The following is a 57,092-nucleotide window of genomic DNA, read 5'->3' on the forward strand; positions in this document are numbered from 1 at the left end:
ATGGGCCGGTTCGGCCTCGGCGCCACGCTCACCCTGTGGGTGCTGGCCGCCCTCGCCATCGTACTGTGGTTCGTGTCCCCGGCGGTGCTGTACACGATCGCGTCGAACAGCATCGCACTGTGGGTCATCGCCATCGGCCTCGTCTTCTACGCCGGACTGTGGCTCGTGCTCACGCTCGACACCCTGCGGCTCGTGCGACTCGTCAAGACCGCGCCGTCGGCCCGCGCCGCGATCGCCGCGCTCGGCGTCGTCGCGATGGTGCTCGTGTCGGGCACGGCCGCGTACGGCGCGTACGTCGCGACGACGGCGAGCGGCTTCCTCTCGTCGGTGTTCGTGGCCGGCCCGAGCGAACCGCCGATCGACGGGCGCTACAACTTCCTGCTGCTCGGCGGCGACGCCGGCCCCGATCGCGAGGGCCTCCGCCCCGACAGCATCCGCGTCGTCAGCGTCGACGCCGAGACGGGGCAGGCGGTCACGATCGGCATGCCCCGTGATCTCGCGAACGCGCCGTTCGACGAGACGTCGCCGCTGCGCCAGACCTACCCGGACGGCTACGGCACCGACGGCGTCTGCGACGTCGACGTCTGCCAGCTCAACTCCATCTACACCGAGGTCGAGCTGAAGAGCCCCGACCTCTACCCCGACGCCGTCGCCGAGGGCAGCGAGCCCGGCATCGAGGCCATGCGCGACGCGGCCGAGGGCATCACGGGCCTGCAGATCCAGTACTACGTGCTGATCGACATGGCCGGGTTCCAGCAGCTCATCGACGCGCTCGGCGGCGTCACGATCGACGTCCCGCAGGACATCCCGATCCACGCCGACGAGACGTTCACCACCGTGGCCGAGTGGATCCCCGCCGGCGAGCAGCACATGGACGGCTACCACGCGCTGTGGTACGCGCGCTCGCGCCACGGCACGAGCGACTACGACCGGATGGCGCGCCAGCTGCAGCTGCAGGAGGCCATGCTCGCCCAGTTCAACCCCGCGAACGTGCTCTCGAAGTTCCAGGATGTCGCGGCCGCCGGATCGCAGGTGGTCAAGACCGACGTGCCGCAGTCGATGCTCGGCTACTTCGTCGACCTGGCCGGAAAATCGAAGAAGCTCCCGATCATCGACGTCGAGCTCGTGCCCGACAACGGCGTGGACCCGACCGCTCCCGACTACGAGGCCATCCACGCGATGGTGCAGGCGGCCCTGGTGCCGCCGACGCCGGAGCCGACGGGCTGAGGCCGCGGCGGCCGACCGGGCGCGGTCCGGCGGCCGCCCCGGGCGCCGGACCGCCCGACCGACGCGCCGCGCCCGGGCGCGGTCAGAGGTCGGCGTGCAGGTGCCAGACGCGCTCGGCGGAGTCGCGCCAGCTGTACGCGCGGGCGCGGTCGCTGCCGGCGATCGCGAGCCGCTCGGCGAGCGCGCGGTCCTCGACCACGCGCGTGATCGCCGCCGCGAGGCGGTCGACGAAGCCATCCCCCACGCCGACGGGCACCGCGAGGCCCGATCCGGCCGAGATCTCGACGAACGCGGGCGTCTCGGAGTGGATCACGGGGGTGCCCAGGCTGAACGCCTCGATGAGCTCGGTGCCGGACTCGTCGTCGTGGGCCGGCGCGACGTAGGCCGTGGCCGCGGCCAGGACGACCGCCAGGTCGCGCGGGTCGAGGTCGTCGACCACGCGGAGCCGCCGCGGGTCGACGCCGTACTCCTCCGCCACGGCCGGGAGGTGCTGGTCGCCCCAGCTCTCGGGCCCGATGACGACGAGCCCGACGTCGGGAACGCCGGGGCGGCCGAGCGCAGCCAGCACGTCGACGAGCCCCTTCCGCGGCTCGAGTGTGCCCGCCACCGCGACGTAGGTCGAGGGGAGGCGCAGACGCGCCGCACGCTCGGCGGCGTCGGCCCCGATCACGAGGCCGGCCCGCGGCGCGGTGCCGATCACGCGCACCCGATCGCCGAAGTCGGCGATCGACTGCAACCGCTCGGCGAGCGCGTGGGTCGTGACGACCACCGCATCGGCGTGCCGGCGCGCGCGCTTGAGCATGCCCTTCTGCCAGGCGACCGACGCAGCCGTGAGCGCCTCGGGGTGGGTCCAGGCGAGCACGTCGTGCACGGTCACCACGACCTGGTCGCCCGCCTCCCGGTCGTGCTTGCGCAGCGGCGCGAAGAGGCTCGTGCCGTGGATCATCCCGCCGCCGGGCGAGGTCGTGAGGTTGAACTGCCACGCCGCCGCGAGCTCGCGCCGCGCGAGCGACGACTTGTAGAGCCCGGCCAACCCCGGCACCTCGGCCAGCACGCGGTCGTAGTCGCCGGGCAGCGACGAGGAGACGATGCCCTCGACCTCGCAGCCGCGCGGCGCGGTCGCCACGAGGGCGCGTGCCAGCTCGCGCGTGTACCGGCCGATCGGCCCGGGTGCGGGCGCGACGATCTGGTCGACGATCAGCCGAAGGGTGGTGGTCACGTCGCTCCTTTCGCAGCGGGCCCCCATCCGATCCGCCCACCTTAGTCGGATCGCAGCGGACACGCGCGCCGCTGTCCACAGCCCGCGGATCGAGCCGCGGTCAGGTCGTCCGGAGGGCGCCGGACCGCACCGCGGAGGAGAGCGCCTCACGCCACGGGCGCATCTCGTGGAGGCCGGCCGTGGCCCACGCGGCGTGGCCCAGCACCGAGTAGGACGGCCGGGGGGCCGGCCGCACGAACGACGAGCTGTCCGTCGGGGTGATCCGCTCGGGATCCAGCCCGGACTCTTCGAGCACCGCGCGCGCGAACTCGTACCAGGTCGCCTGCCCCGCGTTCGTGCCGTGGTAGATGCCGGCGGGGGCGTCGGAGCCGAGCAGCGCGACGATCTGGTCGGCGAGGTCGGCCGTCCAGGTCGGCTGGCCGAGCTGGTCGTCGACCACCGACCAGGTGTCCTTGGTCTTCGCGAGGTTCAGCATCGTCTGCGCGAAGTTGGGCCCGTGCGCGCCGTACAGCCAGGCGGTGCGGACCACGTAGGTTCCCGACGGGTGCGCCGCGAGCGCCAGTTCCTCGCCGGCCGCCTTCGTGCGGCCGTACGCGTTGATCGGGTCGCGGGGCCGGTCCTCGGCGTAGGGCTCGGTCGCGTTCCCGTCGAACACGTAGTCCGTCGAGATCGTGACGAGCCGCGCCCCCGTCGCGGCGCACGCCGCGGCCAGATTCGCCGGGCCGGTCGCGTTCACGGCGTACGCCTCCTGCTCGTGCGCCTCGGCGTCGTCGACCTTCGTGTAGGCGGCGCAGTTCACCACGACGTCGTGGCCGCGAACCGCGTCGGCGACGCCCGCGGCATCCGTCACGTCGAGGTCGGCACGCCCGAGCGCGGTGACCTGCCGGCCGGACAGCGCCACCTGGAGGTCGCGTCCGAGCATGCCGTTCGCGCCCGTGATCAGCACGCGCACGTCTACTGCCCCTGCGCCTGGTACTTCGCCTCGGTCTCGTCCTTCTGCGGCGCCCACCAGGCCTCGTGGTCGCGGTACCACGCGATCGTGTCGGCGAGCCCGGCCTCGAAGTCGGAGAAGCGCGGCTCCCAGCCGAGCTCGGTCCGCAGGCGCGTCGAGTCGATCGCGTACCGGAGGTCGTGGCCCGGGCGGTCGACGACGTGGTCGTACGCGTCCGCGGGCTGCCCGAGGATCGTGAGGATGAGCTCGACGACCTCCTTGTTGTTGCGCTCGCCGTCGGCGCCGATGAGGTAGGTCTCGCCGATGACGCCCTTCTCGAGGATCGTGAGGACGGCGGACGAGTGGTCGTTCGCGTGGATCCAGTCGCGCACGTTCTCGCCCTTGCCGTAGAGCTTGGGGCGTTCCCCGCGCAGCACGTTGGTGATCTGTCGCGGGATGAACTTCTCGACGTGCTGGTACGGGCCGTAGTTGTTCGAGCAGTTCGAGATCGTCGCCTTCACCCCGAACGAGCGCACCCAGGCACGCACGAGCAGGTCGCTGCCCGCCTTGGTCGAGGAGTACGGGCTCGACGGGTTGTACGGGGTCTGCTCCGTGAACTTCGCCGGGTCGTCGAGCTCGAGGTCGCCGTAGACCTCGTCGGTCGAGATGTGGTGGAAGCGGATGTCGTGCTTCCGCGCCGCCTCGAGCAGCGTGTACGTGCCGATGATGTTCGTGTCGAGGAACGGGCGCGGGTTCGCGAGGGAGTTGTCGTTGTGGCTCTCGGCCGCGTAGTGGACGACCGCGTCGTGCTCGGCGAACAGCCCGTCGACGAGCTCGGCGTCGCAGATGTCGCCCTTGACGAAGCGGAACCGGTCGTCTGGCAGCCCGTCGAGCGAGGCGAGGTTGCCGGCGTAGGTCAGCTTGTCGAGCACGGTCACCGAGTGGTCGGTGTTCGCGAGGACGTAGTGCACGAAGTTGGAGCCGATGAAGCCGGCGCCGCCGGTCACGAGGAGTCTTGACACCCCGACATCCTACCGAGGCGGCCCGTCGGAGCCGGCCGTGAGCCCTGCCGAGGAGAGCCCGATTGCTAGACTCGGCCGGTGCAGATCCGCGAACTGACGATCCCCGACGCCTACGAGGTGACGCCGAAGCAGTTCGGCGACGACCGCGGCGTGTTCCTCGAGTGGTACCGCTTCGATCGCCTGGCCGAGGTGGTCGGGCATCCGCTCGACCTCGCGCAGGCGAACACCTCGGTGTCGAGACGTGGCGTCGTGCGCGGGATCCACTTCGCCGACATCCCGCCGAGCCAGGCGAAGTACGTCACCGCGACGCACGGCGCCGTCCTGGATTTCGTCGTCGACATCCGGGTCGGCTCCCCTACCTTCGGGACGTGGGATTCTGTGCTCCTCGACGACGTCGATCGTCGCGCGGTCTACCTGGCGGAGGGCCTCGGGCACTGCTTCATCGCCCTCACGGACGACGCCACGGTGAGTTACCTCGTCTCATCGACATACCACGCGGAGCGCGAGCACGGCATCCATCCGCTCGACCCCGAGGTCGGCCTCGTCTTCCCCGAGGCGGCGGGCGAGCCGCTGCTGTCGCCGAAGGACGCCGAGGCGCCGAGCCTCGCCGAGGCCGCGGCATCCGGGCTGCTGCCGACCTGGGACGCTGCCCGGGCCTACTATGCGTCGTTGAACGAGAAGGGGAACTGACCCGATGCGGGGCATCATCCTGGCCGGCGGGTCCGGCACGCGGCTCTGGCCGATCACGAAGGGCATCTCGAAGCAGCTCATGCCCATCTACGACAAGCCCATGATCTACTACCCGCTGTCGACGCTCATGATGGCGGGCATCCGCGAGATCCTGATCATCACGACGCCCGAGTACAACGAGCAGTTCCGCGCGCTGCTGGGCGACGGCTCCCAGCTCGGCATCCGCCTCGAGTACGCCGTGCAGCCCTCGCCCGACGGACTCGCCCAGGCGTTCATCATCGGCGAGGAGTTCATCGGCGGCGAGAGCGTCGCGCTCGTGCTGGGCGACAACATCTTCCACGGCACGGGGCTCGGCTCGGCGCTGCGCGAGCACACCGACATCGACGGCGCCCTCATCTTCGCGTACCAGGTGAGCGACCCCACGGCCTACGGCGTCGTCGAGTTCGACGACGACTTCCGCGCGGTCTCGATCGAGGAGAAGCCGGCGCAGCCCAAGAGCGACTACGCCGTGCCCGGGCTCTACTTCTACGACAACTCGGTCGTCGAGATCGCGAAGACGATCGAGCCGAGCGCGCGCGGCGAGCTCGAGATCTCGACGGTGAACGAGCGCTACCTGCAGCAGGGAAAGCTCCACGTGCAGGTGCTCGACCGGGGCACCGCCTGGCTCGACACCGGCACGTTCGAGTCCATGATGCAGGCGTCCGAGTACGTCCGCGTCATCGAGGACCGCCAGGGCTTCAAGATCGGCTGCATCGAGGAGATCGCCTGGCGTGCCGGGTGGATCGACTCCGAGGCGCTGCTCGCGCTCGCGGCGCCGCTCGTCAAGAGCGGGTACGGCGCGTACCTCCGCCGTCTCGCCGGCACCGTCTGAATTCCGGCACACCGAGCCTGCCGACCCACGCCGTCGGGAGGAGCCAGTCGGGAGCCGTCAGCCTGCGCGTCGGACGACGACCCACGCGCGCAGTCGCAGGCCCGCCACGAGCGCCCAGCGCAGGGGCGCGAGCAGCGGCGACGCGTACTTGCGGCGGAGGAACCGCTCGGCGCTGCGATGGTGCGCGAGCACCATCCGCCTCGACTCCTTCTTGGTGCTGAGGCCGCCGATGTGCGTGACGACCGCATCGGGTTCGTACGCGTTCAGCCACCCGGCCCGTCCCAGCCGGAGCCCGAGGTCGACGTCCTCGAAATACATGAAGTAGCCCGGATCGAAGCCGCCCACCTCGTCGAACGCGCGTCGCCGGACCAACACGCACGCGCCCGACAGCCATCCGACCGAGCGGCGCCGATCGGGCGACTGCGTCTCCGCGCGATACGCGCGGGTCCACGGGTTCGTGGGCCACGGCGTGCCGAGGAGGGCGTGGCCCACGCCGGTGCGAAGCGACGGGAGGTTGCGGGCCGAGGGATAGGTCGTGCCGTCGGGATTCAGGATGCGCGGCCCGACGGCCCCGGCGGCCGGCTGCCGGTCGAGCGCGTCGACGAGGACCGCGAGCGCGTCGGCCGACATGGCGACATCCGGGTTGGAGACGAGCACGTACTCGACGCCGGGCGGAAGGGCGCGCACGGCGGCGTTCACGGCCGCGCCGTATCCCGCGTTCTCGCCGAGCTCGACCAACCGCACCCCTCGCGCGGCCGTCAGCGAGCGCGTCTCGGCGACGTCGGCCGAGGCGTTGTCGGCGACGACCACCGAGCCGGGGCGGGTCGAGAGCGCCGCGACCGAATCCAGGAAGGCCGGCAACTGGCCGCCTGAATTGTAGGAGACGGTCACCACGGCGACGCGGTCGAGGGTGGCGGAGGGCATCGCATCCGATCATAGGCGGGACGCAGGCCCGTCCGAGCACCCTCAGGTACCGCGGGCTAGACTTGCGTGTCGGCGTTGGGGTCGGAGCGCTGCGACGGGCGGCGCGCCACCGCGGGCCCCGCCCTACGAAAGGAACTCAACCTCTTGGCCTCGCGAGCAGTCCAGAAGCTCCTGCGTCCGTTCCGCATCCTCCGTGACGAGGGTCCGAGGGAGTTCAGCGCGCGCGTGCTGGCGAAGGCGCACTCCAAGCTGATGCGGCACAAGCCGGCGATGCTTGTCGACCTCGGCGACGCATCGCGCGTGGACTGGACGGTCCGGCCCCCGGCGCTCGAGCTCCCCGTGACGGTCGCCGATGGTCCGGTCGAGATCGCGTGGATCATGTCCCCTCCCGGTGACGCGAGCGGCGGTCACCAGAACCTGTTCCGTTTCATCCGCTTCGCCGAACTCGCCGGCCACCGCTGCACCGTCTACCTGTACCGCAGCCACGATGCGCCCGTCAGCATCCCCGACATCCGGGCGATGCTGAAGTCGCGGTCGGCGTACACCGACGTCGATGCCGACATCGTGATGTACGGCCCCGAGGGCGTGCGTCCAGGCACTCAGGCGATCTTCGCCACCGGTTGGGAGACGGCGTATCCCGCGTACCTCGACCCCTCGCCCGCCCGGCGGTTCTACTTCGTGCAGGACTTCGAGCCCAGCTTCTACCCGCTCGGCACCGAATCCCTGCTCGCCGAGAACACCTACCGCTTCGGCTTCCACGGCATCACCGCGGGCGGATGGCTCTCGCGCAAGCTGCACGACGAGTACGGCATGGCGACCGACCACTTCGACTTCGCCGTCGACAAGACCCACTACAGCGTCAGCAACACCGGGCCGCGCAACGAGGTCTTCTTCTACGCCCGTCCCGTGACGGCCCGTCGCGCGTTCGAGTTCGGCGTCCTCGCACTGCGTGAGTTCAACCGGCTGAAGCCCGACGTGCCGATCAACCTCGCGGGTTGGGACGTCTCGTCGTGGGAGATCCCCTTCGAGTACCGCAACCTGGCCACACTCGACATCACCGAGTTGAACGAGGTGTACAACCGGTGCGGCGCGGGCCTCGTGATGTCGCTGTCGAACATGTCCCTGTTGCCGCTCGAGCTGATGTCGGCCGGCGTGGCTCCCGTCGTCAACGACGGGCCGAACAACCGCCTCGTCTCCGACAACCCCTACATCGAGTACGTCCCGGCGTCACCGGGGGCGATGGCGCGCCGCATGGCCGAGGTCCTCGACCGGCCCGACGCGGCCGAGCGCGCGCTCGCGATGTCCGCCTCGGTCGCAGACGTGAACTGGGAGGACTCGGGAGCGCAGTTCGTCGCCGCATTCGAGAGGGCCATGCGTGGCTAGGGCGCTCGTCGTCGGGGCCAACGGCTTCATCGGCTCGCACCTCGTCGATGCGCTCGTCGGCGCGGGTCACGCCGTGCGCGCGTTCGACCGATTCAGCTCGTCCAAGCCGACGTTCCGCTCCCAGGGGGTGGAGGTCGTCCAGGGCGAGTTCCTCAGCCGCGCCGACCTCGAGTCGGCGGTGACCGGCCAGGACGTGGTGTTCCACTTCCTCTCGACGACGACCCCGGCCACGGCCGAGGCCGACCCGACGCTCGACATCCGCACGAACGTGGCGCAGACGGTGGAGCTGCTCGAGGCGTGCGTGGCCGCGGGAGTCGGCCACGTGTACTTCGCGTCCACCGGTGGCGCCATCTACGGGCCCCAGGACAAGGCCGAGTACGCGGAGACCGACCGGGCCCTGCCCATCTCGCCGTATGCGATCGGCAAGCTGACGATCGAGCACTACCTCAGCTACTTCCGTGCCAAGCACGGCCTCCAGTCCACCGTCCTGCGGGTCTCGAACCCGTACGGCACGCGGCAGCGCCCGAACCGCAAGCAGGGACTCATCCCCATCGCGCTGCGTCAGATCGCGCTCGGCCAGCCCGTCATCCGGTTCGGTGACGGCACGATGGTGCGCGACTACGTCTACGTCGAGGACCTCGTGCACATGATCGTGCCGTTCGTGGGGCGCGAGACCGAATACCGGCTCTACAACCTCGGCAGCGGGATCGGGCACTCGGTCAACGAGGTGTTCGCCTCGCTCCGCACGGTGGTCGGGCGCGAGTTCGCGATCGACGAGCGGCCGAAGCCGCCGACCTTCGTCGATCGCGTGGTCCTCGACACCTCGCGATTCCGCGCCGAGTTCGGCGAGACCCGATTGACCTCGCTGGACGAGGGCGTCCGATTGACGTACGAGGAGATCCGGAGCCATCCCGATGACTGACCGACCGATAGCGACCGTCGCCATCCTCACCTACAACGGCGAGGACTACCTTGAGCGCATCCTGCGACAGCTGCGGATCCAGCAGATCGACGGACCGTTCGAGGTGCTCGTGATCGACTCGGGCTCGACCGACGGCACGCTCGAGATCGTCCGCCGCTTCCCCGAGGTCCGGCTGCACGAGATCCCGAACGAAGAGTTCGGCCACGGTCGCACCCGGAACCTCGCGGCGGAACTCGCCCGGGGCGAGTTCGTCGCCTACCTCACGCACGATGCCGTGCCGATCGGGGAGCGGTGGCTCGCCGAGCTCATCGCACCCTTCGCGATCGACGAGCGCATCGTCGGGGTGATGGGCAAGCAGGTGCCTCGTCCCGGATGCTTCCCGCTGCTGAAGTACGAGATCCAGGGCATGTTCGCCGGGTTCGGCCCCGACTTCGGCACGTCGGTGTTCTACAAGGACCCGTCGATGACCGACGAGGGCGTGCTCAGCGCGATCGGGTTCTACTCCGACGTGAACTCGGCGGCCCGACGCGAGTTCCTCACCGAGGTGATCCCGTACCGCGACGTGCGGTACGCCGAGGACCAGCTGTTCGGCCGCGACCTCGTCGAGGCCGGCTACCGCAAGGCCTACGCGCCGCGCGCGGCGGTCGAGCACTCCAACGACCTGACGCTCGGCGAGTACGGCAAGCGGATCTTCGACGAGACCGTCGGGCTGCGGCAGATCGGGTTCCCCATCCCGCCGATGACGCGCGGCGCGCAGGTGCGGCTCACCGTGCGTGGCATCCTCGGCGACACGCTGCGGATCCTCCGGGACCGCGACTACTCGTGGAAGCGGAAGGCCTACTGGCTCGTGGTCAACCCGGCCTACCAGGTGAGGAAGTGGGCCGCGTACCGTCCGTCGACCCTGGTCGACCTCACCGATGCCGAGGCGATCGCCGCCGGTTCGCTGGAGCACAGCCGCAAGCGGGGCTGACCCCGATCGCAGAAGGACGAAGGGACCGCCGAGTGCGCTCGGCGGTCCCTTCGCTGCGGGTCGTCCGTCAGCAGTGCTTGAGCGGCTCCTCGAACGAGATCTCGGAGAAGTACCCGAGCAGGTAGGTCTCGTAGACGCCCAGATCCGCGATGTGCTGCTGGACGGCGTCGGGAACGCACGTCGGAGGGACCGTGTACATCGGCGCGTACGCCAGGCCGCCGGCCAGGGCGGCACCGGAGAGCGCGTCAGGGAACTTGGTGCCGTTGGTGACGAAGGCGAACACCGAGCTGGAACCGTCGGGAACGCTCCACGCCCAGCTGTTGATCGCCACCGACGTGCCGTAACGGTCGGCGCCGGCCAGACGGATCTTCCCGTAGAGCGACCAGAGCTGGTTCTCGATGCCGGTGGACACGACCCCGGTCCCACCGGCGATCGCCACCGCCATGGGCGAGCGATTCGCGATCGTGGTCATCGTCGCGCTGTCGAGGGAGGAAGCCGAACCGGGCACGATCAACACCGGCTCACGGTAGGCGGCGGCCGCGTTGCTGGCGGCGAGTGCGTCGGGGAAGTTCACTCCGGTGGCGATCCAGACGAAATCGGTCGCGCCGAAGGCGGCGTTCACGATGGCGCGCGAGGTCGCGTAGCGGTCGGCACCGGCCAGACGGACGACGCTCGCGCCGGGGACCAGCTGGGCGAGCGCCGACTGGACACCGGATGAGACCGCGCCCGTTCCGCCGGCGATGTAGATCTTCGTGGGGTTCAGGCGGACGAGCTCGTCGGCGATCACCGACGGCACCGACGTCGGCTGCACGAGCAGCAGCGGCCCGCCGCACGTCGCCGCCGCAGGAGCAGCGCTGAGGGCGTCGGGGAAGTTGGCGCCCGACGCCACGTACACGCACTTCGCATCGGCGGGGAACTCGGCTGCGATCGCGGCCGAGGTCTCGTAGCGCGAAGCGCCCGCGATGTAGTCGCTCAGCATTGGAGCGAGCACCTCGTCGATGCCGGCGACCGCCTGCCCGTCGGCCACGGTGACCGCGGTCGCGTACGCGGCGTACACCTGGTTGGCGTAGAACTCGGGGAGCAGCTTCGATCCCGCCGTCGCGTCCCGCACCAGCAGGAGGTAGTCGCCTGCCGCCAGTCCGGTGATGACGTACGTGCCGTCGACGCTGCTCGTCGCGCTCGCGATGGGCGCCGACAGCGTGTCCGTGGCCGGGTCGTAGGTGTGCGCCGTGACCGTCGCGCCGTCGAGTGGCGCGCTGGCGTTGTAGTCGACCAGTTCCTCGACCAGGCCGGAGATGGATCCGGTGCCGGCGGATCGGAGCGAGCCGACGACCTCGGCGGAGTCGGCCGAGGCATCCATCGCCGAGAGTCCGAGCGACCGGCCGCGAGGGGCGACCGGGTCGGTCTGCGCCGACGCCGACTGCTCGGTGGGAGCGTCGGCAGGGGTGAATGGGCGGTCCGCTTCCGCCGCCTGTGCGGCGGTGGGAAGGAGGACAGCTCCGATGAGGGAGATCGTGGCGGCGAGCACAGCGGCGCCGCGCGGTCGGCGGGGTGGGGCAGAGACCATCGTCGGGTCCGTTCGGTCGTAGGGATGCGGCGCGTTCGAGCCGCGCGCCTCATCGTAGGGGTTGGCGCGATGGCCGCGCCACACCCCCGATCCGGGGCCGATCGGCGGTCCCGAGCGAGCGCGGCACCGCCGATCCGCGACACCGCGGGCACGCTCGGACGGCGGCTGTGCGAGTCAGTCGGCGCGGATCAGCGGCTGCACGCGGAGCGTTCCCGCACCGGGGCTCAGGACGGGCACGTCGAACGAGGTCGCGCCCGGAGCCTGGTCGAAGTTGCGCCCGGTGCGGTCGCCGAGACCCAGGTTCACGATGTACTTGCCCGTACCGAGGCGCACGTCGGGCAGCGTGATCGTCAACCGGTGGGAGCCGCGCTCGGTGGGCAGTTCTGAACCGAGGTCGAACGTGGTCACCTCGAACAGTCGCAGGCCCAGTGGCGTCTCGATCGAGATGCCGATTCCCCATCCGGGCAGCGGTTCGATGATCTCGACGTCGACGTCGATGTCGACATCGATGCGCCCGTCGGCCACGGTGGTTCGCGAGTCGACCGAATTGAACATGTACGGGTACTCGGCTCGGCCGTCTGCGGCGATCGTCGCCGCGACGCGGCGGTCCTCCTCGTACCCGGCGCGCAGCACGCGCAGGCCCTCGGCAGTGTCGCCGTCGTGCTGGATCTCACCGGCATGGAGCACCACGGTGCGGTCGCAGAGGCTGCCGACCTGGTCGGCCGAGTGGCTCACGAGGACGATCGTGCGCCCCTCCGACTGGAACTGCGCGATCTTCTCCATGCACTTGCGCTGGAACGGTTCATCGCCGACCGCCAGCACCTCGTCGACCAGGAGGAGGTCGGGGTCGACGTGCACTGCCACGGCGAACGCCAGCCGCACGTACATGCCGGAGCTGTAGAACTTGACCTGGGTGTCGATGAACGACTCGATGCCCGAGAAGTCGACGATCGCGTCGAAGTACCGGTCGGTGTCCTTCCGTGAGAGGCCGAGGATCGCGGCGTTGAGGTAGACGTTCTCGCGACCCGTGAGGTCCTGGTGGAAGCCGGCGCCGAGCTCGAGCAGCGCCGCGAGCCGGCCGCGCCGGGCGACGGTGCCGCTCGACGGTTCGAGGATGCCGCCGATCACCTTGAGCAACGTGCTCTTGCCTGAACCGTTGTGGCCGACGAGGCCCACGGTGGACCCGAGTGGCACCTCGAGGTCGACGTTGCGCAGCGCCCAGAAGTCGTCTCGGTGCCGGCGCGACGACCGGAAGTTGACGATCCGCTCCTTGAGCGACTTGTCCTTGTGGAGCACGAAGCGCTTGGAGACGTCCTTGACGCTGACGATGGTGGGTTCGGTCATCAGAGCTCCTGGGCGAAGTTGCCCTGCACGCGGGCGAAGAGGCGTTGGGCGAACCAGAGCAGCACGAGGCTCACGAGCAGCATGATCGCCAGGCGGAGCTCGAGGTCGGGGGGCCAGGCCTGCGCGAGATCGCCGGTCGCGGTCGAGCCCGCGTTCCACAGCGCCTTCTGCATCGCGATGATCGAGATCGTGACCGGGTTGGCGAGGTAGAGCTCCTGGAGCCAACTGCCGCCCAACGTGGACTGGACGAACGTGTACGAGTAGACGATCGGCGAGAGCCAGAAGAGGATGACGAGCGCGATGTCGACGAGATGCTCGGTATCGCGCAGGTACACGTTCCACGCCGAGAGCACGAGCCCGACTGCAACCGAGAAGACGATCAGCGTCAGGATGGCCAACGGGGCCAGGAGCAACCGGCTGTCGGCCGGGAACGTCGACAGCAGCCCGATCGCGACGAGCAGCACGAGCAGTTGCACCGCGAAGTTGAACAACGCGCTGCCGACCGCGCTCAACGGGAAGATCTCTCGTGGAAGGTAGACCTTCTTGACGAGACCGCCGTTGACGATGAGCGAGGTCGTCGAGCCGGACACGATCTCGCTGAACAGCCCCCACGTGGTGAGGCCGATAAAGACGAAGATCGCGAAATCGGGGATGAACCGGGCGGCACCGAGGATCTGGCCGATCGCGAAGTAGTAGATCAGGAGCTGCACCAGCGGGCGGAAGAGGCTCCAGACCACGCCGAGCGAGCTGTTCTTGTACCTGGCCTTCAGCTCGCGCCGGACCAGCAGGACGAGGAGATAGCGGTTGTCCCAGATCTCGCCGACGGAGCGGGCGAAGCCGCGGAACGGCCCGACTCGGCGGTCGACGGGTTCCAGCGGCTCCAGCGCGATGCGCTGGGCGCGGGTGAGACTTTCTGCCTCCATCTGCTCTCTTCTCCTGGGGGCGCCGGGGCGTTCGTCGGGGCCCGGCGTACGGAGGACTCCGTCGAGGGGTGCTGTGGGCCGCGTCGAGTCTAGGCGAGGAAACCTGACGTGTTGCTCCCAAGCGTAGCCGTCGCGGGCGGGTACCGTACGGAGGAGCACGTCGGTGACGACGGGGGGTGCGCGCATGCTGACGGTCGGCAGGGTGGCCGCGTGGGTCGCGGCGGCGACGATTCCGCTGACCCTCGCCGCCTGCACGATGGACGGAGTGACTCCGTCGCCGTCGTCTGCACCCGCCTCGAGCCCGCCCACCGCCACGTCGGAGCCGGCGGCGACCGAGACCCCGGGACCCGGTCTCGAGGCCATCATCACGATCGCGAGCGTCGATGTCGACGGCCTGAATGCCACCGTCTCCGGCTACGTCAGCGGGATCATCGAGGACGGCGGAGCGTGCACCTTCGAGCTCACCGGACCGACGGGCACCGTCGTGCGCGCCGAGACCACGGGGATCGCCGACCGCTCGACGACCTCGTGCGGCGCGGCGAGCATTCCCATCGACCGACTCTCCTCCGGTACCTGGTCGGTGGAGCTCGGTTACCGGTCGGATGCGGCGGACGTCATCTCCGAGCCGACCACCCTGGAGGTGCCGTGAACATCCGCCGGATCATCGCCGTGACCGTCAGCGCGCTGCTCGCCATCGGCCTGGTGGCGGCAGTCGACACCACTCGCGCCCCCGAGGCCGACGCCGCCGTCGCGAGCGACTTCAAGGCGGGCAACATCATCAGCGACGCCATCTTCTTCGACGGCGCCGCGATGTCGGCGGCCGCCGTCCAGTCGTTCCTGAACTCGAAGGTGCCGACCTGCGCGAGCGGGTACATCTGCCTCAAGGACTATCGCCAGACGACGTCGAACCGGGCGGCGGAGGCGGGCCGGTGCGACGCGTACACGGGGGCATCGAACGAGACCGCCGCGACCATCATCGCCAAGGTGGGCATCGCGTGCGGCATCAGCCAGAAGTCGCTCATCGTGCTCCTCGAGAAGGAGCAGAGCCTCGTCACCGACAGCTCCCCGACCAGCACGCAGTACCGATCGGCCACGGGCTACGGATGTCCGGACACCTCCGCGTGCGATTCGCTCTATTACGGGTTCTTCAACCAGGTGTACATGGCGGCGCTCCAGTTCAAGCGCTACGCCGCGAACCCCACCGGCTACAACCACATCGCGGGCCGGTGGAACACGATCCTGTACAACCCGAACTCCGCGTGCGGATCGAGCCAGGTCTTCATCCAGAACCAGGCGACGGCCGGCCTGTACAACTACACGCCGTACCAGCCGAACGCCGCGGCGCTCGCCAACCTCTACGGCACCGGCGACTCGTGCAGCGCCTACGGCAACCGCAACTTCTGGCGGCTCCACACCGACTGGTTCGGACCGACGACGACGGTCTCGAGCCTCGTCCGCTCGTCGACGGATGCCACGGTGTACCTGACCTCGGGCACCTACAAGTACCCCGTGCCGAGCCTGGAGATCCTCTCCGCGCTCGCGCCGCTCGGCAACGTCACGTTCGTCGCCCAGTCGTACCTGGACAAGTTCCAGACAGCGCACAAGGTCGGACGCGTGCTCCGTTCGGAGAACGGCACCATCTACTTCTACGACGCCGGCATCAAGCTCGCGTTCACCTCGTGCGACCAGGTCGTCGACTACGGCGGTTCGTGCACGACCGACGGCTACGTGCAACTGACCGACGCCCAGATCTCCGCCTTCACGACCGGGCCGACCTTGCGTGCCGTCCTCGGCACCACCGCGGGCAGCCGGTACTGGATCAAGGCCGGCCAGAAGCGCGAGATCCTCGACGACGCGTCCCAGACCGCCGCGGGCATCCCTTCGGGCTACAACGTCCTCACCGAGTCCGCGGTGTCCGCGTTGCCGTTCGGGCAACCGGTGATCCGTGATTCCGCCTACACCGTGCGTCGCGGCTCGAGCTCGTACTCGCTGCTCGCCGCGGGGGCCGAGCACGCCATCGACGGTTCGCTCACCGCGCCGCTCGGGTTGCCGGCTCGGGTGGCCGGCGCGCTGCGCACCGAGAGCCTCGCCCTGATCCCCAACGCCGCGTCGCCCTTCGCCGGCGTGGTCCGACCCCCGTCGGGCACGGTGAACCAGGTGCTGAGCGACGGCGGGCGCTACGAGTGGTCGGCCAAAGCCGTCGGCGGCGCCGCCCCGTTCGTCACGGTCACGCAGGCGTTCGTCGATTCCTACCCGCTCAAGGGCTCCATCGTGGCCGGGTCGGCGATCAAGTCGCCGAGTTCGGCGACGGTCTACCTCGTCACGTCGACGCAGCTGCTCCCAGTGGGCTCGTGGGATGCGCTGGTCGCCCTGGCCGGGGGCGGCACGCCGAAGATCACGACGGTGGCGGATCGCATCATCGCCGCACTGTCGAAGGGGCCGGTCGCCCTCGTCGCGGGAACCCTGGTCCGCACGCCCGAGGACGCGACAGTCTGGTACGTGAACGGCATCACGAACAAGGTGCCCATCTCGAGCTTCCTCTATTCCAACCAGGCCGGGATCACCGGGTGGAGCTACACCACGAAGGCGCGGCTCGATGCGTACCCGAGAGCGGACAAGCTGCTCGGATTCGGCCTCACGTGCGGGACCACGACCTACGTCAGCGCCGGCGGCACCGTCCATCGCGTCGACCCGACACAGGTGGGTCTCTACCCGTTCAGCTACCTGGCGCTCGACTCGTACGCCTGCGCGCTCCTGAAGAAGGGCAAGGACGCCAACGAGTTCATCCGCACGCCCGACGGTTCGGTGTACCAACTCGTCGACGGGCAGAAGCGTCCGATCCGCACCATGGCTCGCCTCACCGAGTTGAATGGCGGTCGGGGCTGGCTGGATGTCGTTCCGCAGTTCGCGGCGCTGATCCCGACGGGGCCTGCCGCGTGAGCCGTCGGCGTCTCGTGGGAACCGGCGGTCCCGGCGGCTAGGATCGTCGGGTGCCCGCGCCATCCACGGGGCAGACGTCTGCCCGCACACTCCTCCTGCTCGTCGTGACGCCGTTGCTCGCGCTCGTCGCCCTCGGAGCGTGGGCGCTCGCATCTCCCGTCGGCGCGAGCCCCGACGACGACTTCCACCTGGCCAATATCTGGTGCTCGACCGGCGAGATCGAGGGCACGTGCGAGACGATCCCCGACCAGCCGACGGAGCGGCTCGTGCCCGAGACGCTCGCCAATGCGGCCGAGTGCTTCAAGTGGCAGGGCGACGTGAGTGCGGCCTGTTCGACGGCGGATTCGCCCGACCGGATGGCGACGACCGATCGCATCAACGCCGGCGGGTACCCGCCCGTGTACTACGTGACAATGGGGCTGATCGCGGGCGACACGTTCGACGCGCCGTCGGTGATCGGACTCCGAATGGTCAATGCGGTCCTCTTCGTCGGCATGGCGCTCGCCCTGTACCTCCTGCTCCCGCTTCGCCTGAAGTCCGCCTCGCTGTGGATGTGGCTGATCGGACTGGTGCCATTGGGAGTCTTCCTCCTGGCCTCGAACAACCCCAGCGCGTGGGCGATCATCAGCGGCGGTACGGTGTGGCTCGCGACCTACGGCTACTACGTCGCCGACGGATGGCGACGATGGACCCTGCTCGGGCTCGCACTGCTCGCGATGGCGATGGGCGCGGGCGCGCGGGCGGATGCGGCGGTCTACGCCGGGATCGGGATCGTCGTCGCCTCAGTCCTCGCGGCCGAGCGGTCGCGCCGGTACCTCTTCTCGGTGCTGCCGTTCGCCGTGGCAGGCGTGCTCGCCGCGATCGCCTTCTTCGCCGCACGGCAGTCGAGCGTGCTCTCGGTCGGGCTCACGGGAAGCTCGCACCCGTCCGAGCTCAACCTGCCGGGCCTGATCTTCCGGAACCTGACCGAGGTGCCCTCGCTGTGGGCCGGCGTGTTCGGCACCTGGCAGCTCGGATGGCTGGACACCGAGATGCCGGCGATCGTCTGGGCCTCGTCGCTCGGCGTGTTCGCCGCCGTGTGCTTCCTGGGGCTGCGCTCGATCTCCTGGCGCAAGTGGACCGCTCTCGCCATCTTGTGGGTCGCGCTGATCCTCGTTCCCGTGTGGGTGCTCGTGCAGAGCCGGGTCATCGTCGGTGCCGAGGTGCAGCCGCGGTACATCCTCCCGCTCATGGTCATGCTCGGCGGGGTCGCGCTGCTGCAGCTCCCGGGCCGTCTCATCGATCCGACACGGACGCAGCTCTGGGTGGTCGGCGTCGCACTCGCGCTCGCCAACGCGGTGGCGCTTCACACGAACATCCGCCGCTACATCTCGGGCGACGAGGTGGCCGACTGGAACCTCAACCGCCATGTCGAGTGGTGGTGGGACATGCCGATCACGCCCATGGTGGTGTGGGCCATCGGCACCATCGCGTTCGCAGGGTGCGTGGGCCTGGTGCTCTGGGCGATCGCCCGTTTCTCCGGCTCCCGGCGATCGGTCGCGGCGTGAGCGGGGTCGGACGCTACCTCCTGGCCGGTCTCCTTGCCTTCGCCGTGGACTTCGGCCTGCTCTTCGTCCTCAGGGACGTGCTCGGCTGGCCGACGGCCTGGGCTGCGGGCGTCGCGTTCCTCGTCAGCTTCGCGTTCACGTACACGATCCAGCGCACCCTGGGATTCATGTCCCACGCGCCGCACGGCCGCGCGCTGGTCCGGTACACGATCCTGGTCGCGGTGAACACGGTCGCGACCGCCGTCATCGTGTCGCTGATCGACCAGACGGCCGCCGGGTGGGCGATCGGCAAGGTGGTCGCGACCGCGGCGACGACCGTCTGGAACTACTTCGCATACCGGTGGTGGGTGTTCGCCGCCGATCGGCCCACCGACTCGCCGAGCGTCCGGGAGGCGTGATGTTCCAAGGTGCACGGATCGCCGCGATCGTCCCCGCGTACAACGAGGAGCGGATGATCGGCAAGGTCATCTCCTCGATGCCCGCCTTCGTCGATCACATCGTGATCGTCGACGACTGCAGCAGCGACGGCACGAGCGAGGCGGTTGCAGCGCAAGCCGACCCGCGGGTCGAGTTGATCCGCCACGAGACGAACACGGGCGTCGGGGGCGCCATCATCACGGGGCACCGTGCGGCGATGGCCGCCGGAGCCGATGTCGACGTGGTCATGGCCGGAGACGCGCAGATGGACCCGGCGCACCTGCCCGCGTTGCTCGAGCGCGTGACGACCCACGGCTACGGTTTCGCGAAGGCGAACCGATTCTTCTCCCCGGAGTCGTTCAGGGGGATGCCGCGGCACCGGATCTTCGGCAACATCGCGCTCTCGTTCATGACCAAGCTCGCGAGCGGATACTGGCATCTGTTCGATCCCCAGAACGGCTACACGGCCATCCGTACGGAGGTCCTTCGCCGCATCGACCTGGACCGGGTCGCACCGCGCTACAGCTTCGAGAACGACCTGCTCATCCACCTGAACATCCTCCAGGTCTCGGCCGTCGACGTGCCCATCCCCGCCGTCTACGGCGCCGAGGTCTCGAGCATCCGCCTGCGCAAGGTCGTCCCGGAACTCGTGTCGCTGCTCACGCGGGGGTTCTGGCGCCGGATCTGGTATCGCTATGTCCTCTGGTCCTTCTCTCCGATCGCGCTGCTGCTCATCCTGGGCTTGGCCCTCGTCGCCTTCGGCCTGGCGGTGGCGATCTGGGTGTGCTTCCAGATCGCCGGTTCGGTCGTCGCGACCGCGGCGACCGTGATGCTGGCCGCCCTTCCGCTCATGCTGGGCACGCAGATGCTGATCAGTGCGCTCCAGCTCGACATCCAGGCCAGTCCGTCGACGCCGGACCTCGAGCCGTTCGCCACCGAGCCGTGAGCCCCAGTCCTGATTGCCGGGCGGCGCTCGTCGGCGCCGCCACCACCCAAGGAGACTCCACCATGACCACCGCATCCGCGAGCCGGTGGCGAGGCCACTCCGCGTCGATCCTCGCGTGGGCGATCGTCCTCGTCGGGTTCGTCGTCGGCTATGTCTCGATGGTCCGCACGCGCCCGCTGTACGCGCCCGACTCGGCCCACTACCTCGCCAAGGCGTTCTGGTTCCTCGGAGCGAGCCCCCAGGAGGCGCATGATCGCGTCGCGGCATTTGCCGCGGGGTACGGCATCACCGAGATCCCCGGCGTCGAGCGCATGTTCGAGTGGGGGCTCGTCCAACCGCGGGTCGTCCTCTCCGCGATCGCGACGCCGTTCGTCGCGGCGTTCGGGCCCATCGGACTCGCGGTCACGACGGCGTTCATCTCCCTCGCCCTCATCATCGTCCTCACGGTGCTGCTGATGCGTCGGGTCGGCAATGTGCCGGCGGTGGCGGTCATGCTCATGGTGACGACCAGCGCCTACCTCGTGTTCTACAACGGCGCGATGCTCACTGAGTCCCTCTCGGCGCTCCTCACTGCGCTCACGCTCATGGCCGCGTGGCGCTACATCCGGCAACCGCGTGCCTGGCTCCTGGTCGTCATGGGCGCGCTGACGGTGACCTCGGCGTTCACACGCCAGGCGACCCTCATCGTCGCGGGGGCGTTCCTCGGGGCCTGGCTCTTCGGGATGCTCGTGAGCCGGTCGTGGCGGAGCCCGTGGATGTGGCCCGCTGTCGTGGTCACCGGGGCGAGCCTCGGCAGCCAGGTCCTCCAGGCGATCCTGTTCCCCTCGTTCTCCCAGGCGGACCAGTTCATCAAGCAGACCGGTGCGGAGACGCTCGGCGGCGCGATCCTCGCCATCCCGCGGATGGCGCTGAAGATCCTGGCGACCGACGTGTACAACTACCTCGCCAACGATCCGGTGCTGCTCGTCTTCATCCTCGTCTCGCTGGCCGGGATCGTCCTGTTCTGGCGGCGATCCGAGGCGCACCTGCTCGTCGGCGCGATCCTCGCGATCTCGCTGTACAACATCACCAACGGCACACCGACCGCGTTCCGCTACGCGATCCCCGGTCTCGTGTTCTACGTGGCGATGGTCGGGATCGTGATCCGGTCGGTGGCGAAGCCTCAGCGCGGCTCGCAGGAGGTCGACCTCTCGGAGCAGCGCGGCGCGTACGTCGCCGGGTGAGCCGCCCTCAGCCGACCGCGTCCGCGAGCGCAGGTGCCAGGTAGCGCACGTAACTCGCGGTGAGGTGGTTCACGTCGCGATACACCAGCAGGTCGTGGACGACGACCGGGCACTCCACCTGGTCGCAGAGGTAGGGCGTCAGGTCCACGAAGGTGCCTCCGGCCGCCTCGACCGAGGTGCGCTCGGCCTCGGTCTGGGCGGCGTCGAGTGCCTCGGCGCGAAGGGCGGAACATGGGCGCACGTCCTCCAGGTGCGATGAGATGCAGAGCGAGGGTGCGGCTCTGAAGCGCGGCGTGTCGGCGATGACGAGGACCCTGCTCCCGGCTTGGCGCATCGCCGCCACCGCACGGGCCGTGCCGTCCGCCCACGTCGTCAGGCGGGCCTCGGGATCGTCCACGCCGTCGATGGCGTAGGCCGCGTAGCTGGAGAACACCACGAGGTCCGGCGGGTTCGCGGTCAACTCCGCCATCACCGCCGCTCGCCAGCGGTCGCATGAGAGGTAGGGCACGTTCTTGTCCAGTACCGTGACGTCGACGGCGGGGCAGGACGACTTGGTGTAGGCGCGGATCGCCAGGTCGGAATCGGTGCCCGCCAATGCCTCGAGTGCGGGCAGCCATTGCGCCGAGTGCGAATCGCCGAACAGTGCGACGTGGAAGCTCCCGTCCGGGTTGCCGTACGCGCAGTCCTGGACCGACTCGGCCGAGACGTCGTGATGGCATCCGTCCGGGTACACCGCCGGGATGTCCTCGCTCGCGGTCTCGAGCGAGGGCGTGAGATTCGCGGGCACGTACGTTGCGGCGGCCGGCGGCGACGTGGGGTGGTCGGGGGCGGCCTCGACCGCGGGGCCGCCGGAGAGCTGGCGGCCGGCAGACCAGGCGACTCCGCCGCCGAGCAGCAGGGCGAGCACTCCGGTGACGGCGGCGGTCGCGAGCAACGTGACCCGCGGGCGCCGACGAACAAGCCGCGCGGGTGCGCGCATCGGTTCCTCCACGAACCGGAACAGCGCCCAGGCGAGCGGTACGGCCAGGACGATGCCGAGAGCGATGGTCGCCCAGACCGGCAGCGGCCGCTCGTACCCGATCGCCGCCTGGGGGATGACGAGCAGCGGCCAGTGCACGAGGTACAGCGAGTAGGAGATCAGGCCGATCCACTGCATCGGGCGCACCGCGAGCATCGCGCGAGGGCTCCACGGCGAGGGGGTCGTCCCGAAGTAGATGACCGCCGCCGTGCCGGTCACCGGAAGCACGGCCGCGGAACCCGGGAACGGAGTGGCGTCGTCGAACGCGATCGCGGCAGCGGCGATCATCCCGATTCCGAGCCATCCACCGGTCGCGGCGATCCACGGCGCGACCCGCGGGGTGCGCCCGAGCACGGCGGCGCCGACCAGCGCGCCCGCGAGCAGTTCCCATGCGCGGGTCGGAAGCAGGAAGAACGCGATCGGCGGGCTCGTCCTGGTCAGCAGGATGCATGCCGCGAGGCTGACGGCCGCGAGGAGGGCGATCCCCGTGACGACGAGCGCGCGCCGGCCACGGCACATGAGCGCGAGACCGAGGAGGGCCAGGGGCCAGAGCAGATAGAACTGCTCCTCGACGCCGAGCGACCAGAAGTGCTGGTAGGGCGAAGGCGAGTGATCCGCGAGGTAGTCGGTGTTCTGTGCGGCGAACCACACGTTCGGCACGTAGAGCACCGTGGCGAATGCATCCCTGAGCACTCGTTCGACTCCCAGCGGGGGAAAGAACAGGACGACGGCGACGGCGGTCAGACCCGCGACGACGAACGACGCCGGAAGGATCCGGCGCGCGCGCCGAGCATAGAACTGGCCGAACGAGAGCCTCCCGTCGCGCTCGATCGACTCCAGCAGGTGACTGGAGATCAGGAACCCCGAGATGACGAAGAAGACGTCGACCCCGACGTACCCGCCCGGCACGCCCGGGACGCCGGCGTGGTAGAGCAGCACCAGCCCGACGGCGATGGCCCTCAGCCCCTGGATGTCCGGTCGGAACCGGCTGCGATCGAGACGGGTCACACCCGCAGCCTCATGCCGTGGCGGCCGCACCGACCGAGTGCTCGGCCAGCGCCGCGATCACGCGCTCGGCGGCGTGTCCGTCGCCGTAGGGCATGGCGTCCGTCTGGTGGGGGATCGGTCGCGTCACTGCGGCGGCGATCTCAGCGGGCGTGTCGGCCAGCAGGTTCCAGCCGAGCTCCACCGTCTCGACCCACTCGGTCTCCGTGCGCACGGTCGTGCAGGGTACCCGCAGCAGGAACGCCTCCTTCTGCAGACCGCCCGAATCCGTGACGACGCCCGCGCTCGAGACGGCCGCCGCGATGAGGTCGGGGTAGGCCATGGGCGCGTGCGCGATGAGCGAACCCTGCGAGAGATCCAGCCCGTGCGCAGCGGCCTTGGCCACCAGCCGGGGGTGCGCGAGCAGCACGACCGGCTTGTCGAGCGCGCTGAGCGCGCCGATGATGCCGGCGAGTCTTGTCGGGTCGTCGGTGTTCTCGGCGCGGTGGATCGTCGAGACGTAGAAGCTCCCAGGCTCGAGCGCGAGTTCCTCCACCGGCTGCGATCGCCGGCCCGAGACGGCGTCCCTCACCTCGTACAGCACATCGGTCATGACGTCGCCGACGAGGACCGACCGGTTCGCGAGACCCTCGGCGGCGAGGTGCTCCATCGCCACCTGCGTCGGCGCGAGCAGCAGGTCGGCGGCGTGATCGGTCAGGACCCGGTTGTGCTCCTCGGGCATGCGGCGGTTGAAGGAGCGCAAGCCGGCTTCCAGATGGGCCACCGGCAGGTGCATCTTCACCGCCGAGAGCGCTGCGGCCACGGTCGAGTTCGTGTCGCCGTACACCAGCACCCAATCGGGCCGGTGCTCGTCGAAGACGGCATCGAGCGCCCCGAGCATCGCCCCGGTCTGAACGCCGTGCGATCCGCTGCCGACTCCCAGGTGCACGTCGGGCGTGCCGATGCCCAAGTCGTCGAAGAACACGTCGGAGAGCATCGGGTCGTAGTGCTGTCCCGTGTGCACGATGACGTGGTCGACGGATGCCGCGGTCGCGGCCTTCGCGATGGGAGCGAGCTTGACGAACTGGGGGCGCGCGCCGACGACGCTGACGATCTTCACGGGAGTCCAGTGTACGGACGTGCGCGCGGGCCCGTGCGCGGACGGGTGATTGGTACCGTTGCACGGTGCGCATCCTCATCGTGACGCCGTGGTTCCCGACCGCCGATGCGTCGGCATCAGGGCGCTTCGTCGCCCGCGAGGCCGCGGCCCTCGGCGAGGAGCACGAGGTCACGGTCCTCCATCTGGACTGGCAGCGCGCCCGCGCCGATGCGACGCACGAGGGCCCGTTCGCGCTCACGCGCGTCCCGTTGTCGCGGGCACGCCCGGGCGACTATCGGCGTGCCCGGGCGACGGTGGCCGAGGCGTCCCGTTCTGCGGACGTCGTGCACACCCACTCGTTGACCGGTCTGATCCCCTGGCGCGGCAAGCGACCCGCGAACCGACCGTGGGTGCACTCCGAGCACTGGTCCGGTCTGACCGCTCCGGAGACGCTGCGCCCGGCCGAGCGGGTCATGCGCCGCATGCTGCTCGGCACGCTCGACCTGCCCGACGTCGTGGTCGCCGAGAGCCGACGGCTGGCCCGGGCGGTCCAGGCGAACCGGTCCGGCCCGACGATGATCGTCCCGTGCATCGTCGGGGAATCACCCGTGACCGAGCCGCCGCGAGGCGATGTGCTCGAGCTCGTCGGCGTGGGCGGCATCATCCCGCGGAAGGGGCCGCTGCTCGCAGTGCGCGCGCTCGCGTACCTGGTCGAGGCGGGCTGCGAGACCCGGCTGACCTGGGTGGGCGAAGGACCCCAACGCGATGAGGTCCTCGCCGAGGCGTCCGCCCTCGGTGTGGCCGACCGCCTGAACCTCACCGGAGTGCTCGACGACGCCGGGGTGGGCGCCGCGCTCGACGCGGCGGACGTTTTCGTGCTGCCGACGCAGGGCGACAACTTCTGCGTCGTCGCGGCAGAGGCGCTCAGCCACGGGCGACCGATCGTGAGCGGTGCCGAGACGGGCGCCGTGGACTACGCCGCCCCGTCCGTCAGCGTCTTCGTCCACGAGCAGACCGGGCGAGCGTACGCCGACGCCGTGCTGGCCGTGCGCGAATCCGTGCGGGGACTCGATGCGCGCGACATCGCCGCCACCGTCGCCGGGCGGTTCACGCCTGCTGCCGTGCGCGCCGGGCTCGAGGCGGCATACGGCGTCGCCGGTGCCGACGTCCGGTGAGTCGGGCCGAAGCGGCGCGGCCGGCATGGTGACCGCTGCGCCCGCCCGCAGGGAGCTTGGCTAGAGTGTCCGCGTGCGCGTGGTGATGGTGACGGAGTGGTACCCGAGCGTCGCCGCTCCGGTTTCCGGCGTGTTCGTGCGCCGCGATGCCGAGCTCATCGCGACCGCCGCCGACGTCGAGGTGGTCCACCTCGTCCCCCCTGGCCGGGTGACCGATGCCGACGCAGTGGCCGATCGCGCCGCTGCCGTGCCGATTCGCCGGATCGTGATGGACCGGACCGATCCGTTCGACCGCCGACGGGTCGCGGGCGTGCTCGCCCGGACCATCGAGGACGCCGACCTGTTGCACACCCACGCCTTCACGACGTTGATGGCGTTCGCCGGGAGAAGGGTGGCGCGGCCCTGGGTGCACAGCGAACACTGGTCGGGAGTGGCCGACCCGAGCGGTCTGACTCCGCGCGGGCGTGCGATCTTCCGGCTCACTGCCCCCTTGCTCCGGCGGCCGGACGTCGTCACCACGGTCAGCACCTACTTGGCCGACCGCGTCCGCCGATATCGTCGAGGCCCGATCTCCGTCGTTCCGTCGATCGTTCCGCCGGCGTCCCTCGTCCCACCGCCGAACGACCCTGGCGAGATCAGACTCGTGGCCGTCGGAGGGCTGGTCGAGGGCAAGGGCCCGCTGCTCGCGCTCGAGACGGTGCGAGAACTCGCTCGGCGTGGCGTCGGGGCCCATCTGACGTGGGTCGGCGAGGGTCCGATGCGAGCCGCCCTCGAGCAGGCGACCCGGGAGGGTGACCGCCTCACGCTGCTCGGCGCCCTCGACTCCGATGGCGTCTCCGCAGCCCTCGACGCGGCAGACGTCTTCCTGCTCCCCACCAAGGGCGAAACGCTCTGCCTCAGTGCCCTCGAGGCGATCACGCACGGTCGCCCCGTGGTCATGGGAGCACGCGGAGGACAGCGGGACTACATCGTGCCCGACAACGGAGTCCTCGTCGGACCTCGCACTCCGGCGGCGTACGCGGACGCGGTCGAGGAGATCCGGCGTCGCCGTGGCGAGCTGGTCCCTGAGCGGGTCGCAGCCACGATCGGCGATCGCTTCCACGGTCACCGCGTCCTGGAAGGGTATCTCGAGGCGTACGCGCTCGCGAGAGCCGCGCGGGGGATCAGCGGCTGACGAGCGCCTCGAGAGCCGCGATACGGGGCGCGAGCTGGCGTCGGCGCTCGAAGCGCCTGGCCCACTCCTGCGCCGCCCTGCGTTCGCCGTCGGTCTGCGAGGCCGACATCCGGGCCGCGCCGGCGAGGGCCTCCGCGATGTCGGAGGGCGAGAGCGATCGGGTCGCGACCCACGCGGGAGAGCTACGCAGGACCTCGGTCGCCGCGTTCGACGGATCGTGCACCGAGACGATCGGCACGCCGGTGGCGAGGTACTCGTAGACCTTGCCACTCGTGACGAACCGTCCGGTGCCGAGCGCGAGCACGAGCGCGTCGAGCCCGCGATACGTCTCGCCGATCGTCGCCTTGCTGACGGGCCCCTCGAAGGTGACGCCGTCGTCGCGCGCGCGCTCGAGTGCGGCGGCGAAGCCGGCGTCGGCCCCGCCGAAGTGACCGAGGTACCCGTAGATCGCGAGCCGTGCACCTGCGAGCTCAGGGCTGGAGGCGCGCGCGATCCGCCACCCGTCGAGCAGTGCCACGAGCGGGACCTTGGGCGAGATCGTGCCGATGTAGCCGAACGTCAGGCCCGACGCCCGATCGTCGCGCACCGGGACCGCGAGCGGCGCCTCGTACTCGTCGAACCCGTTCGGCACGACCCGCATCCGTGCGGCCTGCCGAGGGTGGGTCGAAGCGTGCCACTCGCGGATCGCCTCGTTGACGAACCAGATCTCGGTGGCCGTCGACATCATCCGGCGCTCCCAGCGCCCGACCGCGGGAATGGCCGTGATCAATTTCCGGCCGGAGAAGACATCCAGCTGCCAGGCGTCGCGGTAGTCCATCACATGCCGCACGCCGTACCGGCGCTCGAGGTGCCATCCGGGAATGAAGTCGACGTGCGGGTTCGCGGTGCCGATCGCCAGATCGACCGGGTGCGAGCGGTGGACCTGCTCGGCGGCGCGCTCGAGCGACGGACGCCACCGGCCGTAGTTCGGCTCGGGGAACCGGACGAGGTCCCGCCAGAGGTCGGAGAGCTTCCAGATCTCCTGATGACGTGCGCGCCGCCGGGGCCAGGCCGAGATGTCGTTCTGGAACGCGGGGACGTCGGCATCGACGCGCACGACGCGGACCCGCGGGTGCACTCGCGCCTCGAGTCGTTCGTCCGTGCCGGTGGATTCCTCAAGGAGCCGTCGCGGGACGGTGAGCACCGTCACCTCCCATCCGGATTCCGCGAACGCGTTCACGGTGGCGAGGGCGCGATACACTCCGCCCGCGCGGCTGGGGGGAAAGCTCCAGGCGGTGTACAGCAGGTGCGGACGGGCGCTCACGAGCGTGCTCGCTCGAGCGCCGCGCGCGCGGCGGGATAGCCGAAGACCGTGGTCGTCGCCCGTCCGCGTCGTCTCGCTGCCCGGGAGGCATGCCAGGCGGCCAGTGCGCCGTCGCGCTCAGGAGCCACCACGAGTTGCGCTTCGTCGAGCGCCCGTGCCACGCGCTCATCCTGTCGCGCTGCGCGATGGAAACGCACGCCCGCATCCAGCGCGGTCAACCTCAGGAGTTCGCGTCCGAGGCCGCTGCGGGAGACCCGACGAGCGAGGCGGTCGACGAAGCCCATCGGGCGGGTGAGGACGATCGATTCCGTCTGCGCGACCCGTTCGAAGGTGATCACCTGCACCGAGTCACCGCGGCGAAGGCCGGGTATCGACTGCTCGTCATAGAGACCGTTGGGGGACAGGACGATCACGCGCGCCGGGCGCACCTCAGGATTTTCGAACCCAGACATCGCCGCGTTAGTCTAGCCGCACATCACGGGCGAGTGCCCTCGAGAGGACGGCGATGACGGACACGTTGCTCATCCTGTCATTCTCGAGACTCGAACAGGACGCCCGTCTCCGTCGCCAGATCACCCTCTTCTCCGATCGCTACCGCGTCATCACGGCCGGATGGGGACCCGCGGTCGGTGGAGTCGAGCGCCATATCAGCCTTCCCGTTCCTGCGGTATCCGGCCTGCGACGACGTGCCCGGTTCTATGCGGAAGCCGTGCTGCTCCGCCTCCGGGCCTACGAACTGCTCTATCGCACGGACCCGGTCGTACGCGCGGCGCGCCGCGCGCTGCGCGGGGTGCGACCCGACCGGATCCTCGCCAATGACATCGAGAGCCTCCCGATCGCACTTGACCTCGCACCCGGCCGCAGCGTCCACGGCGACCTGCACGAGTACTATCCCGGTCTCCACGATGACAACCCGCGCTGGGTGCGTCTCCGCAAGCCGTACCTCGAGTGGCTCGTCAGGCGCTATGCGCCGCGCGCGGCCTCCCTCACGACAGTCGGCGCGGAGGTCGCCGAGGCGTACCGGTCGTTCGGCCTGCATGTCGGCGTCGTCACGAACTCGCCGGCGTTCGTGCCCATGGAACCCTCGCCGGTCGCGACACCGATCCGGATCATCCACCCGGGTGCCTCGTTGCGCAGTCGTCGCCTCGAGCAGATGATGCAGGCCGTCGCTGAATCCTCGGCCGATGTCTCCCTCACCATGTACCTCGCAGGGAACGACCCCGCGTACGTCCGCGAACTCAGAACCCTCGCCGCGTCGCTCGGCAACCGGGTGCGCGTCGAGGACGCGGTCCCGCACGACGACCTCCTCCCCCTGATCAATGCGCACGATGTGGGCATCCACGTACTTCCGCCGACCGTGACGAACAATGCCCTCGCCCTGCCCAACAAATTCTTCGACTACGTCCAAGCGCGGGTCGGAGTGATCGTCGGGCCGACTCCCGCGATGGCGAGCCTCGTGCGCGAACATGGATTCGGAGCGGTCGCCGCGGGTTTCGAGAAGGACGACATCCGCGCGGTCGTCGACACGCTCACGCCGAACACAGTGGCGGCATGGAAGCAGGCTGCGTCAGGCGCGGCCCGGGCGCTCTCCGCAGAGACGCAGCTTCCGGTCTGGGCCGAGGCCGTTGACGCCCTGGTCGGCGCCGGGGCCGACCAGGCCTGAGCCTCACCGCGAGCGCGCGAACGCCATCAGCCGAGCCACTCGGCGTTGGGCGATCATCGACCGGAGCGGTGCATGACGATGGGCGATGAGCAGCGGGTTCGCCGGCACGAGCGCGCTCGCGCTGCGCCACTCGCTCCGCCGTCCGAGGAGCGCTTCGAGCTCGCGGTCGTCGCCAGCTCGGAATGCGCGGAGCGCGGCTCGGTCGCGCCGGGCGAGAATGCCCTCGACGCCGCCGGCCCAGCCTCGAATCCGTTCGATCGCCTCTCCCAGGGCGGCGCGGTCCGTCGCGTCGATCCCCTTCGGTGCCCGCGATGCGATCGCGCCGATCACGTGGACCCGCAACAGCTTCGCCGCGACGGCGCGACGGCTCGCCGGGGCCATCCGACGGAACACGGGGCTCTGCTCCATGGCGTTCAGGAACAGGAAGTCATCACCTGCGCTGCCGGGCGACATCGTGACCCGGTCTCGCTGGTCGCCGTGTTCGAGGTACGCCGGCAGTGTCGGGTCGAAGGCCACCCGCGCTCCCGAGAACCAGAGTTCGAGCGTGTAGGCCTGGTCCTCTCCGCGCGGAAGGCCGGGGGTGAAGCGCAGATCGGCGAACCGTCGTCGACGGATGAGACCGAGCGGCGCGGCGCGTTCGAAGAGTCGATCGCGGTCGCCGTCGAGCGAACGCATCCGCCCCGGCCTCGGGCGCGGCGCGGTGCCCATGCCGCCGTCGTCGCGCAGCACCGGTGCGATCACGACGTCGGCGCGGGAGTCGTCGGCGAGGGCGAGCCATCCCTCGAGGGCCCCGGCGGCGAACTCGTCGTCCGAGCCGATGATGCTGACGAACTCCGCCGTGGCGGCCTCGAGCCCGGCGTTGAAGGAGTTCGCGGGCGACCGAACCCCGTCGGCCAGCGCGAGGAGGCGAACGCGCGGATCGTCGGCGAGCCCGCCGAGCCTGGCGCGGACCCCGGAGGGGTCGGTGTTGTGCGCGACGACGGTGACCCGGACGGGCGCAGCCGAGCGCAACGCCGACCCGACAGCCCGCTCGACGGGACGCTCGGGGGTGTGCACGCCGACGACGACATCGACCCGAGGGGCCGCGGAACGGTGGTCCGACGTCCGGTCGCCCATGGCCGCGCGCCTACCGGGTCGGTTCGTCGAGCTCGGCACGGGAGTGCAGCGCGCGGTCGGCCAGGCCGGCGAGCGCGGCCTGAGTGGCGAACTCGGGTACGGCCAGGACCAACTCGTCGAACGTGCCCTGCGCGACCAGGCGTCCGCCGCTGAGGAAGAAGATGCGGTCGGCGTCCTTGATGGTCGCCAAGCGGTGCGCGACCGTCACGGTGGTGGTCGAACCTCGCAGCTCCGCGATCGACTGGGTGACCGCGGCTTCCGTCGCGGTGTCCAGTGCGCTGGTCGCTTCATCCATCACGAGCACCAGGGGATCGACGTAGAGGGCCCGCGCGATCCCCAGGCGCTGCCGCTGACCGCCCGAGAGTGCCATGCCGCGCTCGCCGATGCGGCCGTCGATGCCGCCGAACCGCGATTCGACCGCGTCGAGCATGTGCGCCCGGTCCAAGGCGGTTCGCACGCGTTCGGCATCGTAGGACCCGGTCCACGTGAGCGCGACGTTCTGGGCGACGGTGGCGTCGAAGAGCGACACCTCTTGGGGGACATAGGCGACGCGACGTCGCCAGGCCTCGGTGAGGGCGGTGAGCGGCACATCGTCGATCATCACCCGGCCCGCGGTGGGTTCGATGAGTCCCAGCAGCAGGTCCACGATGGTCGACTTGCCGGCGCCGGACGCGCCGACGAACGCCACGGTCGAGCCGAAGGGGATCTCCAGCGAGATCTCGCTCACAGCCTGCTCCACGTCGGGCGCGTACGTGAAGCTGACGGACTCGAAGCGGATGACCGAGGGGCGCTGGGGAAGCGGGAGCGATTCGCGGTCCGACAGGTGAGCCGTGAGCGCCTCCGAACGCTGGATCTCGTCCACCACGGCCTGCGCGTGCGGCGCGCTCACGTTGAGCTGCGAGAGGACACCCTGGAACCGGACGACCGACGGCGCCATGCGGAACCCCGCCAGCCCGAAGATGGCGACGGCCGCCGTGGCTCCGGCGATTCCGCCGGTGAGCCAGCCGACCAGGCCGACGATCCCGATCCCCACGATGATGGCCGTCTCGAGCGTGTACCGCGGGACCTGACCCAGGAACTGGGCGTTGGCGCGTGCCCGCGTGGAATGCGTGCGGTTGTCGCGAACGACCGCGGCGACGTCGTTCGCCATCCCGCGGAGCGTGACCTCCTTGAGCGCGGCGATCATCTCGGTGATCAATCGCGATGAGCGCAGCGAATAGCGCAACGCGACCAGACCAGCCTGCCGGGTGCGACGGGAGATCTGCCGGTTCAGGAAGAGTCCGACGAGCCCCAGGTAGACGAGCGTGATCGCGCCGATGAACGGTTGGGCCACAGCCAGCACCGTCAGCAGCGTGACGAAGTTCAGCGCCTCGCCGATGAGCGAGGCGCCCGGGAGCACGAATCCGGCGATCGTCGTGGCGACGCTCGAGTCGGTGATCCGGACGAGGTCGGAGGAGTTTCGTCGCAGTCGCTCGATCCACGGCGCGCGCGTGAAGCCCTCGAAGACGCGTGACCCGAGGTCGAGCTCGTACGCGGCGAACCGCCGCGTCGCGGCCCAGTAGAGCACGAGCGCGAGGACGCCCTTGAGGACGATGAGCAGGCAGACGATCGCAAGCGGCACCAGCACACCGGCCCCGGAGATCTCGCCGAGAATCGGGAGGGTCACGGCCTGCCCGCCCACCAGTGGCGAGAGCACGACGGCCAGGAGGGCGAGCGCGGCGCCGTCGAGGATGGCCAGCAGACCTTGGAGGATCGCGTACCACAGCAGGAACCGTCGAGCCGCACGCGGCAACGCCGACAGGACCTGCTGATACAGACGCCAGTTCGCCTTCATCGGCTGGGCACCTCCGCGTGAGCGTCGCCTGCGCTGAGCGCGGCGAGGAAGACCCGGCCCTCGGCTTCGGCGTTGAGCACGTCGGCGGCGCGGTGCGACGCCGCCTTCATCCGTGCGACGTCGCCGGCGGCGAGTCGTCCGAGGGTCGCCGCGAGATCGGAGGACTCGAACCCCTCGACGACGACGCCGTTGCCGAACTCGCGAACCAGCTCAGCCATGAGCGGACTTTCGCCCACCACCAGCCCGAGGCGGCCCTGCACCGCCTCGAAGAACTTGTTGGGAAGCGCGAACTCGAGGTTCCGGCCGAGAGGCCGGTAGAAGATGATCTCGAGGTCGTAGGGGTTGATGTGCTGCGCGATCTCGCGCATCGGAGCAGGCGGGACGATGGTGATCCGTTCACGCGCCGGATGCGCGTCGATCAGCGACTGCAATCGGTCGATCACGGCGGGATTCGGCATGAGCATGAACGTCATCGTGAACCGCTCGGGGAGGACGCGCATCGCCTCGAGGATCTCGGTGAACCCGCGCTGCCATGCGGCGAGACCGTGGAAGAGCAGGCGGATCTCGCCCGGGTCGACGTCACTCGGCTCCTGCCGGACGAACGGCGGGATGTTGCGAACCGGCGTGGGCGGTGCGATGCCGAATTCCTCGACGTAGAGCCGGCCGATCGGCTCGTTGACCACCGATCGCGTCCGGAACGCCGGGTCTCCGATGTGCTTGCGGATCCAGCGGTAGTGCCCCGAGGTGAGGCGTCCGCCCAGTGTCTGCCGTCGCAGCCGTGGATTGTGGTACTCGTGCAGGTCGAGGTGCAGGTGCGCGGAGCGCGCGTGCGGGGTGAAGACGGTCGGATCGCCGACCATCGGGCCGAACTCCGTCTCGTTGAACACCACCAGCTCGTAGTGTCCGACGCGCAGGCGCTCCTTCGCCTCGGCTGGGATCCGATCGACGAGCTGCCGACGGAAGCCGATCCTGTGCGGAAGGACGAGCTGCGCCGCGAGCACCCCGACACGGGTGGTCGACCAGCGCGACGGGGCCCCGAGCGGGTAGTGCCGTCCGACTGACGAGGTGGGCCGATCGCCGAGCCCGACGGTGTCGACCTCCCAGCCCGAGCCGGTCAGCCAGTCCACCTGGCGGCGCACGCGCGGGTCGGTCGCGATCTCGGAGTAGGAGAGCACCAGGGCCGCACGCGACTGATTCGGGATCGCCACTCGAACTTCACCTTCCGCGCCGTTTCGTCGTATTCCAGGGACGGCCCGACTCGCTCCACGGACGTGGCACGGACACCTCGTGGCTGGCCGCCCGGCTCGCAGCGACTGGCACCGCCCCGATTCTACCGGGCGTCGTGCGGGCGCTCGTTCGCGCCGAGACCGGACGACCGGGCCGGCTCCGAGTCCGCCGCTGTCCCTGGACCGAGGAGGAAGTCGCGCAGCACCGCCGCCGCCGCCGCAGGGCCGTGGAAGCGCTGCACGAACCCGGGGCCCCGCGCGGCGATGGCGGCGTAGTCCGAGGGACGGGCGGCGATATCCCGCAGCAGCCCGTCGAGCGTGTCGGGATCCGCCTGGACGACAGGCGGGTCCTCGCCGGTGGCGTCGGCGATGTGGCGCCGGACGGAGTCGTCCAGTCGCGCGATGACCAGACGGCCGGCCGCCATCGCCTCGATCGATGTGGTCGAGTAGATGCCCAACCGGAACTGATCCAGAACGACGTCGACCGAACCGTACAGCCCGGGCATCATCGAAGCGGGGACGCCGTGCACCTCGCGATAGTCGATGGTTCCCTCCGCCTGCAACCGCAGAAGGGTGGGCTCGATGAGCGCGGTGCCCTTGATCACCGGGTTGGTCGGCGCATGCAGCACCCGCGGTCGGCCCTCGAGGATCGGAATGCCGGCAGCCCAGCGCGCCGCGTCGACGATGTTCGGGAGCCATGTCGCCGAGGGCGCATCGGCGATCAGGTCCGGCGTCGACACGAAGACCGGCAGGTCGAACTCGTCGAGGATCCGGCCGTTCTCAGCGGCGAGGTCCTCGAGCACGGTTCGTAGCGGCCACTCCGGCTCGGTGAACGGCGACCACGGACTGTCGTCGGCGTGTCGGCTCGGGAGGCGGAGATCGCTTCCGTGCGAGACGAACCCGACGCGGACGCCCGCATCGAGCATGGCGTGGATCTCGCGTCGCAGGTCGCCGCCGAATCGGCGACCGAGGATGGGACGCTCCGCTTCGATCAGCACATGGGTGAACGAGCGCACAGCGGTCCACTGCGAGTCCGACCAGCGTCGCGAGTGAGCCGCGACGCTGCTGGGCACCGCGGCGTCCGTCCCGAAGCCCGGATTCCGAGCGGGGACGATCTGGAGGTTCACAGCGTCGACGCCCGGGAGCGTGCTCGCCGCGCGTGCCCATTGGAGGCCCTGCTCGGCGTAGTTCGCCGGTGCGATGAGAAGCCGCACGTCCCCGCCCGGGACTGCGACCGGAGGCGGCACATCCTCCCGCGAGTAGCCGAGGACGGTCGGGAACGCGCGCTCCGCGATCGTGTCCGGCAGCGCCAGCACCATCCGGCCGGCGGTCCGGCGCATGGACGAGACGATGCGGCTCATGCCGCGGCCCGGTTGCGAGCGGCCGAGCGAACCACTTCCGCGGCGCTCTCGGCGCGGACTTCGGCAGAGGCCCGTTCCCGTGCCCAGCGAGCGAGCCGCTCGCGGATCGCGCCCTGGGGTGGATTCTCGAACGCGGCGATCATCGCGGCGGCGACCGCCGCGGGATCATGCGACACCGCCACGCCGAGCCGCTCGTCCTCGACGAGTTGGGCGCCTGCGCCGACCCCGGCGAAGAGCACCGGCGTCCCGCAGGCCGCCGAGGCGAGCACCTTGGTGGGGAGGGCGAAGTCGTATCCCTGACCCGGCTTCAGACTCACCAGTGCGGTGCGCGCCGACCGCAGCCAGGTCGCCGCGACGGTCGGCGGGACCTGATCGACGAATCGGACCGCGTCTGGTGCGACCTCGGCGGCCTGCCGTCGCAGCGAAGACCAGGCGCTCCCCTGTCCGACGAAGGCGATCCGAGCGTCGGGGAATCGGTCGAGCACCTCGGGCATCGCGAGCACGAACACCTCCGCGCCCTGCCACTCGCTCGTCGTGCCCGCGTAGACGCCCCACGGCGCGTCCTCGAGGGTCGGACCGTCGGCGGTGAACACGCCCGTGTCGATGCCGTTGGGCACGACACTGACACGAGCACCGGGCACGAGCGCCGCGACGCGCTCCGCGACGCCGTCGGTGACGGCGATCACGCCGGACGCGCCCCGCATCGCGACCTGCTCGACCCGCCGCACCATCGAGGCGACGAAGCCGGGAGCGCCGGTGGACACCACGCCGTGGGTCCAGACATCCGGGGCGTAGTAGACGTACGGCGTGCGCCTGACCGCGCAGGCGAGGCGGACGAGGAAGCCGGTGGTGGGCGGCGGCTCGACCACGACCACATCGGCCCGTCGAGCGAAGAGCACCCGGAAGAAGGCTGGCACGTCGAAGCTCAGGTACTGCAGGTAGCCCCGCACGTTTCCGCCGCGGTCGCGGAGCACTGGCGCGCGGCGAACACGGACGCCCCGGACCTCAGTGTCGCCTGCGCCCGGCATCGCGCGAGGCGGGCGGCTCGTCAGGACTAGGACGTCGTCGCCACCGCGAGCGAGTGCCATCGCCAGGGCCGCGAGCCGGAAGGAGGCTGCGGCCGGCTCGGGCGCGTAGATGCGACTGACGATCGTGACGCGCATCGTCAGAGCGCGAGCGGCTCGGCCATCCGGGCCGACTCGAGCGCCGCCTCGATGACGGCGAGCGTGCGCAGGCCCTGCTCCATCGTCACGACGTGGCTGGGCCTGCCGAGCACCGCATCGCGGAACGCCTCATGCTCGACCCGGAGGGGTTCGCGCTTGGCGATCGCGAAGCGCGTGACGTCGCCCTCGGACACGCCCCGGAATGCCGAGATGCTCTCCCAGACGACGGGCACGGTGCCGTTGGCGTAGAAGGTCAGGTCGCCCGTCGCGGTATCGGCCACGAACGCGCCCTTCTCGCCGGTCACGATGGTGACCCGCTCCTTCATGGGGCTGAGCCAGTTGACGAGGTGGTTCACGATAACGCCGTTCGCGAGGCGACCCGTCGCCGCGATCATGTCCTCGTGCTCGCGCCCGCTGCGGAAGGTGGTCTGCGCGGAGATGCCGACGTACTCGCTCTGCGCGACCCACGCGGTGAGGTCGATGTCGTGCGATGCGAGGTCCTTACCGACGCCGACATCGGCGATCCGCGACGGGAAGGGACCCTGACGGCGGGTCGCGATCTGGTAGACCTCGCCGAGGTCGCCGTCCTGGATGCGTCGGCGAAGCTCCTGCAGCGCAGGATTGAACCGCTCGATGTGACCCACCGCGCCGACGAGCCCAGCGGCGGCGAATGCATCCACCATGCGCTGTCCGGCCTCGACCGAGTGCGCGATGGGCTTCTCGATGAGCGCGTGGACGCCGGCCGCGGCGAGCTTGATCGCGGCATCCTCGTGGAATCGGGTCGGCACCGCCACCACGGCGATGTCGATCCCCGCGTCGATGAGGGCGTCGATGTCGGGCAGGACCGGGAGGTCGCCTGCGACGCCGTGCGGATCGCCGCCCGGGTCGGCGATGGCGACGAGTTCGACCCCGTCGACCTCGCGCAGGACTCGGGCGTGGTGCCGGCCCATCATGCCGACGCCGAGGAGACCGGCGCGCAGGCTCATCAGGCACCCGCCTTCGCGACGGCCGCCACCGCCGTGACGATGCGGTCGAGATCGGACGCCGTCAGCGACGGGTGAACCGGCAACGAGACCACCTCGCGGGCCGCGCGCTCGGTCTCGGGCAGGTCGAGACCGGGCGCGTACGGTGCGAGTGAGGGCAGGCGGTGGTTCGGGATCGGGTAGTACACGCCGCTCCCGACGTTGTGCTCGTTCCGGAGCGCCGCGACGAACCCGTCCCGATCCTCCGTGACTCGGACCGTGTACTGGTGGTAGACGTGCACCGCGTCGTGGGCGACGGGCGGAATCACGACGCCGGAGAGATTGGCGTCGAGGAACGCGGCGTTCTCGCGGCGTTGCGCTGTCCAGCCGTCGACCTTCGTGAGCTGCACCCGGCCGATCGCGGCGTGGATGTCGGTCATGCGCGCGTTGAAGCCGATGACCTCGTTCTCGTACTGCTTCTCCATGCCCTGGTTGCGCAGCAGACGGACGCCTCGAGCGAGCTCGGGGGAGTCGGTGGTGACCATGCCGCCCTCGCCGCTGGTCATGTTCTTGGTGGGGTAGAGGCTGAACATCGCGAACCGGCCGAAGGTGCCGACCGGCCGTCCGCCGAGCGAGGCGCCGTGCGCCTGCGCCGCATCCTCGAAGAGCGCGACGCCGTGGCGCTCCGCGATCTCGGCGAGCTCGCGCATCCGAGCCGGGTGACCGTAGAGGTGCACCGGCATGATCGCCTTGGTGCGCGGCGTGATCGCGGCCTCGACCGCGACGGGATCGAGTGAGAACGTTTCGGGTTCGATGTCGGCGAACACGGGCTTGGCGCCCGTCAGCGCGACCGAGTTGCCGGTCGCGGCGAACGTGAACGACGGCACGATGACCTCGTCGCCGGGGCCGATCCCCGCGGCGAGCAGTCCGAGGTGCAGCCCGGAGGTGCCGGAGTTCACCGCCACCGTGGGCCGGCCCGCGACGAAGTGCTGCGAGAACTCCTCCTCGAATGCGGCGACCTCCGGCCCCTGTGCGACCATGCCGCTGCGCATCACGCGGTCGACGGCGGCGCGCTCCTCATCGCCGATGATCGGCTTGGCCGGGGGGATGAATTCGTCACTCGTCATCGTTGTTCAACTCCAGGAGGATTCCGTCCCGCTCGATGTAGCGGGCGTTGGTGTCGGGGCACGTCCAGACGCCGTCGCCCGAATCTTCGAGGCGGCGGCCCGAGCGCCCGACCCAGCCGATGCGCCGGGCCGGGACGCCGGCGACCAACGCGAAGTCGGGAACGTCGCGGGTCACGACCGAGCCGGCCGCGACCGTGGACCAGGCGCCGATCCGGACCGGCGCGACGCAGACCGCGCGCGCGCCGATCGAGGCGCCCGTCTCGATCCGCACGCCCACCGGCTCCCAGTCGTGCGCGCTCTTGAGGGAGCCGTCGGGATTCACCGCTCGGGGGTACGTGTCGTTCGTGAGCACGACACCCGGCCCGATGAAGACGCCGTCGGCGAGCTCGGCGGGCTCGTAGACGAGTGCGTAGTTCTGCACCTTGCAGTTGTCGCCGAGCGTGACGCCAGTGCCGATGTAGGCCCCGCGACCGACCACGCAGTTGCGGCCGAGGACGGCGCGCTCGCGCACCTGCGCGAGGTGCCAGATCGAGCTGCCGTCGCCGATGCTCGCATCGCTCGAGACGTCGGCGGAATCGACGATTCGCACGCCGAGGCTCGTATTCACAGAGGGCTCCTGAAGTGGGTCAGCGGGAGTGGGCACCGCCGACCAGAGTACCGCCTTCTGCAAGAATGGACGCATGCAGCAACCCCCCGAGCCGCCGGTCGCGGACCCCCGACGGCACGCGGCGGACACGTGGGTCGTCGTCCCGCTCTACAACGAGGTGACCGTCATCGGGGACGTCATCCGGGTCCTCCGCGAGTCGTTCGACCACGTCGTGTGCATCGACGACGGCAGCTCCGACGGCAGTGCGGCCGCGGCCGCCGCTGCCGGTGCGCGCGTGCTCCATCACCCCATCAACCTGGGCCAGGGCGCGGCGCTGCAGACCGGCTTCGCCTACGTCGGTGCGCAGCCGAGCGCGCGGTACCTCGTGACATTCGACGCCGACGGCCAGCATCGCGTCGAGGACGTGCTCGAGATGCTCGACCTCGCCAAGGCCGAGGATCTGGCCATCGTCTTCGGCTCGCGCTTCCTCGACACTCGCACCGACCCGGGCATCATCAAGCGCGTCATCCTGAAGACCGCGGTCTGGGTGACCAACCTCACCACCGGCCTGCGCCTGACTGATGCGCACAACGGCCTGCGTGTGATCCGGACCGACGCCGTCCGCAGGATCGAGCTCGAGCAGGATCGCATGGCTCACGCGACCGAGATCGTCCTCAAGCTGGGGCGCACGAAGCTGCCGTGGCGCGAGTACCCCGTCGAGCTGCTCTACACCGACTACTCGAAGGCGAAGGGCCAGTCCGTGCTCAACTCCGTGAACATCCTCGTCGACCTCCTGGTGCGGTGACCCGATGCTGATCCAGATCGTCCTCGTCGTCGGCGTGCTCCTCGTCGGCCTCTACCTCGCGCGCCCGGCCGCCGGCGACAGCCACCTCGCCATGCGCCGGCTGTTCATGCTTGGCTTCGTCCTCGTCGCGGTCGTGTCCATCCTCTTCCCGCAGTGGCTCACGTGGCTCGCCAACCTCATCGGCGTCGGTCGAGGAACCGACCTGCTGCTGTACGCCCTCGTGCTGGCGTTCCTGGTGACCGTCGCGAGCGCCTACCGCCGCAATGTCGTGCTCAACCGCAAGCTGACGCAGCTCGCCCGCGAGATCACGCTCGCGAGGGCCGAGGCCGAAGACGCCACCCGCGATGTGAAGTGAACCCTGCCGGGCCGGAGGCGTGCCCCCCGACCCGGCAGGCCCCGCTCAGGCCGGCAGCCCGATGACGCGGTGGATGACGCCGTCCCACGCGGCCGGGTCGGTCACGCGACGGCCGTCGACGAGCGCGCGCACGCCGGGCAGATCGCTCGGAGCCAGCTCGCGATAGTCGGCGTGGTCGGTCTGGATGATCGCCGCGTCCACGTCGGATCCGAGGTGGTAGGGCGTGAAGCCGAGCCGCGACAGCTCCTCGTCGGTGTACAGCGGGTCGTGCACGAGCACCTCCGCGCCACGCGCGCGCAGCTGCTCGACGAGGGGGAAGATGCCGGAGAACGCGGTCTCCTTCACGCCGCCGCGGTACGCAGCGCCGAGGGCAGCGACCCGAAGGCCGCCGAGGTCGCCGAGCGCGCCCTCGAGCATCGTGACCGCGTGCGCGGGCATGTCGGCGTTCGCCGCCCGGGCGGCCCGCACGATGGTCGCCTCGGGGTCGTTCCAGAGGTACAGGCGCGGGTACACGGGAATGCAGTGGCCGCCGACCGCGATGCCGGGGCGGTGGATGTGGCTGTACGGCTGCGAGTTCGAGGCGTCGATCACCTGGTAGATGTCGATGCCGGCGGTCTCGGCGAATCGGGCGAACTGGTTGGCGAGGCCGATGTTGACGTCGCGGTAGGTCGTCTCGGCGAGCTTGGCCAGCTCGGATGCCTCCGCCGACCCGAGGTCCCACACGCCGTTCGGCTTGGGCAGGTCGGCACGCTCGTCGAAGTCGAGCACCGACTCGTAGAACTCGACCGCGCGCGCCGCGCCCTCGGGGCTGAGACCGCCGACGAGCTTGGGGTACTTGCGGAGATCCTCGAACACGCGCCCGGTGAGCACGCGCTCGGGCGAGAAGACGAGATGGAAGTCGGCGCCCTCGGTGAGGCCCGACCCCTCCTCGAGCATCGGCTTCCAGCGCGTGCGCGTCGTGCCGACCGGCAGCGTGGTCTCGTAGGAGACCAGGGTGCCCGGCGTCAGGTGCTCGGCGAGCGAACGGGTCGCGGCATCCATCCAGCCGAAGTCGGGGCGCGCCTCGTCGTCGACGAACAGCGGGACGACGAGCACGACCGCGTCGGCTCCCGGAATCGCGTCGCCGTAGTCGGTGGTCGCTCGCAGGTTACCGGCGGAGACGGCCTGCGCGAGCATCTCGTCGAGGTGCGCCTCGCCGGGGAAGGGCTCGACACCCTGGTTGACCAGGTCGACCGTGGTGGCGTTCACGTCGACGCCCACCACGTGGTGGCCCTTCGAGGCGAACTGGACGGCGAGCGGGAGGCCGATCTTCCCCAGTGCGACGACGGCGATCTTCATGCGGTTTCGTTCTCCTCGGTGGATGGGGGCGCCGGACGGCATGACGCTCCAGTCTACGTGGGGCGCCGTCGTTCCCGGGCGGCTCCCGGGACCGGCCGCTCAGGGTGGCGCCCCTATGCTGTCAGGGTGCGGATCGTGGTCACCGGGGGAGCCGGGTACATCGGCTCCCACGTCGTCCGCCTGCTGCGCGAGCGCGGAGACGAGGTCGTGGTGGTCGACGACCTCGTGACCGGCGACCGGCGCCGCGTGCCCGGGCTCGAGGTGGTCCGGCTCGACCTCGCCGGCGGCGACGCCGTCGACGCGCTCACCGGGGCGCTCGACGGCGCCGAGGCGGTCATCCACTTCGCCGCCCGCAAGCAGGTGGCCGAGTCCGTCGCGAGGCCCGCCTGGTACTACCGGCAGAACATCGGCTCGCTCGCCGCGCTGCTCGAGGCCGTCGACGCGGCCGGCGTCGGACGCGTCGTCTTCTCGTCATCGGCGGCGGTCTACGGTGCCACCGAGGGCGCGGCCATCCGCGAGACCGACCCGACGGTTCCCGTGAACCCGTACGGCGACACGAAGCTGGTCGGCGAGCGGATGCTCACCGCCGCGGTCGCGGCCGGAGGCGTCCGTGCGGTCAGCCTGCGCTACTTCAACGTCGCCGGCGCGGGCTGGGACGAGCTCGGCGATCGCGCGGTCCTGAACCTCGTGCCCATGGTGTTCGAGCGGATCGACGCGGGGGAACCGCCCGTCATCTTCGGCGACGACTATCCGACGCCCGACGGCACCTGCATCCGCGACTACATCCACGTGCTCGACCTGGCGCACGCGCACATCCGGACGCTCGACGCGCTTGCCGGGGGAGGGCCGCGCCACGACGTCTTCAACGTGGGCACCGGGCGGGGCTACTCCGTGCGGGAGATGATCGACGCCATCGCGGCGCACACGGGTGCCGTCCTCCCGCCCGTCGTGCGGGACCGCAGGCCCGGTGATCCGGCCGTCGTCGTGGCCGACCCCTCCGCGATCCGCGATGCGATCGGGTGGTCGGCCGAGCGCGGCCTCGACGAGATCGTCGCCAGCGCCTGGTCGGCGCACCGCTCCGCGCGCGGCGCGTGATCGCTCCGAAACACGCGTCGAATATCCTGAGCCGACGCGCATCGGACGTGCGCGACCAAGTCAGGGGAGGGCCGCGAGGATGACCGTGGGCGGGACGGCGGCGGTGGAGGATCGCGTGATCCCGCGTGCTCGGGGGCTCGCGTCCTCGCGCAGCGTCGTCTGGGTCGCGTTCGCGTTCTTCGCGATCCTGTCCTCGCTCTGGGCGCTCGCGAGCCCGGTCTTCTCGGTGCCCGACGAGAACGCCCATGTCGCCCGGGCCGTCGCGCTGATGCACGGCCAGATCGTGGGCGAGTCCGTCGAGGGACGCAAGCACCCGGTCGTGCGAATGCCGGAGGGCTACGACTATCACGACGGCATCATGTGCTTCGTCGGGGAGCCCCAGCACTCGGCCGAGTGCGGCATCGACTTCGGCGACGGCACGGGCTCGCGGACCGTCGAGACGTGGGTCGCCGCCTACAACCCGATCTACTACGCGATCGTGGCGTGGCCGAGCCTCCTGACGGATGATGCGACGGCGGCCGTGTACGCGATGCGGATCCTGAGCGGGCTGCTCTGCTCGGTGCTGCTCGCCTGGGCGTTCCAGCTCGCCCTCGCACCGCCGGGTGCCCGGTGGATGCCGCTGGGCGCGGCATTCCTGGCGACGCCGATGGTGGTGTACTTCGCCGGCTCGGTGAACCCCAACGGCGTCGAGATCGCCGCGGGCGCCGCGCTCTGGATGGGTGCGCTGCGCCTGCTCGAGCGATTCGCGGACCCGCCCCGACCGGACCGTCCGCCGAGGTGGTACCTCTGGACGGTCGTCACGGTCGCGGCGGTGCTGCTCGCCAACGCGCGGGCCATCGGACCGCTCTGGGTCCTCGTCATCGCCGTGGCGTGCGTCGCGGCGGTCGGCTGGCGATCGGCCGGGCGGATGTTCGCGACGCGCGCGAGCTACCCCTGGCTGGCGGTCGTCGCGGCGGCCTCGATCTTCTCCGTCGGGTGGACGCTCGGCACGGGCGGCGCGGCGAGCCAGGCCGACACGACCGACGCGCCGTTCGTCGGCGCATCGCCGCTCGTCGGGGTGGTGGCGATGCTCCGGCGCACCGGAATCTGGGCGCAGCAGGCGATGGGCGATTTCGGATGGCTCGACACCCCGCTGCCCACCGAGACGTACTGGCTGCTCGTCGCTCCGCTCGGTGCCCTGGTGCTGCTCGCCGTGACCGGCGGCGACCGGCGGGGCGTGCTCGTGGTGGTCGGCGCCCTCGCCATCGCGGTGCTCGTGCCGGCACTGGTGCAGGGGATCCAGATCTCGCGGACCGGGCTGATCTGGCAGGGGCGCTACGGGCTGCTGCTCTTCCTCGCCGTGCCGCTGGCGGCCGGCTGGGCGTTGTCGCGGCCCAGTGGCAACCGGCTGGCCTTCCTCGCACCCCGCTTCACCTGGGTCGGCGGCATGCTGCTGTGGGCCTATGCCGCGTACGCGTTCGTGTGGGTCATGCGTCGTTTCACGAGCGGCGTTCCCGATCCGGTCGACGGCTCGACCTCCGGAGCGGCCTGGGCGCCCCCGCTCGGAGCCGTCGCGCTCTGCGTCCTGTACGCGCTGGCCACGCTCGCGTTCGCGCTCTGGGTGGGACGGCTGGGCACGCTCGTCGCCCGAAGCGATGCGACCGGGGCCCGGCATGGCTGAGTCGTCGCCGCGGCGGATCGCGATCGCCTACGACTGCCTCTACCCGGTCCACCACGGCGGAGGCGAGCGGGTCTACCGGCGCATGGCCGAGCTGTTCGTGGAGCGCGGTTCGCACGTCACGTACGTCACGCGCGCCGACTGGCCGGCGGATGCCGCGCCGAGCGCGCCGTTCGACCTCGTCGGAGTGTGGCGCGGCGAGATCCACGACGCCGACGGGGTGCGCACGACCTCGAGCGCGGTCGCGTTCGCGTTCGCGCTGTTCCGCCACTTCGTGCGTCACCGGGGTTCGTACGACCTCGTCGTGGTCGCCGCGCTGCCCGTGCTCAACGTGTTCGCGGTGCGGTTGGCGCTGCTGGGCGCGCCGACGCGACTCGTCGTGGACTGGCTCGAGGTGTGGCCCGCCCGCAAGTGGCGCGCGTACGCAGGTGCGGTCACGGGCACCGTCGCGTGGGTGCTGCAGGCCCTGGCCGCGCGTGTCGGCGACGTGCTCACCGTGAACAGCGGCTTCACGCGCGAGCGGCTCCGGCGGCACCGCCCCGACGCCGACCCGATCGTGCTCGGGCTCGTGGACCTCGTGGGGGAGGAGCCGGATGCCTCGACGGCGGCGCCCGAGCACCCGGTCGTGCTGTTCGTGGGGCGGCACATCGCCGACAAGCGCCTCGGCGCACTGCCTCCCGCGCTCGCCGTCGCACGCGAGGAGCTGCCGGGTCTGCGGGCACTCGTGGTCGGCACCGGGCCCGAGACCGACGCGGCCCGGGCGGCCGCACGCGAGGCGGGGGTCGAGGAGGCGATGGAGTTCCTCGGCCGCGTGGACGAGCCGACGCTGCGCCGGCTGTTCCGGGAGTCGAGCGTCCTCGTCAATCCGTCGGCCCGCGAGGGCTTCGGCCTCGTGGTTGCGGAGGCGGCGGCCGCGGCCACGCCGAGCGTGGTCGTCGCGGGTGAGGACAACGCCGCGGCCGAGCTGGTCGTCGACGGCGTCAACGGCGAGGTGGCGGCGGAGGTCGCGCCCGCCGTGCTGGCCGCAGCGATCGTCGACGTCGTCCACGCGGGCGCGCCGCTGCGCGCGCGCACACTGGAGTGGTTCCGACGGGAGCGGAACGAGCGCGGCCTCCGACGGTCGGTCGACCTCATCCTCGAGCGCGCCGCGGCGTCCGACGCGCGCCGGGCGCGCTGAGCCGCGCCTTCCCCGCCGCTGTCTCGCGTCGGTCAGCCGTCGAGCGCGGCCAGCAGCGAGGCCCGGGTGCCGGCCGCGGTGCGCTCCCACGAGAACGCGGCGGCGCGCTCGAGCCCCGCGCGCGCCATCCGCTCGCGCTCGACCGGATCGGCGCAGACCCCCTCGATCGCCCGCGCGATCGCGCCGACGTCGAGCGGGTCGACGTAGCGCGCCGCGTCGCCCGCGACCTCGCGCAGCACCGGCAGGTCGGAGCAGATCACCGGGCAGCCGCGCGACATGGCCTCGAGCGTCGGCAGGCCGAATCCCTCGAACAGCGTGGGGAAGACGAGCGCCGTCGCCTCGGCGTAGAGCTCCTCGAGCCGCTCCGCGGACACCCAGCCGACGAGCTCGACCCACCGGCCGAGCCCGAGTCGCTCGACGACGGAGGCGAGCGGGTCGTCCCCGTGGCTGCCGGTCACGACCAGGCGGGGGCGCGCCGGCTCGGGCACCCGGGCCAGGGCCGCGAGCAGCCCGTCGAAGTTCTTGTGCGGCATCCGATTGCCGACGGCCAGCAGCACGTCGTCACGACGTGCGACCCCCGCGGCGGGTCCCGCCCCCGAGCCCGCCAGCGGCACCACGTCGACCCGCGACGCGGGCACCCCGAGCAGGCGCGCGAGGTCGTCGCGGGTCGCCTCGCTCACGGTCAGCACGCGGCGCGCGATCCGAACCGCCCGGCGGATCATGGCCCGGAGCACGATCGCGTACGGTCCCGGGACGTAGTCGGGGTGGCGGAACGCCAGCAGGTCGTGCACGGTGAGCACCACCGGCACGCGCGCGAACGCCGGCCCGAAGTTGGCGGGACAATGCACGAGGTCGGCGCCCAGGCGACGCGCGGCTCGCTCGACGGCGAGCAGCTCGCCACGCGCCCACGCGACGCGGTCCTCGCCGCGGATCCTCGTCGCGACGAGCCGCCCGGGGAACCAGGGTGCACCCGCCTCGGCGAGCTCCGCCGACGCGAGCCCGACGAACTCGAGGTCGGGGTCGTCCGCGGGCAGGCGCGAGTAGACCTCGCGCACATACGACTCCATGCCGCCCTTCCTCCCCGTGTGGAAGAGGAGGTCGACCAGCACGAGGCGCCGCGTCATCCGGCGCCCGCCACGGCCGAGCGCGCCACCCGACGGCGCCGCGCGAACTCGTAGATGAGCGCCGAGGCCAGCTCGGCGACGAGCAGGCCGGCGAAGACGGCCCACAGGCTGCCGACCGCGAGGCCGGCGGCCGCGAGCGCGAACGTGAGCACCGACACGATCGCGCGCAGTCCGGTGAGCAGCGCCACCTCGCCGCGCCGCCGCAGCGCCGCGAAGGGGATCGTCGTCGCGAGCGACGCGGCCCGCCACGCGCAGGCGAGCAGGAGCGGCAGCAGCGTCGCCGACTGCGACCACGCGTCCCCGAACAGGAAGCCGAACAGGCCGAGCGCCTCCGCGATGAGCAGCGCGACCACCGCCGCGACGACCGCGCCCGCCGACACCACGATGTCGAGCGTCGAGTGCTCCTTCAGCAGGCGCAGCCGCATGAAGTTCAGGGGGATGGCGAGCAGCCCCGACACCGTCGAGATCGCCGCGAAGAGCACCGCCTCGGCCGGACCGAGGAAGGCCAGGATCATCGCGTTCAGCAGCGGGTACACCGCGCCGGTGATCGCCGTGTCGGCCACGACCCATCCCATGACGCGCGGCTCCGGCCGGCTCGCGCGGTGCTCGACCGGCATGCAGCGCACGACGGTCGCCGCGACGATGCCCGCGACCAGCGGCGCGAGCGCCCACGACTGGCCCGCGAATCCGGCGAGGACACCGGCGAGCGCGCCGAGCCCCACGAGCAGGGACGCCCAGATCTCGCGCCTGTCGAGCCGTTCGGCGACCGAGACGCCGCGGCCCACCTCGAGCGCGGCGACGAGCACGGGCAGGCCGACCGCGAGCGCGACCACGTTCGGCCCGGCCACGACGATCGCGGTCCCCGCGACGACGGACGCCGCGGCGAGCCACAGCGGGAACACCACGCGCCGGTCGGTGCCGGCCGAGCTCAGGCGCGACTCGACGATGACGGCGAACGCGAGCTGCCCCGCGAACGTCGCGACCGTGACGGCGACCGCGATCACGCCCTGCTCGGCGGACGTGAAGAGCCGGGAGGCGATCGACACCGTCGCGGCGGGGATCACGGCGAGCGAGACCCCTCCGAGCAGGGTGATCGCGCTCATGGTCGCGCGGCGCAGCCGCATGGGCGCCGGGGCCTCGAGGCTCATCGCACCACCGCCGTCGTCCGGACGGCGCGACCGAGCGTGCGACCGAGCACGCCCTCGAGGCGGCCGAGGAACACCCACCAGCCGTCGAGCAGGGCGTAGTCCCGGCGATGCCGGAGGCCGAACGCGAGGCCGCCGCCGACGAAGGCGAGGCGCCAGCCCGCCGGGTACCGCCAGCGGGTGACCACGAGGCCGAGTCCGCGACCGTAGGCGCGCAGCTTGTGCCGTCGCGCTGCGGCCTCGAGGCCGTGCGCATCGGCGATGCCGCCGACGTGGACGGCGCGGGGGAGCCATCCGAACGAGCGCGCGAGCTCGGGTCGGCGGGCCGCCATCCGCAGCAGCAGGTCGGTCGCCTCGCCGGCCTGCCACGGCGTCGGCGCACCCGTGCCGAGGGCCGGATCGAAGCCGCCGATGGCGTCGAACTCCCGGCGCCGGATGAGCAGTCCCATCTCGATCACGCTCCACACGTTCCACCGGTCGAGCGGAGTGCCCTCTGCGGGAAGCGAGAACTTCGGGCCATGCTCGTCGATGACGGTCATCGCACCGGCCCGGAGGTCGTCGGGCAGTGCCCGCAGCAGCTCGACGGTGGCGGCGGGGAACCACGTGGTGTCGTTCGGGAACACGAGCAGCGGGTCGTCGCCGTTGAGGGCGTCGACGCCGTGGTTGCGGCCGTTGGCCGCGCCGGGTTCGGAGGTCGTCACGACCACCCGCGCACCGCCGGCGTCGAACGCGGCGACGAGCTCCTCGACCTCGTGCGCGTTGCGCTGCGCGACGACGACCAGCTCGTCGCCCGCGACGAGCCGGCCGTCGAGCGACTCGAGCAGCCGCCGAAGCCGGTCGACCCGGCCGAGCGTCGAGACCACCAGCGCCAGATCCACGATGTCTCATTCTGTACGATGAAGACGCCTTCTCCGTATCGAAAGAGTGCCGGTCCATGCCTGCTTCCACCGGAACGATCGAGCTCTCGATCGTCATGCCCTGCCTCAACGAGGCCGAGACGCTCGCGACGTGCATCGACAAGGCGAACGGCTACCTGGCCCGCAGCGGGGTCGCCGGCGAAGTGATCGTCGCCGACAACGGCTCGACCGACGGGTCGCAGGACATCGCGCGGGCACATGGTGCGCGGGTCGTCGACGTCGAGGCCAAGGGCTACGGCAACGCACTGATGGGCGGCATCGAGGCGGCGCGCGGCGACTACGTGATCATGGGCGACGCCGACGACAGCTACGACTTCTCGCGGCTCGACGCGTTCGTCGAGCGGCTCCGCGCGGGCGACCAGCTCGTCATGGGCAACCGCTTCAAGGGAGGCATCGCCGAGGGTGCGATGCCGCCGCTGCACAAGTACCTCGGCAATCCCGTGCTCTCCTGGATCGGCCGGGTCCTCTTCCGATCGCCCATCGGCGACTTCCACTGCGGACTGCGCGGGTTCGACCGCCGTTCGATCCTCGACCTGCACCTCCAGACCACGGGCATGGAGTTCGCGAGCGAGGTCGTCGTGAAGTCGACGCTCGGGGGGCTGCGCGTCTCCGAGGTGCCCACGACGCTCGACAAGGACGGCCGGAGCCGCCCGCCGCACCTGCGAAGCTGGCGCGACGGATGGCGTCACCTCCGCTTCCTGCTCATCTTCAGTCCGCGCTGGCTCTTCCTCATCCCCGGCGCGGTCGCCTTCTTCCTCGGCCTGATCGGCACGCTCGCGATCACCTTCGGCCCGGTCGTGTTCGGACGGGTCGGGTTCGAGCTCTCGAGCCAGATCTACCTCGCCGCGCTCACGGTCGTCGGCTACCAATCGGTCCTCTTCGCCATCCTCACGAAGATCTACGCCCAGCACGAGGGGTTCCGCATACCGAGGTCGAGGAACTTCGATCGCCTCGAACGCCGCATCAGCCTCGAGAGCGGCGCGCTCGTCGGCCTCGCGCTCTTCCTCGTCGGTCTCGTCATCGCCATCTGGCAGTTCTCGGCCTGGGCGGCCTCCGGGTTCGGCGCGTTCGACCACGAGGGGGCGGCCCGCACCGCCGTGCTCGCCGCGCTGTTCATGATGCTCGGTTCGCAGACGATCATGGCCGGCATGTTCCTCGGCGTCCTGAAGGTCGGGCTGCGCAAGGAATGAGCGCACGATCGGATGGCGCCGGCCGCCGCGGCACGCCACGGGTGTCGGTCGCGCTCGGCACCCACAACGGCGCGCGCTTCCTCGGCGAGCAGCTCGGCAGCATCCTCGCGCAGACCCACCCGGTCCGCGAGATCGTGCTGAGCGACGACGCGTCGACCGACGAGACGGTCGCCCTCGCCGAACGGGCCGTCGACGCGCACCGCGCCGCGGGCGGCGACGTCGAGCTGCGGGTGCTCCGCAACCGTCCCGCGCTCGGCGTGACCGCGAACTTCGAGCAGGCCCTGCGTGCATCGACCGGCGACCTCGTCGCGCTCGCCGACCAGGACGACGTGTGGCGTCCCGATCGCGTGGCGCGCGCGGTCGAGGCGTTCCGGTCGCGCCCCGAGGTGCAGCTCGTGGCCTCCGACGCCGTCCTGGTCGACGCCGAGGGGGAGGACCTCGGCTCGACGCTCTTCGCGACCCTCGGCGTCGACGACGCCCTCCGCCGCCGCATCGACGGGCCGGGCGCGTTCGACGAGCTGCTTCGGCGCAACCTGCTGACGGGCGCGACGATGATGGTGCGCCGCGAGCTCGTCGACCGCGCCGAGCCGTTCCCCGCGAGCTGGGTGCACGACGAGTGGCTCGCGGTGGTCGCCTCGGTCACCGGCGGGATCGCGGTGCTGCCCGATCGCCTCATCGGGTACCGCCAGCACGGCGCGAACCAGATCGGGGTGACCGAGCTCGGCTGGTCCGGGCGTCTCGCGAAGCTGCGCGAACCTCGCGGCGTCCGCAACGCCAGGCTGCTCGCGAGGGCGGGCGACCTCGCCGCGCGCCTGCCCGCGATCGCCCCCGACCCGTCCGTCGCCGAGCGCCTCGACGGCAAGCTCGATCACGAGCGCGTGCGTTCCGGCCTTCCGCGCGCGCGGCTGCGCCGGGCGGCGCCGGTCCTCCGGGAGTGGCGCACGGGTCGGTACCGCAGCTACGGCCTCGGCGCGCAGGACGTGCTGCGCGACCTCGTGCAGCCGTCCTGAGGCGCTACGCCGGCAGGGGTGCCCGCGAGAGCGCGTCGCGCCAGCTCATGTCGCGTGCCGCCTTGACGGTGCACACGACGAGCAGCAGCCACCCGCCCTCGAGGAGCGCGAAGCTCTCGGCGAAGCTCGTGACGGCGAGTGCGACGAGGCACAGGGCGGGCCAGAGGTAGACGACGCTGCGCCGGCTCGAGGCGAGCAGCCACGAGCGCACGAGCGCGACGCCGACGAGCCCGATGAACAGCAGTGCGCCGATGACGCCGGCCTGGAAGTACACGTCGATGTACGCGCTCAACGCCGACGACAGGTCGCGCCCGACCGCGGCCTCGACCCAGACGTACGGGGCGGTCCCCGGCCAGCGGCCGACCCAGCCCCAGCCCTGCAGCGGGTTCGCGGCGAGGTAGCGCGACACCTCGCGCCAGACGTCGAGGCGCACCCCGAACTCGGCCCGGGCGTCGAGGAGCTCGATGATCCTGATCCGGGTGAGCCAGCCGACGACGATCACGGCGACGCTCGCGACGAGCAGCGCGAGCTGCCACCGCCACCGCGTCTCTGCCGGCACCCGCCGCAGCCCGTAGAGCGCCGCCAGTGCGACGAGCGTCGCGCCGAGCGCGATCCACGTGGTCGGCGAGCCGGCCAGCGCGATGCAGAGCACCGCCAGCGCCACGGAAGCGATGGCGCGCCCGCGGAGGACGCTCCGCGTGCGCCACTCGACGATGAAGGTGATCAGGCCGAGCAGCGCGATGAAGCCCAGGAGGTTCCGGGATCCGAAGATGCCCTGGATCGGGCCGAACGAGGCGATGTCGCCCTGGATGCCGAGGAAGGCGATGGGCAGGTCGAGCAGCACGCCCGAGAGGATCTCGAGGCCGATCGAGACCGCGAGCAGCACCCGGAGCACGTCCCCGAACGCGCGCACGATCTGGATGGTGTCGCGCATGAGGGCGATGTACACGCCGAGCACGCCGAAGGCGACGAGGTAGCCGACGCCGAGCACGGTCAGGCCGGGCGTGTCGGTCCAGAGCACGGAGGCCGCGCACCATCCGACGAACACGAGGATGGTCAGCGGCAGGATCCCGTACCACTCGACCGCGCGCCACCGCGCGACGAGCGAGAACCCGCAGAGCACGAGCAGCGTCAGGACGGCGGCGATGAGCCCGGGCCAGCCGATGAGCGCCCGGACGGCGTGCGTCGAGAAGGCGAGGCCGACCGAGATGAGCGTGAGCGACTGGGCGAGTCGCGCGGATCCGGCGAACTCGCGCAGCGCGCTCCTCACCGAGGTGCCCCCGGCCGGATGAAGCGGCTCGGCAGGCGCGTCGGCGTGAGCGCGGGCAGCGGCTCGGGCGCCCACTGCCGCTGCTTGGTGCCCCACGCGATCGCGACGAGCAGGAACCAGCCCGACTCGATCAGGATCCGGCTCTCGGCGAGCGACTGCCCGATGAGCGCGACCAGCACGAGCAGGGGGATGAGCGAGGCGGCCGTGTACGCCACCGGCGTCCCGCGCTGGTCCATCGGCCGATCGATCGCGAGGAACCACGAGCGCCAGAGCGCGCCGATCACCATCGACGCGAACGCGGCGAGCCCGAGGATGCCGAGCTGGAGCCAGACGTCGAGCCACGCGTTGTGCGCCTGGAGGTACTCGACGCCCTTGCGGACCGCGAGCCCGTCGTACGGCTCGACCCAGGGCGCCCAGTAGCTCACCCATCCCCAGCCGAGCCAGGGCCGTTGGGCGGCGAGGTCGGTCACGGCCTGCCAGATGTCGAGCCGGCCGGTGAGGTCGTCGCTCTTGCCGAGCAGCGCGAGCAGGCTGTTCCAGCCGAATGCGAGCAGTGCCGCGGATGCCGCCAGCGCCGCGATCGCGGTGAGGTAGACGACGCGGCGCCGCTCGGGGCCGACGCGCCGCGCCCACATGGCGAAGCCGAACGCGGCGAGCACGGCGACCCCCACGAGTGCCACGGTGGCGGACCGGGTGAGCGCGAGGACCACGCCCGCGACGACGAGCCATCCGATGCCCTGCGCCCGTCGCATGCCGCCGCTGGCCAGCAGCGCGGCGAAGAGGATCGCGGCGAGCAGCGCCGCCATAGCGAGCAGGTTGCGGTTCCCGACGATGCCCTCGATCGGGCCGCCGTCGAAGAGGAGCCCGCGCGACCAGAAGAACGCCGCCGGCACCTTCTCGTCGCCGTAGTCCACGAAGTTCGGCAGCACCGGTTCCCGCACGACGAGCGCGACCCAGAGCTCGAAGACGAGCGAGAGCGCGAGGAGCCACTTCAGCGCTCCGGTGACGGAACGCAGGAACCCGTGCCAGCCGAGGGAGAGCGCGAGCGAGACGGCGACGAAGGTCGTGACCAGGGTCAGCAGCACCGCGAGGGCCGTCGTGCCCGGGTAGTTCGACCAGACCGTGGAGAGCGCGGCGACGCCGAGGAACCAGATCGTCGACTTCGGCACGCGCCGCCACGCGAGCGCGGGCCGTGCGGCGAGCCAGATCCAGACGGCCGCCAGCACGGCGAGTGCGGCGACGGCGCCCCAGCCCCACCATCCGAGGAGGTTGCGCCAGAACTGCCCCGCGAAGGCGGTGAAGACGATGAACGTCGCGAGGGCGCCCTCCAGTGCGGGGCGCCGTCCGATGCTCATGCGCACAAGGGTATCGCTCGCGGGGCCCGATCCCGGCGGCACCGGTTCGGCCCGCGCGCAGGGCGGGCCGCCGGCCGTCAGACGAACGCCGCCCGGCCGGTGATCGCCCGGCCCACGATCAGCGTGTTCATCTCGCGCGTGCCCTCGTAGGAGTACAGCGCCTCGGCGTCGGCGAAGAAGCGGGCGACCTCGTAGTCGAGCACGATGCCGTTGCCCCCGCACGCCTCGCGCGCCCATGCGACGGTCTCGCGCATCGCGGTGGTGGCGTACGCCTTGGCGAGCGCGGAGTGCTCGTCGCGCAGCTCGCCGCGCCCCTGCATCTCGGAGACGCGCGCGACCATGCCGAGCGACGCGGTGATGTTGCCCAGGCACTTCACGAGGAGGTCCTGGACGAGCTGGTGCGAGGCGATCGGCTTGCCGAACTGCTCGCGCTGCGTCGCGTACCGGACGGCCGCCTCGTAGGCGCCGATGGCGGTGCCGACGGCGCTCCAGGCGACCTCGGCGCGCGTCTGGCGGAGCACCGCGGCGGTCGCACGGAACGAGTCGGCGTGCTGCAGTCGGAGCGACTCCGGCACGGCCACGTCGGTGAGGGTGATGTCGGCGTTCTGCACCATCCGCAGGCTGATCTTGCCCTCGATCTTCGTGGCGGCGTAGCCCCGGGTCGAGGTCGGCACGATGAACCCCTTGACCTGGCCGTCGGCCTCGTCCTTGGCCCAGACGATCGTGACGTCGGAGAAGGTCGCGTTGCCGATCCAGCGCTTGCGGCCGTTGAGGATCCAGGTGTCGCCCTCGCGGCGCGCGGTCGTGCGCAGCCCGCGCGCGGAGTCGGAGCCCGAGAGCGGCTCGGTGAGCCCGAACGCCCCGATGACCTCGCCAGAGGCCATCCGCGGGAGCCACTCCCGTCGCTGCTCGGCCGAGCCGGCTGTGGCGATCGATCCCATCGCGAGTCCGTTCTGGACCCCCACGAAGGTGCCGACCGAGGCGTCGACGCGCGCGAGCTCGAGGGCGACGAACCCGCGGAAGACCGGGGAGTTCTCGAACGGCGCCGTCTCGTCCCAGGCGTACGAGAGCACGCCGAGCTCGGCCAGCGGCCGGACGACCTGCATGGGGAACTCGGCACGCTCCCAGTAGCCGTTGACGATGGGCCGGACCTCGCGCTCGAGCCAATCGCGAAGCGCCGCGAGCGCGTCCCGCTCGGGCTCGGTCAGCAGGGACGCGTACGAGTAGAAGTCGCTGGCGAGCGGCTCGAAGGGCATGTCGGCTCCTCTGTCGTCGAAGGTCGCCCCGAGCGTAGGCACGACCCCGGCCGTGACCGCAGCCGTTGGTAGTCTGCCGCCAAACCCCGAAAGGACACTGCCCCGCATGTTTGTCGCGATCCGCAATGCACCTCGAGACTATGCGTGGGGTTCCCACACCGCGATCGCCGAGTTCCGCGGCGTGCCGGCCAGCGGGGCGCCCGAGGCCGAGCTGTGGCTCGGCGCGCACGCCGGGTCGCCCGCGCAGGTGGTCGAGCCGGAGCGCGCCGGTGCCGCCGACCTCGCCGAACTGATCGCGGCGAACCCCGCGCTCGTGCTGAGTGCCGGGCAGGCGCGCGAGGGCGCCCGGCTGCCGTTCCTCCTCAAGGTGCTCGCCGCCGCCCGGCCCCTCTCGCTCCAGGCGCACCCGACGCCCGAGCAGGCGCGCGCCGGCTTCGCCCGCGAAGAGGCCGAGGGCGTGCCGATCGACGCGTTCGACCGCAACTACAAGGACCCCTACGCGAAGCCCGAGCTCATCGTCGCGGTGAGCGAGCGGTTCGAGGCGCTCTCCGGGTTCCGCCCGCTCGACGAGGTCCGCGGGGTGCTGGCGACGCTGCGGGCGGCGGATGCCGCGTCCGACGAGCCGCAGCCCGGTGCGATCGACCTGCTCGCCGCGCGCCTCGAGGGCCCCGACCCGCTCCGCGAGAGCGTCGCGTGGCTCCTCCAGGACGGTCGCGGGGGCGACACGGGCGAGGCCGCATGGCTGGTCGAGCGCGTGACCGCGCTCGCGGGGTCGGAGCTCGCGCTGACCTCTCCGTACGCGGCGTCGTTCCGCACGGTCGCCGAGCTCGCGGCGGAGTACCCGGGGGATCCGGGGATCGTCATCTCGCTGCTGCTGAACCGCGTGACGCTCCGGCGCGGCGAGGCGCTCTTCCTCGACGCGGGCAACGTGCACGCCTACCTGTCGGGCCTCGGCATCGAGCTCATGGCCGCGAGCGACAACGTGCTGCGCGGCGGCCTGACGCCCAAGCACATCGACATCCCCGAGCTGCTCGAGGTGCTCGACTTCACGCCGATCGCGCCGCCGCGACTGCCGGCCGTGCAGGTCTCGCCCGGCGTGGTCGAGTACCGCCCGAGCGTGCCCGACTTCACGCTCTTCCGGGTCGAGACCGCGACCGACGGGGCGTCGCTCGCGATCTCGGGGCCTGCGATCCTGCTCGCGGAGGCCGGTCCGGTCGAGGTGACGGGTCGCTCGGGATCGACCCGGATCGAACGCGGCGACGCCGTCTTCGTCACGCCCGACGAGCAGCGCCTCGCGATCCGAGGCGAGGGCGTCGCGTGGGTCGCGACGACGCCGGCTCAGCCGGCCTGACGCATCCCGAACACCCGGCGGTACTGCGTCGGGGTGGTCTGCAGCACCTTGACGAAGTGGTGGCGCATGACCGCGGCGGCGCCGAAGCCGGTCTCGCGCGCGATCTCCTCGAGCGTCAGGTCGGTCTCCTCGAGCAGCTGCTGGGCGCGCAGCAGCCGCTGGCGGTTGAGCCACGCGTTGGGCGTCGTACCGGTCTCGGCGCGGAACTTGCGTGCGAACGTGCGCGGCGACATGAGCGCCTTGCGCGCGAGCCGGTCGACCGTCAGGTCCTCGTCGAGGTGCTCGAGCATCCAGTCGAGCACCTCGGCGAACGAGTCGCTGCGGCACTCGACGACGGGCGTCTGGATGAACTGCGACTGGCCGCCGTCGCGCTGCGGGGGGACGACCATGCGGCGGGCGACGATGTTCGCGGCACCCGCGCCGAGCTCGGTGCGCACGATGTGCAGTGCGGCATCGATGCCGGCCGCCGTGCCGGCTCCGGTGACGACCTTGCCGTCCTGCACGAAGAGCACGTCGGGGTCGACGTCGGTGTCGGGGAACATCTCGGCCATGCGGTCGGTGTACATCCAGTGCGTGGTGGCACGGCGGCCGTCGAGCACGCCCGCGCGGCCCAGGGTGAAGGCCCCCGAGCAGACGCTCAGCACCCAGGCGCCCCGGTCGACGGCCTCGCGGATGACGCGGAGCACCTCGGGGTGGGCGGGCTCGTCGATGAGCGAGGCGGGCACGGCGACGAGGTCGGCGGTCTCGGCGGCCGCGAGGCCCTCGTGCACGACGATGTCGAAGCCGAGCTTGGTCGGGATGGCGCCCGGCTCGGCCGCCACGACGTGGAAGTCGAACGTCGGCCCGCCGTGCTCGGCGCGGTCGATGCCGAAGACCTCGCAGATGACGCCGAACTCGAACGGCGCCATCTGCGGCACGGCGATGCAGGCGATGGTCTGGAGCATCGAGGCCTCCCGGGTTGCGGCGACACGCTGGCAGGAATGTGTCGATCCATGGCTAGTCTGCCACTATCGGCAGGATATCGCAAGGAGGAGAATTCCTGCCATGGACACCATCGTGCTGCTGATCATCGCCGGCCTGGCCGTGTGGGGCGTCGTCGCGACGCTGCTCCGGCTCGACACCGACGGCTACGGCCGTCCCGAGATCCGCGACCGCAATCGCCACGTCGAGCGGATGCCGCTGCGCCGGGC

51 protein-coding genes (2 of these 51 cut by a window edge) are annotated in these 57,092 nt (G+C 71.0%); 24 read left to right on the plus strand and 27 right to left on the minus strand.

Features of this window, described 5'->3' with window-relative positions; all coding sequences use genetic code 11:
• Positions 1 to 1,227, plus strand: partial view of an LCP family protein gene (locus JOD46_RS08005; RefSeq protein WP_204393171.1) — the 3' portion only. The gene continues 135 nt to the left of window position 1, outside the view; 1,227 of the gene's 1,362 nt are visible here — the last part of the coding sequence; its start codon lies off the left edge, out of view; it ends in the stop codon at positions 1,225 to 1,227.
• Positions 1,228 to 1,309: 82 nt separating this feature from the next.
• Here JOD46_RS08005 and JOD46_RS08010 read toward each other — a convergent pair whose 3' ends face one another.
• From JOD46_RS08010 to rfbB, 3 genes are all read right to left on the minus strand, one after another.
• Positions 1,310 to 2,446 carry a glycosyltransferase gene (locus JOD46_RS08010; RefSeq protein WP_204393173.1) on the minus strand — a complete coding sequence of 379 codons (1,137 nt, stop codon included), beginning with the start codon at positions 2,444 to 2,446 and terminating at the stop codon, positions 1,310 to 1,312.
• Positions 2,447 to 2,546: 100 nt separating this feature from the next.
• The gene (gene rfbD / locus JOD46_RS08015; protein ID WP_204393175.1) at positions 2,547 to 3,398 is read right to left on the minus strand and encodes a dTDP-4-dehydrorhamnose reductase; all 852 of its coding nucleotides are present in this window, start codon (positions 3,396 to 3,398) and stop codon (positions 2,547 to 2,549) included.
• Between the two features lie 2 nt (positions 3,399 to 3,400).
• Complete coding sequence (rfbB, locus tag JOD46_RS08020; protein WP_204393177.1) at positions 3,401 to 4,399, minus strand: dTDP-glucose 4,6-dehydratase; 999 nt, start codon at positions 4,397 to 4,399, stop codon at positions 3,401 to 3,403.
• A 78-nt stretch (positions 4,400 to 4,477) separates the two neighbouring features.
• Here rfbB and JOD46_RS08025 point away from each other — a divergent pair, with 78 nt between their 5' ends.
• Positions 4,478 to 5,089: a dTDP-4-dehydrorhamnose 3,5-epimerase family protein gene (locus tag JOD46_RS08025; RefSeq protein WP_204393179.1), complete on the plus strand. Its 612-nt coding sequence runs from the start codon at positions 4,478 to 4,480 to the stop codon at positions 5,087 to 5,089.
• A gap of 4 nt (positions 5,090 to 5,093) precedes the next feature.
• The gene (gene rfbA, locus JOD46_RS08030) at positions 5,094 to 5,960 is read left to right on the plus strand and encodes a glucose-1-phosphate thymidylyltransferase RfbA (RefSeq protein WP_204393181.1); all 867 of its coding nucleotides are present in this window, start codon (positions 5,094 to 5,096) and stop codon (positions 5,958 to 5,960) included.
• 57 nt (positions 5,961 to 6,017) lie between these two features.
• Here rfbA and JOD46_RS08035 read toward each other — a convergent pair whose 3' ends face one another.
• Positions 6,018 to 6,884, minus strand: coding sequence for a glycosyltransferase family 2 protein (locus JOD46_RS08035; RefSeq protein ID WP_204393183.1), 867 nt, complete (start codon positions 6,882 to 6,884; stop codon positions 6,018 to 6,020).
• Between the two features lie 144 nt (positions 6,885 to 7,028).
• Between JOD46_RS08035 and JOD46_RS08040 the strand changes: the two genes are divergently transcribed.
• Genes JOD46_RS08040 through JOD46_RS08050 form a run of 3 tightly spaced genes read left to right on the plus strand, consistent with a single transcriptional unit; the run spans position 7,029 to position 10,159 of the window.
• Entirely contained in the window at positions 7,029 to 8,267 is a 1,239-nt protein-coding gene (locus tag JOD46_RS08040; protein WP_204393185.1) for a rhamnosyltransferase WsaF family glycosyltransferase, read from the plus strand.
• Positions 8,260 to 9,189 (plus strand): NAD-dependent epimerase/dehydratase family protein, encoded by a 930-nt coding sequence (locus JOD46_RS08045; protein WP_204393187.1) that lies wholly within the window; start codon positions 8,260 to 8,262, stop codon positions 9,187 to 9,189. The genes JOD46_RS08040 and JOD46_RS08045 overlap by 8 nt, the downstream gene beginning before the upstream one ends.
• Positions 9,182 to 10,159, plus strand: coding sequence for a glycosyltransferase family A protein (locus tag JOD46_RS08050; RefSeq protein ID WP_204393189.1), 978 nt, complete (start codon positions 9,182 to 9,184; stop codon positions 10,157 to 10,159). Before JOD46_RS08045 ends, JOD46_RS08050 begins: the two co-directional genes overlap by 8 nt.
• A 67-nt stretch (positions 10,160 to 10,226) precedes the next feature.
• Here the strand turns inward: JOD46_RS08050 and JOD46_RS08055 are convergent, their stop codons facing one another.
• From JOD46_RS08055 to JOD46_RS08065, 3 genes are all read right to left on the minus strand, one after another.
• Positions 10,227 to 11,519 (minus strand): cell wall-binding repeat-containing protein, encoded by a 1,293-nt coding sequence (locus JOD46_RS08055; protein ID WP_204393191.1) that lies wholly within the window; start codon positions 11,517 to 11,519, stop codon positions 10,227 to 10,229.
• Between the two features lie 381 nt (positions 11,520 to 11,900).
• Positions 11,901 to 13,070, minus strand: coding sequence for an ABC transporter ATP-binding protein (locus tag JOD46_RS08060; RefSeq protein ID WP_204393192.1), 1,170 nt, complete (start codon positions 13,068 to 13,070; stop codon positions 11,901 to 11,903).
• Positions 13,070 to 13,993: an ABC transporter permease gene (locus JOD46_RS08065; protein WP_204393194.1), complete on the minus strand. Its 924-nt coding sequence runs from the start codon at positions 13,991 to 13,993 to the stop codon at positions 13,070 to 13,072. The genes JOD46_RS08060 and JOD46_RS08065 overlap by 1 nt, the downstream gene beginning before the upstream one ends.
• Before the next feature lie 163 nt (positions 13,994 to 14,156).
• Here JOD46_RS08065 and JOD46_RS08070 point away from each other — a divergent pair, with 163 nt between their 5' ends.
• The 6 genes from JOD46_RS08070 (at position 14,157) to JOD46_RS08095 (ending at position 21,066) form a co-directional block, all read left to right on the plus strand.
• The gene (locus JOD46_RS08070) at positions 14,157 to 14,642 is read left to right on the plus strand and encodes a hypothetical protein (protein WP_204393196.1); all 486 of its coding nucleotides are present in this window, start codon (positions 14,157 to 14,159) and stop codon (positions 14,640 to 14,642) included.
• Positions 14,639 to 16,933, plus strand: coding sequence for a hypothetical protein (locus JOD46_RS08075; protein ID WP_204393198.1), 2,295 nt, complete (start codon positions 14,639 to 14,641; stop codon positions 16,931 to 16,933). The genes JOD46_RS08070 and JOD46_RS08075 overlap by 4 nt, the downstream gene beginning before the upstream one ends.
• Before the next feature lie 50 nt (positions 16,934 to 16,983).
• On the plus strand, positions 16,984 to 18,480 hold the full coding sequence (locus JOD46_RS08080) for a DUF2142 domain-containing protein (protein WP_204393200.1): 1,497 nt from the start codon (positions 16,984 to 16,986) through the stop codon (positions 18,478 to 18,480).
• Entirely contained in the window at positions 18,477 to 18,878 is a 402-nt protein-coding gene (locus tag JOD46_RS08085) for a GtrA family protein (protein WP_204393203.1), read from the plus strand. Before JOD46_RS08080 ends, JOD46_RS08085 begins: the two co-directional genes overlap by 4 nt.
• Positions 18,878 to 19,843 (plus strand): glycosyltransferase family 2 protein, encoded by a 966-nt coding sequence (locus JOD46_RS08090; protein ID WP_204393205.1) that lies wholly within the window; start codon positions 18,878 to 18,880, stop codon positions 19,841 to 19,843. The genes JOD46_RS08085 and JOD46_RS08090 overlap by 1 nt, the downstream gene beginning before the upstream one ends.
• Before the next feature lie 62 nt (positions 19,844 to 19,905).
• Positions 19,906 to 21,066, plus strand: a complete 1,161-nt coding sequence (locus tag JOD46_RS08095; protein WP_204393207.1) for a hypothetical protein — start codon at positions 19,906 to 19,908, stop codon at positions 21,064 to 21,066.
• A gap of 7 nt (positions 21,067 to 21,073) precedes the next feature.
• Here JOD46_RS08095 and JOD46_RS18910 read toward each other — a convergent pair whose 3' ends face one another.
• Positions 21,074 to 23,092: an acyltransferase family protein gene (locus tag JOD46_RS18910; protein WP_204393209.1), complete on the minus strand. Its 2,019-nt coding sequence runs from the start codon at positions 23,090 to 23,092 to the stop codon at positions 21,074 to 21,076.
• Between the two features lie 10 nt (positions 23,093 to 23,102).
• Entirely contained in the window at positions 23,103 to 24,188 is a 1,086-nt protein-coding gene (gene wecB, locus JOD46_RS08105; protein ID WP_204393211.1) for a non-hydrolyzing UDP-N-acetylglucosamine 2-epimerase, read from the minus strand.
• Positions 24,189 to 24,253: 65 nt separating this feature from the next.
• Between wecB and JOD46_RS18915 the strand changes: the two genes are divergently transcribed.
• Complete coding sequence (locus JOD46_RS18915) at positions 24,254 to 25,342, plus strand: glycosyltransferase family 4 protein (protein WP_204393212.1); 1,089 nt, start codon at positions 24,254 to 24,256, stop codon at positions 25,340 to 25,342.
• Positions 25,343 to 25,415: 73 nt separating this feature from the next.
• Positions 25,416 to 26,516 (plus strand): glycosyltransferase, encoded by a 1,101-nt coding sequence (locus tag JOD46_RS08115; RefSeq protein WP_204393214.1) that lies wholly within the window; start codon positions 25,416 to 25,418, stop codon positions 26,514 to 26,516.
• On the opposite strand, the gene JOD46_RS18920 is transcribed toward JOD46_RS08115, so the two are convergent.
• Positions 26,506 to 27,819, minus strand: coding sequence for a glycosyltransferase (locus JOD46_RS18920; RefSeq protein ID WP_204393216.1), 1,314 nt, complete (start codon positions 27,817 to 27,819; stop codon positions 26,506 to 26,508). The two genes, JOD46_RS08115 and JOD46_RS18920, sit on opposite strands and share 11 nt — an antisense overlap.
• On the minus strand, positions 27,816 to 28,271 hold the full coding sequence (locus JOD46_RS08125) for a hypothetical protein (protein WP_204393218.1): 456 nt from the start codon (positions 28,269 to 28,271) through the stop codon (positions 27,816 to 27,818). Before JOD46_RS08125 ends, JOD46_RS18920 begins: the two co-directional genes overlap by 4 nt.
• 53 nt (positions 28,272 to 28,324) lie before the next feature.
• Here JOD46_RS08125 and JOD46_RS08130 point away from each other — a divergent pair, with 53 nt between their 5' ends.
• Complete coding sequence (locus JOD46_RS08130) at positions 28,325 to 29,482, plus strand: glycosyltransferase family protein (protein ID WP_204393220.1); 1,158 nt, start codon at positions 28,325 to 28,327, stop codon at positions 29,480 to 29,482.
• Between the two features lie 3 nt (positions 29,483 to 29,485).
• Here the strand turns inward: JOD46_RS08130 and JOD46_RS08135 are convergent, their stop codons facing one another.
• From JOD46_RS08135 to JOD46_RS08170, 8 genes are all read right to left on the minus strand, one after another.
• On the minus strand, positions 29,486 to 30,598 hold the full coding sequence (locus tag JOD46_RS08135) for a glycosyltransferase family 2 protein (protein WP_204393222.1): 1,113 nt from the start codon (positions 30,596 to 30,598) through the stop codon (positions 29,486 to 29,488).
• Between the two features lie 10 nt (positions 30,599 to 30,608).
• Positions 30,609 to 32,432: an ABC transporter ATP-binding protein gene (locus JOD46_RS08140; RefSeq protein WP_204393224.1), complete on the minus strand. Its 1,824-nt coding sequence runs from the start codon at positions 32,430 to 32,432 to the stop codon at positions 30,609 to 30,611.
• Positions 32,429 to 33,640, minus strand: coding sequence for a glycosyltransferase family protein (locus JOD46_RS08145; RefSeq protein WP_204393226.1), 1,212 nt, complete (start codon positions 33,638 to 33,640; stop codon positions 32,429 to 32,431). Before JOD46_RS08145 ends, JOD46_RS08140 begins: the two co-directional genes overlap by 4 nt.
• Before the next feature lie 122 nt (positions 33,641 to 33,762).
• Entirely contained in the window at positions 33,763 to 34,977 is a 1,215-nt protein-coding gene (locus JOD46_RS08150) for a glycosyltransferase (protein WP_204393228.1), read from the minus strand.
• Between the two features lie 38 nt (positions 34,978 to 35,015).
• Positions 35,016 to 36,182, minus strand: coding sequence for a glycosyltransferase family 4 protein (locus JOD46_RS08155; protein WP_204393230.1), 1,167 nt, complete (start codon positions 36,180 to 36,182; stop codon positions 35,016 to 35,018).
• Positions 36,183 to 36,184: 2 nt separating this feature from the next.
• Positions 36,185 to 37,171 (minus strand): Gfo/Idh/MocA family protein, encoded by a 987-nt coding sequence (locus JOD46_RS08160; RefSeq protein WP_204396415.1) that lies wholly within the window; start codon positions 37,169 to 37,171, stop codon positions 36,185 to 36,187.
• Positions 37,168 to 38,271: a DegT/DnrJ/EryC1/StrS family aminotransferase gene (locus JOD46_RS08165; protein WP_204393232.1), complete on the minus strand. Its 1,104-nt coding sequence runs from the start codon at positions 38,269 to 38,271 to the stop codon at positions 37,168 to 37,170. The genes JOD46_RS08160 and JOD46_RS08165 overlap by 4 nt, the downstream gene beginning before the upstream one ends.
• Entirely contained in the window at positions 38,261 to 38,860 is a 600-nt protein-coding gene (locus JOD46_RS08170) for an acyltransferase (protein ID WP_307834962.1), read from the minus strand. Before JOD46_RS08170 ends, JOD46_RS08165 begins: the two co-directional genes overlap by 11 nt.
• A gap of 91 nt (positions 38,861 to 38,951) precedes the next feature.
• Here JOD46_RS08170 and JOD46_RS08175 point away from each other — a divergent pair, with 91 nt between their 5' ends.
• Complete coding sequence (locus tag JOD46_RS08175) at positions 38,952 to 39,662, plus strand: glycosyltransferase family 2 protein (protein ID WP_204393236.1); 711 nt, start codon at positions 38,952 to 38,954, stop codon at positions 39,660 to 39,662.
• A gap of 4 nt (positions 39,663 to 39,666) precedes the next feature.
• Positions 39,667 to 40,017 carry a DUF2304 domain-containing protein gene (locus tag JOD46_RS08180; protein ID WP_204393238.1) on the plus strand — a complete coding sequence of 117 codons (351 nt, stop codon included), beginning with the start codon at positions 39,667 to 39,669 and terminating at the stop codon, positions 40,015 to 40,017.
• 45 nt (positions 40,018 to 40,062) lie between these two features.
• On the opposite strand, the gene JOD46_RS08185 is transcribed toward JOD46_RS08180, so the two are convergent.
• A complete protein-coding gene (locus tag JOD46_RS08185; protein WP_204393240.1) occupies positions 40,063 to 41,355 on the minus strand; it encodes a nucleotide sugar dehydrogenase in 1,293 nt (430 codons plus the stop codon).
• A gap of 126 nt (positions 41,356 to 41,481) precedes the next feature.
• Between JOD46_RS08185 and galE the strand changes: the two genes are divergently transcribed.
• The 3 genes from galE (at position 41,482) to JOD46_RS08200 (ending at position 45,284) form a co-directional block, all read left to right on the plus strand.
• A complete protein-coding gene (galE, locus tag JOD46_RS08190) occupies positions 41,482 to 42,450 on the plus strand; it encodes a UDP-glucose 4-epimerase GalE (RefSeq protein WP_204393242.1) in 969 nt (322 codons plus the stop codon).
• An 85-nt stretch (positions 42,451 to 42,535) separates the two neighbouring features.
• A complete protein-coding gene (locus JOD46_RS08195) occupies positions 42,536 to 44,110 on the plus strand; it encodes a DUF2142 domain-containing protein (protein WP_204393244.1) in 1,575 nt (524 codons plus the stop codon).
• On the plus strand, positions 44,103 to 45,284 hold the full coding sequence (locus tag JOD46_RS08200) for a glycosyltransferase family 4 protein (RefSeq protein ID WP_204393246.1): 1,182 nt from the start codon (positions 44,103 to 44,105) through the stop codon (positions 45,282 to 45,284). The genes JOD46_RS08195 and JOD46_RS08200 overlap by 8 nt, the downstream gene beginning before the upstream one ends.
• A 32-nt stretch (positions 45,285 to 45,316) precedes the next feature.
• On the opposite strand, the gene JOD46_RS08205 is transcribed toward JOD46_RS08200, so the two are convergent.
• From JOD46_RS08205 to JOD46_RS08215, 3 genes are read right to left on the minus strand one after another with little or no spacing between them, the layout of a single operon-like run.
• A complete protein-coding gene (locus tag JOD46_RS08205) occupies positions 45,317 to 46,408 on the minus strand; it encodes a glycosyltransferase family 4 protein (protein ID WP_204393248.1) in 1,092 nt (363 codons plus the stop codon).
• A complete protein-coding gene (locus JOD46_RS08210) occupies positions 46,405 to 47,556 on the minus strand; it encodes a hypothetical protein (RefSeq protein WP_204393250.1) in 1,152 nt (383 codons plus the stop codon). Before JOD46_RS08210 ends, JOD46_RS08205 begins: the two co-directional genes overlap by 4 nt.
• Positions 47,553 to 48,431, minus strand: coding sequence for a glycosyltransferase family 2 protein (locus JOD46_RS08215; protein WP_204393252.1), 879 nt, complete (start codon positions 48,429 to 48,431; stop codon positions 47,553 to 47,555). The genes JOD46_RS08210 and JOD46_RS08215 overlap by 4 nt, the downstream gene beginning before the upstream one ends.
• 56 nt (positions 48,432 to 48,487) lie before the next feature.
• On the opposite strand from JOD46_RS08215, the gene JOD46_RS08220 reads away from it, so the two are divergent.
• Complete coding sequence (locus JOD46_RS08220) at positions 48,488 to 49,660, plus strand: DPM/DPG synthase family glycosyltransferase (RefSeq protein ID WP_204393254.1); 1,173 nt, start codon at positions 48,488 to 48,490, stop codon at positions 49,658 to 49,660.
• Positions 49,657 to 50,670: a glycosyltransferase family 2 protein gene (locus JOD46_RS08225; protein ID WP_204393256.1), complete on the plus strand. Its 1,014-nt coding sequence runs from the start codon at positions 49,657 to 49,659 to the stop codon at positions 50,668 to 50,670. Before JOD46_RS08220 ends, JOD46_RS08225 begins: the two co-directional genes overlap by 4 nt.
• 4 nt (positions 50,671 to 50,674) lie before the next feature.
• Here JOD46_RS08225 and JOD46_RS08230 read toward each other — a convergent pair whose 3' ends face one another.
• The 3 genes from JOD46_RS08230 to JOD46_RS08240 form a co-directional block, all read right to left on the minus strand.
• Complete coding sequence (locus JOD46_RS08230) at positions 50,675 to 51,940, minus strand: O-antigen ligase family protein (RefSeq protein ID WP_307834963.1); 1,266 nt, start codon at positions 51,938 to 51,940, stop codon at positions 50,675 to 50,677.
• On the minus strand, positions 51,937 to 53,295 hold the full coding sequence (locus JOD46_RS08235) for an O-antigen ligase family protein (RefSeq protein ID WP_204393258.1): 1,359 nt from the start codon (positions 53,293 to 53,295) through the stop codon (positions 51,937 to 51,939). The genes JOD46_RS08230 and JOD46_RS08235 overlap by 4 nt, the downstream gene beginning before the upstream one ends.
• A gap of 77 nt (positions 53,296 to 53,372) precedes the next feature.
• A complete protein-coding gene (locus JOD46_RS08240) occupies positions 53,373 to 54,551 on the minus strand; it encodes an acyl-CoA dehydrogenase family protein (RefSeq protein ID WP_204393260.1) in 1,179 nt (392 codons plus the stop codon).
• Positions 54,552 to 54,657: 106 nt separating this feature from the next.
• On the opposite strand from JOD46_RS08240, the gene manA reads away from it, so the two are divergent.
• The gene (gene manA, locus JOD46_RS08245; protein WP_204393262.1) at positions 54,658 to 55,902 is read left to right on the plus strand and encodes a mannose-6-phosphate isomerase, class I; all 1,245 of its coding nucleotides are present in this window, start codon (positions 54,658 to 54,660) and stop codon (positions 55,900 to 55,902) included.
• Here manA and JOD46_RS08250 read toward each other — a convergent pair.
• The gene (locus JOD46_RS08250) at positions 55,890 to 56,846 is read right to left on the minus strand and encodes a GlxA family transcriptional regulator (RefSeq protein WP_204393264.1); all 957 of its coding nucleotides are present in this window, start codon (positions 56,844 to 56,846) and stop codon (positions 55,890 to 55,892) included. The genes manA and JOD46_RS08250 overlap by 13 nt on opposite strands.
• 100 nt (positions 56,847 to 56,946) lie before the next feature.
• Between JOD46_RS08250 and JOD46_RS08255 the strand changes: the two genes are divergently transcribed.
• Positions 56,947 to 57,092: the 5' portion of a hypothetical protein gene (locus JOD46_RS08255; RefSeq protein WP_204393266.1), read on the plus strand. It continues 4 nt past the right edge of the window; the window shows 146 of its 150 coding nt (coding positions 1–146); it begins with the start codon at positions 56,947 to 56,949; its stop codon lies beyond the right edge, outside the window.

The sequence above is a fragment of the Agromyces aurantiacus genome (genome assembly GCF_016907355.1).
Lineage (GTDB): Bacteria > Actinomycetota > Actinomycetes > Actinomycetales > Microbacteriaceae > Agromyces > Agromyces aurantiacus.

What these genes read in the sequence shown, in the direction of transcription:
- rfbA (WP_204393181.1), top strand. Translation starts at nt 5,094, where the DNA reads ATGCGGGGCATCATCCTGGCCGGCGGGTCCGGCACGCGGCTCTGGCCG.
- JOD46_RS08035 (WP_204393183.1), bottom strand. Translation starts at nt 6,884, where the DNA reads ATGCCCTCCGCCACCCTCGACCGCGTCGCCGTGGTGACCGTCTCCTAC.
- JOD46_RS08050 (WP_204393189.1), top strand. Translation starts at nt 9,182, where the DNA reads ATGACTGACCGACCGATAGCGACCGTCGCCATCCTCACCTACAACGGC.
- JOD46_RS08055 (WP_204393191.1), bottom strand. Translation starts at nt 11,519, where the DNA reads ATGGATGCCTCGGCCGACTCCGCCGAGGTCGTCGGCTCGCTCCGATCC.
- JOD46_RS08060 (WP_204393192.1), bottom strand. Translation starts at nt 13,070, where the DNA reads ATGACCGAACCCACCATCGTCAGCGTCAAGGACGTCTCCAAGCGCTTC.
- JOD46_RS08065 (WP_204393194.1), bottom strand. Translation starts at nt 13,993, where the DNA reads ATGGAGGCAGAAAGTCTCACCCGCGCCCAGCGCATCGCGCTGGAGCCG.
- JOD46_RS08090 (WP_204393205.1), top strand. Translation starts at nt 18,878, where the DNA reads ATGTTCCAAGGTGCACGGATCGCCGCGATCGTCCCCGCGTACAACGAG.
- JOD46_RS08095 (WP_204393207.1), top strand. Translation starts at nt 19,906, where the DNA reads ATGACCACCGCATCCGCGAGCCGGTGGCGAGGCCACTCCGCGTCGATC.
- JOD46_RS08125 (WP_204393218.1), bottom strand. Translation starts at nt 28,271, where the DNA reads ATGTCTGGGTTCGAAAATCCTGAGGTGCGCCCGGCGCGCGTGATCGTC.
- JOD46_RS08130 (WP_204393220.1), top strand. Translation starts at nt 28,325, where the DNA reads ATGACGGACACGTTGCTCATCCTGTCATTCTCGAGACTCGAACAGGAC.
- JOD46_RS08135 (WP_204393222.1), bottom strand. Translation starts at nt 30,598, where the DNA reads ATGGGCGACCGGACGTCGGACCACCGTTCCGCGGCCCCTCGGGTCGAT.
- JOD46_RS08140 (WP_204393224.1), bottom strand. Translation starts at nt 32,432, where the DNA reads ATGAAGGCGAACTGGCGTCTGTATCAGCAGGTCCTGTCGGCGTTGCCG.
- JOD46_RS08150 (WP_204393228.1), bottom strand. Translation starts at nt 34,977, where the DNA reads ATGGTGCTGGCGCTGCCGGACACGATCGCGGAGCGCGCGTTCCCGACC.
- JOD46_RS08155 (WP_204393230.1), bottom strand. Translation starts at nt 36,182, where the DNA reads ATGCGCGTCACGATCGTCAGTCGCATCTACGCGCCCGAGCCGGCCGCA.
- JOD46_RS08165 (WP_204393232.1), bottom strand. Translation starts at nt 38,271, where the DNA reads ATGACGAGTGACGAATTCATCCCCCCGGCCAAGCCGATCATCGGCGAT.
- JOD46_RS08175 (WP_204393236.1), top strand. Translation starts at nt 38,952, where the DNA reads ATGCAGCAACCCCCCGAGCCGCCGGTCGCGGACCCCCGACGGCACGCG.
- JOD46_RS08180 (WP_204393238.1), top strand. Translation starts at nt 39,667, where the DNA reads ATGCTGATCCAGATCGTCCTCGTCGTCGGCGTGCTCCTCGTCGGCCTC.
- JOD46_RS08185 (WP_204393240.1), bottom strand. Translation starts at nt 41,355, where the DNA reads ATGAAGATCGCCGTCGTCGCACTGGGGAAGATCGGCCTCCCGCTCGCC.
- JOD46_RS08200 (WP_204393246.1), top strand. Translation starts at nt 44,103, where the DNA reads ATGGCTGAGTCGTCGCCGCGGCGGATCGCGATCGCCTACGACTGCCTC.
- JOD46_RS08205 (WP_204393248.1), bottom strand. Translation starts at nt 46,408, where the DNA reads ATGACGCGGCGCCTCGTGCTGGTCGACCTCCTCTTCCACACGGGGAGG.
- JOD46_RS08210 (WP_204393250.1), bottom strand. Translation starts at nt 47,556, where the DNA reads ATGAGCCTCGAGGCCCCGGCGCCCATGCGGCTGCGCCGCGCGACCATG.
- JOD46_RS08220 (WP_204393254.1), top strand. Translation starts at nt 48,488, where the DNA reads ATGCCTGCTTCCACCGGAACGATCGAGCTCTCGATCGTCATGCCCTGC.
- JOD46_RS08225 (WP_204393256.1), top strand. Translation starts at nt 49,657, where the DNA reads ATGAGCGCACGATCGGATGGCGCCGGCCGCCGCGGCACGCCACGGGTG.
- JOD46_RS08235 (WP_204393258.1), bottom strand. Translation starts at nt 53,295, where the DNA reads ATGAGCATCGGACGGCGCCCCGCACTGGAGGGCGCCCTCGCGACGTTC.
- JOD46_RS08240 (WP_204393260.1), bottom strand. Translation starts at nt 54,551, where the DNA reads ATGCCCTTCGAGCCGCTCGCCAGCGACTTCTACTCGTACGCGTCCCTG.
- manA (WP_204393262.1), top strand. Translation starts at nt 54,658, where the DNA reads ATGTTTGTCGCGATCCGCAATGCACCTCGAGACTATGCGTGGGGTTCC.
- JOD46_RS08250 (WP_204393264.1), bottom strand. Translation starts at nt 56,846, where the DNA reads ATGCTCCAGACCATCGCCTGCATCGCCGTGCCGCAGATGGCGCCGTTC.